Origin of the sequence: Rahnella sp. PD4 (genome assembly GCF_049199325.1) — a bacterium.
Taxonomy (GTDB): Bacteria; Pseudomonadota; Gammaproteobacteria; order Enterobacterales; family Enterobacteriaceae; genus Rahnella; species Rahnella perminowiae.
This window is the reverse complement of record NZ_JBLZQF010000011.1, coordinates 1-56,277: the sequence shown is the minus strand read 5'-3', so window position 1 is coordinate 56,277 and position 56,277 is coordinate 1. Positions and strand designations below refer to the sequence as shown.

At 50.4% G+C, this 56,277-nt stretch carries 61 protein-coding genes and 3 pseudogenes (1 of these 64 only partly in view); 47 read left to right on the top strand and 17 right to left on the bottom strand.

What is annotated here, in order from left to right; genetic code table 11:
* Positions 1-496 carry the beginning of a ribonuclease E gene (gene rne / locus ACOZIO_RS21450; protein ID WP_129951838.1) on the bottom strand. The gene continues 2,795 nt to the left of window position 1, outside the view, so only the first 496 of its 3,291 coding nucleotides appear in the window; its start codon is at positions 494-496; the stop codon falls past the left edge of the window.
* A 600-nt stretch (positions 497-1,096) separates the two neighbouring features.
* Between rne and rluC the strand changes: the two genes are divergently transcribed.
* Positions 1,097-2,059, top strand: coding sequence for a 23S rRNA pseudouridine(955/2504/2580) synthase RluC (gene rluC / locus ACOZIO_RS21445; RefSeq protein WP_129951837.1), 963 nt, complete (start codon positions 1,097-1,099; stop codon positions 2,057-2,059).
* Positions 2,060-2,107: 48 nt separating this feature from the next.
* Here the strand turns inward: rluC and ACOZIO_RS21440 are convergent, their stop codons facing one another.
* Complete coding sequence (locus ACOZIO_RS21440; RefSeq protein ID WP_421595703.1) at positions 2,108-2,701, bottom strand: Maf family protein; 594 nt, start codon at positions 2,699-2,701, stop codon at positions 2,108-2,110.
* A 142-nt stretch (positions 2,702-2,843) separates the two neighbouring features.
* Between ACOZIO_RS21440 and yceD the strand changes: the two genes are divergently transcribed.
* The 22 genes from yceD to ACOZIO_RS21330 all read left to right on the top strand — a co-directional run bounded on the left by yceD (position 2,844) and on the right by ACOZIO_RS21330 (position 21,884).
* Positions 2,844-3,368, top strand: a complete 525-nt coding sequence (yceD, locus tag ACOZIO_RS21435; protein ID WP_013576250.1) for a 23S rRNA accumulation protein YceD — start codon at positions 2,844-2,846, stop codon at positions 3,366-3,368.
* 12 nt (positions 3,369-3,380) lie between these two features.
* Entirely contained in the window at positions 3,381-3,548 is a 168-nt protein-coding gene (rpmF, locus tag ACOZIO_RS21430) for a 50S ribosomal protein L32 (RefSeq protein WP_013576249.1), read from the top strand.
* A 48-nt stretch (positions 3,549-3,596) separates the two neighbouring features.
* A complete protein-coding gene (plsX, locus tag ACOZIO_RS21425) occupies positions 3,597-4,631 on the top strand; it encodes a phosphate acyltransferase PlsX (protein ID WP_129951835.1) in 1,035 nt (344 codons plus the stop codon).
* Positions 4,632-4,637: 6 nt separating this feature from the next.
* A complete protein-coding gene (locus tag ACOZIO_RS21420) occupies positions 4,638-5,591 on the top strand; it encodes a beta-ketoacyl-ACP synthase III (protein WP_129951834.1) in 954 nt (317 codons plus the stop codon).
* 18 nt (positions 5,592-5,609) lie between these two features.
* Entirely contained in the window at positions 5,610-6,539 is a 930-nt protein-coding gene (gene fabD, locus ACOZIO_RS21415; RefSeq protein ID WP_129951833.1) for an ACP S-malonyltransferase, read from the top strand.
* A gap of 13 nt (positions 6,540-6,552) precedes the next feature.
* On the top strand, positions 6,553-7,287 hold the full coding sequence (gene fabG / locus ACOZIO_RS21410) for a 3-oxoacyl-ACP reductase FabG (protein ID WP_013576245.1): 735 nt from the start codon (positions 6,553-6,555) through the stop codon (positions 7,285-7,287).
* A 153-nt stretch (positions 7,288-7,440) separates the two neighbouring features.
* The gene (acpP, locus tag ACOZIO_RS21405; protein WP_015690190.1) at positions 7,441-7,677 is read left to right on the top strand and encodes an acyl carrier protein; all 237 of its coding nucleotides are present in this window, start codon (positions 7,441-7,443) and stop codon (positions 7,675-7,677) included.
* Positions 7,678-7,778: 101 nt separating this feature from the next.
* Positions 7,779-9,020 (top strand): beta-ketoacyl-ACP synthase II, encoded by a 1,242-nt coding sequence (gene fabF / locus ACOZIO_RS21400; protein WP_129951832.1) that lies wholly within the window; start codon positions 7,779-7,781, stop codon positions 9,018-9,020.
* Between the two features lie 213 nt (positions 9,021-9,233).
* Positions 9,234-10,034 (top strand): aminodeoxychorismate lyase, encoded by an 801-nt coding sequence (gene pabC / locus ACOZIO_RS21395; RefSeq protein ID WP_421595720.1) that lies wholly within the window; start codon positions 9,234-9,236, stop codon positions 10,032-10,034.
* 15 nt (positions 10,035-10,049) lie between these two features.
* Positions 10,050-11,075, top strand: a complete 1,026-nt coding sequence (gene mltG, locus ACOZIO_RS21390) for an endolytic transglycosylase MltG (protein ID WP_217139237.1) — start codon at positions 10,050-10,052, stop codon at positions 11,073-11,075.
* Positions 11,065-11,715 carry a dTMP kinase gene (tmk, locus tag ACOZIO_RS21385; RefSeq protein WP_129951829.1) on the top strand — a complete coding sequence of 217 codons (651 nt, stop codon included), beginning with the start codon at positions 11,065-11,067 and terminating at the stop codon, positions 11,713-11,715. Before mltG ends, tmk begins: the two co-directional genes overlap by 11 nt.
* A complete protein-coding gene (gene holB / locus ACOZIO_RS21380) occupies positions 11,712-12,731 on the top strand; it encodes a DNA polymerase III subunit delta' (protein WP_129951828.1) in 1,020 nt (339 codons plus the stop codon). Before tmk ends, holB begins: the two co-directional genes overlap by 4 nt.
* A 38-nt stretch (positions 12,732-12,769) precedes the next feature.
* A complete protein-coding gene (locus ACOZIO_RS21375) occupies positions 12,770-13,570 on the top strand; it encodes a metal-dependent hydrolase (protein ID WP_129990513.1) in 801 nt (266 codons plus the stop codon).
* Positions 13,571-13,901: 331 nt separating this feature from the next.
* Positions 13,902-15,335, top strand: a complete 1,434-nt coding sequence (ptsG, locus tag ACOZIO_RS21370) for a PTS glucose transporter subunit IIBC (protein ID WP_129951826.1) — start codon at positions 13,902-13,904, stop codon at positions 15,333-15,335.
* Between the two features lie 187 nt (positions 15,336-15,522).
* Complete coding sequence (gene hinT, locus ACOZIO_RS21365; RefSeq protein ID WP_129951825.1) at positions 15,523-15,876, top strand: purine nucleoside phosphoramidase; 354 nt, start codon at positions 15,523-15,525, stop codon at positions 15,874-15,876.
* Positions 15,877-15,884: 8 nt separating this feature from the next.
* Positions 15,885-16,253, top strand: a complete 369-nt coding sequence (locus ACOZIO_RS21360; protein ID WP_129951824.1) for a YcfL family protein — start codon at positions 15,885-15,887, stop codon at positions 16,251-16,253.
* A 21-nt stretch (positions 16,254-16,274) separates the two neighbouring features.
* Entirely contained in the window at positions 16,275-16,877 is a 603-nt protein-coding gene (gene lpoB, locus ACOZIO_RS21355; RefSeq protein ID WP_129951823.1) for a penicillin-binding protein activator LpoB, read from the top strand.
* A gap of 10 nt (positions 16,878-16,887) precedes the next feature.
* Positions 16,888-17,718 carry a phosphotransferase gene (locus ACOZIO_RS21350; RefSeq protein ID WP_421595702.1) on the top strand — a complete coding sequence of 277 codons (831 nt, stop codon included), beginning with the start codon at positions 16,888-16,890 and terminating at the stop codon, positions 17,716-17,718.
* Between the two features lie 47 nt (positions 17,719-17,765).
* Positions 17,766-18,794, top strand: coding sequence for a beta-N-acetylhexosaminidase (gene nagZ / locus ACOZIO_RS21345; RefSeq protein ID WP_421595719.1), 1,029 nt, complete (start codon positions 17,766-17,768; stop codon positions 18,792-18,794).
* A 52-nt stretch (positions 18,795-18,846) separates the two neighbouring features.
* Positions 18,847-19,389, top strand: a complete 543-nt coding sequence (gene ycfP / locus ACOZIO_RS21340; RefSeq protein ID WP_129951821.1) for an alpha/beta hydrolase YcfP — start codon at positions 18,847-18,849, stop codon at positions 19,387-19,389.
* A 312-nt stretch (positions 19,390-19,701) separates the two neighbouring features.
* The gene (locus ACOZIO_RS21335) at positions 19,702-21,006 is read left to right on the top strand and encodes an NAD(P)/FAD-dependent oxidoreductase (RefSeq protein ID WP_129951820.1); all 1,305 of its coding nucleotides are present in this window, start codon (positions 19,702-19,704) and stop codon (positions 21,004-21,006) included.
* A 341-nt stretch (positions 21,007-21,347) separates the two neighbouring features.
* Entirely contained in the window at positions 21,348-21,884 is a 537-nt protein-coding gene (locus ACOZIO_RS21330) for a glycine zipper 2TM domain-containing protein (RefSeq protein ID WP_129951819.1), read from the top strand.
* 60 nt (positions 21,885-21,944) lie between these two features.
* Here ACOZIO_RS21330 and ACOZIO_RS21325 read toward each other — a convergent pair whose 3' ends face one another.
* Genes ACOZIO_RS21325 through mfd form a run of 3 tightly spaced genes read right to left on the bottom strand, consistent with a single transcriptional unit; the run spans position 21,945 to position 26,978 of the window.
* Positions 21,945-22,907, bottom strand: a complete 963-nt coding sequence (locus tag ACOZIO_RS21325) for an XdhC family protein (protein WP_129951818.1) — start codon at positions 22,905-22,907, stop codon at positions 21,945-21,947.
* Positions 22,894-23,508 (bottom strand): nucleotidyltransferase family protein, encoded by a 615-nt coding sequence (locus tag ACOZIO_RS21320; RefSeq protein WP_129990511.1) that lies wholly within the window; start codon positions 23,506-23,508, stop codon positions 22,894-22,896. Before ACOZIO_RS21320 ends, ACOZIO_RS21325 begins: the two co-directional genes overlap by 14 nt.
* 26 nt (positions 23,509-23,534) lie before the next feature.
* Positions 23,535-26,978 carry a transcription-repair coupling factor gene (gene mfd, locus ACOZIO_RS21315; RefSeq protein WP_421595701.1) on the bottom strand — a complete coding sequence of 1,148 codons (3,444 nt, stop codon included), beginning with the start codon at positions 26,976-26,978 and terminating at the stop codon, positions 23,535-23,537.
* A 238-nt stretch (positions 26,979-27,216) separates the two neighbouring features.
* Here mfd and lolC point away from each other — a divergent pair, with 238 nt between their 5' ends.
* From lolC to ACOZIO_RS21285, 6 genes are all read left to right on the top strand, one after another.
* Complete coding sequence (gene lolC, locus ACOZIO_RS21310; protein WP_129951815.1) at positions 27,217-28,419, top strand: lipoprotein-releasing ABC transporter permease subunit LolC; 1,203 nt, start codon at positions 27,217-27,219, stop codon at positions 28,417-28,419.
* Complete coding sequence (gene lolD / locus ACOZIO_RS21305) at positions 28,412-29,116, top strand: lipoprotein-releasing ABC transporter ATP-binding protein LolD (RefSeq protein WP_129951814.1); 705 nt, start codon at positions 28,412-28,414, stop codon at positions 29,114-29,116. Before lolC ends, lolD begins: the two co-directional genes overlap by 8 nt.
* The gene (lolE, locus tag ACOZIO_RS21300; RefSeq protein ID WP_129951813.1) at positions 29,116-30,366 is read left to right on the top strand and encodes a lipoprotein-releasing ABC transporter permease subunit LolE; all 1,251 of its coding nucleotides are present in this window, start codon (positions 29,116-29,118) and stop codon (positions 30,364-30,366) included. Before lolD ends, lolE begins: the two co-directional genes overlap by 1 nt.
* Before the next feature lie 48 nt (positions 30,367-30,414).
* The gene (gene cobB, locus ACOZIO_RS21295) at positions 30,415-31,242 is read left to right on the top strand and encodes a Sir2 family NAD+-dependent deacetylase (RefSeq protein ID WP_421595700.1); all 828 of its coding nucleotides are present in this window, start codon (positions 30,415-30,417) and stop codon (positions 31,240-31,242) included.
* Between the two features lie 146 nt (positions 31,243-31,388).
* Positions 31,389-32,618, top strand: a complete 1,230-nt coding sequence (pepT, locus tag ACOZIO_RS21290; protein WP_129951811.1) for a peptidase T — start codon at positions 31,389-31,391, stop codon at positions 32,616-32,618.
* Between the two features lie 199 nt (positions 32,619-32,817).
* On the top strand, positions 32,818-33,123 hold the full coding sequence (locus ACOZIO_RS21285; RefSeq protein WP_421595699.1) for a hypothetical protein: 306 nt from the start codon (positions 32,818-32,820) through the stop codon (positions 33,121-33,123).
* 335 nt (positions 33,124-33,458) lie between these two features.
* Here ACOZIO_RS21285 and ACOZIO_RS21280 read toward each other — a convergent pair whose 3' ends face one another.
* The 9 genes from ACOZIO_RS21280 to rluE all read right to left on the bottom strand — a co-directional run bounded on the left by ACOZIO_RS21280 (position 33,459) and on the right by rluE (position 42,644).
* Positions 33,459-34,172: a hypothetical protein gene (locus ACOZIO_RS21280; protein ID WP_129990507.1), complete on the bottom strand. Its 714-nt coding sequence runs from the start codon at positions 34,170-34,172 to the stop codon at positions 33,459-33,461.
* Between the two features lie 189 nt (positions 34,173-34,361).
* Positions 34,362-35,483 (bottom strand): cupin domain-containing protein, encoded by a 1,122-nt coding sequence (locus ACOZIO_RS21275; RefSeq protein ID WP_129951807.1) that lies wholly within the window; start codon positions 35,481-35,483, stop codon positions 34,362-34,364.
* 160 nt (positions 35,484-35,643) lie between these two features.
* Positions 35,644-37,101, bottom strand: coding sequence for a two-component system sensor histidine kinase PhoQ (phoQ, locus tag ACOZIO_RS21270; RefSeq protein ID WP_129951806.1), 1,458 nt, complete (start codon positions 37,099-37,101; stop codon positions 35,644-35,646).
* Between the two features lie 26 nt (positions 37,102-37,127).
* The gene (phoP, locus tag ACOZIO_RS21265; protein ID WP_129951805.1) at positions 37,128-37,802 is read right to left on the bottom strand and encodes a two-component system response regulator PhoP; all 675 of its coding nucleotides are present in this window, start codon (positions 37,800-37,802) and stop codon (positions 37,128-37,130) included.
* 206 nt (positions 37,803-38,008) lie between these two features.
* A complete protein-coding gene (gene purB, locus ACOZIO_RS21260; RefSeq protein WP_217219664.1) occupies positions 38,009-39,379 on the bottom strand; it encodes an adenylosuccinate lyase in 1,371 nt (456 codons plus the stop codon).
* A 23-nt stretch (positions 39,380-39,402) separates the two neighbouring features.
* The gene (gene hflD, locus ACOZIO_RS21255) at positions 39,403-40,029 is read right to left on the bottom strand and encodes a high frequency lysogenization protein HflD (protein ID WP_015697908.1); all 627 of its coding nucleotides are present in this window, start codon (positions 40,027-40,029) and stop codon (positions 39,403-39,405) included.
* A gap of 192 nt (positions 40,030-40,221) precedes the next feature.
* The gene (gene mnmA / locus ACOZIO_RS21250) at positions 40,222-41,331 is read right to left on the bottom strand and encodes a tRNA 2-thiouridine(34) synthase MnmA (protein WP_129951803.1); all 1,110 of its coding nucleotides are present in this window, start codon (positions 41,329-41,331) and stop codon (positions 40,222-40,224) included.
* Between the two features lie 247 nt (positions 41,332-41,578).
* Complete coding sequence (locus tag ACOZIO_RS21245) at positions 41,579-42,025, bottom strand: NUDIX hydrolase (RefSeq protein WP_129951802.1); 447 nt, start codon at positions 42,023-42,025, stop codon at positions 41,579-41,581.
* Positions 42,018-42,644, bottom strand: coding sequence for a 23S rRNA pseudouridine(2457) synthase RluE (gene rluE / locus ACOZIO_RS21240; protein ID WP_129951801.1), 627 nt, complete (start codon positions 42,642-42,644; stop codon positions 42,018-42,020). Before rluE ends, ACOZIO_RS21245 begins: the two co-directional genes overlap by 8 nt.
* 132 nt (positions 42,645-42,776) lie before the next feature.
* Between rluE and icd the strand changes: the two genes are divergently transcribed.
* The 3 genes from icd (at position 42,777) to ACOZIO_RS21225 (ending at position 45,653) form a co-directional block, all read left to right on the top strand.
* A complete protein-coding gene (gene icd, locus ACOZIO_RS21235) occupies positions 42,777-44,030 on the top strand; it encodes an NADP-dependent isocitrate dehydrogenase (protein WP_015697904.1) in 1,254 nt (417 codons plus the stop codon).
* Between the two features lie 460 nt (positions 44,031-44,490).
* Positions 44,491-45,285, top strand: coding sequence for a tetratricopeptide repeat protein (locus ACOZIO_RS21230; RefSeq protein WP_421595698.1), 795 nt, complete (start codon positions 44,491-44,493; stop codon positions 45,283-45,285).
* Positions 45,285-45,653: a hypothetical protein gene (locus ACOZIO_RS21225; protein ID WP_421595697.1), complete on the top strand. Its 369-nt coding sequence runs from the start codon at positions 45,285-45,287 to the stop codon at positions 45,651-45,653. The genes ACOZIO_RS21230 and ACOZIO_RS21225 overlap by 1 nt, the downstream gene beginning before the upstream one ends.
* A 39-nt stretch (positions 45,654-45,692) precedes the next feature.
* On the opposite strand, the gene ACOZIO_RS21220 is transcribed toward ACOZIO_RS21225, so the two are convergent.
* A complete protein-coding gene (locus ACOZIO_RS21220; protein WP_421595696.1) occupies positions 45,693-46,817 on the bottom strand; it encodes a phage integrase Arm DNA-binding domain-containing protein in 1,125 nt (374 codons plus the stop codon).
* Positions 46,818-46,927: 110 nt separating this feature from the next.
* On the opposite strand from ACOZIO_RS21220, the gene ACOZIO_RS21215 reads away from it, so the two are divergent.
* The 10 genes and pseudogenes from ACOZIO_RS21215 to ACOZIO_RS21170 all read left to right on the top strand — a co-directional run bounded on the left by ACOZIO_RS21215 (position 46,928) and on the right by ACOZIO_RS21170 (position 52,832).
* Positions 46,928-47,935, top strand: coding sequence for a conserved phage C-terminal domain-containing protein (locus ACOZIO_RS21215; protein WP_421595695.1), 1,008 nt, complete (start codon positions 46,928-46,930; stop codon positions 47,933-47,935).
* The gene (locus tag ACOZIO_RS21210) at positions 47,932-48,276 is read left to right on the top strand and encodes a hypothetical protein (RefSeq protein WP_421595694.1); all 345 of its coding nucleotides are present in this window, start codon (positions 47,932-47,934) and stop codon (positions 48,274-48,276) included. Before ACOZIO_RS21215 ends, ACOZIO_RS21210 begins: the two co-directional genes overlap by 4 nt.
* Positions 48,273-48,398 (top strand): annotated as a pseudogene (locus ACOZIO_RS21205) (DNA methyltransferase); the annotation flags it as partial. The gene ACOZIO_RS21210 and the pseudogene ACOZIO_RS21205, both read left to right, overlap by 4 nt.
* Positions 48,399-48,437: 39 nt before the next feature.
* Positions 48,438-48,863, top strand: a pseudogene (locus tag ACOZIO_RS21200) (DUF968 domain-containing protein); the annotation flags it as partial.
* A gap of 13 nt (positions 48,864-48,876) precedes the next feature.
* Positions 48,877-49,707: an antitermination protein gene (locus ACOZIO_RS21195; RefSeq protein WP_421595693.1), complete on the top strand. Its 831-nt coding sequence runs from the start codon at positions 48,877-48,879 to the stop codon at positions 49,705-49,707.
* Positions 49,708-50,846: 1,139 nt separating this feature from the next.
* Positions 50,847-51,023 (top strand): type II toxin-antitoxin system HicA family toxin, encoded by a 177-nt coding sequence (locus ACOZIO_RS21190; RefSeq protein WP_421595692.1) that lies wholly within the window; start codon positions 50,847-50,849, stop codon positions 51,021-51,023.
* Positions 51,024-51,073: 50 nt separating this feature from the next.
* Complete coding sequence (locus ACOZIO_RS21185) at positions 51,074-51,481, top strand: type II toxin-antitoxin system HicB family antitoxin (protein ID WP_217234375.1); 408 nt, start codon at positions 51,074-51,076, stop codon at positions 51,479-51,481.
* A 94-nt stretch (positions 51,482-51,575) separates the two neighbouring features.
* Positions 51,576-51,803, top strand: coding sequence for a phage holin (locus ACOZIO_RS21180; protein WP_129991850.1), 228 nt, complete (start codon positions 51,576-51,578; stop codon positions 51,801-51,803).
* 2 nt (positions 51,804-51,805) lie between these two features.
* Complete coding sequence (locus ACOZIO_RS21175; RefSeq protein WP_421595691.1) at positions 51,806-52,336, top strand: lysozyme; 531 nt, start codon at positions 51,806-51,808, stop codon at positions 52,334-52,336.
* On the top strand, positions 52,329-52,832 hold the full coding sequence (locus ACOZIO_RS21170) for a lysis system i-spanin subunit Rz (protein WP_421595690.1): 504 nt from the start codon (positions 52,329-52,331) through the stop codon (positions 52,830-52,832). Before ACOZIO_RS21175 ends, ACOZIO_RS21170 begins: the two co-directional genes overlap by 8 nt.
* Here the strand turns inward: ACOZIO_RS21170 and ACOZIO_RS21165 are convergent.
* The gene (locus ACOZIO_RS21165) at positions 52,829-53,122 is read right to left on the bottom strand and encodes a hypothetical protein (RefSeq protein WP_421595689.1); all 294 of its coding nucleotides are present in this window, start codon (positions 53,120-53,122) and stop codon (positions 52,829-52,831) included. The two genes, ACOZIO_RS21170 and ACOZIO_RS21165, sit on opposite strands and share 4 nt — an antisense overlap.
* A gap of 206 nt (positions 53,123-53,328) precedes the next feature.
* Between ACOZIO_RS21165 and ACOZIO_RS21160 the strand changes: the two genes are divergently transcribed.
* From ACOZIO_RS21160 to ACOZIO_RS21150, 3 genes are all read left to right on the top strand, one after another.
* Complete coding sequence (locus ACOZIO_RS21160) at positions 53,329-53,553, top strand: hypothetical protein (protein WP_379672075.1); 225 nt, start codon at positions 53,329-53,331, stop codon at positions 53,551-53,553.
* A 103-nt stretch (positions 53,554-53,656) separates the two neighbouring features.
* The gene (locus ACOZIO_RS21155) at positions 53,657-53,872 is read left to right on the top strand and encodes a hypothetical protein (RefSeq protein ID WP_421595688.1); all 216 of its coding nucleotides are present in this window, start codon (positions 53,657-53,659) and stop codon (positions 53,870-53,872) included.
* A gap of 55 nt (positions 53,873-53,927) precedes the next feature.
* The gene (locus tag ACOZIO_RS21150) at positions 53,928-54,572 is read left to right on the top strand and encodes a hypothetical protein (RefSeq protein ID WP_421595687.1); all 645 of its coding nucleotides are present in this window, start codon (positions 53,928-53,930) and stop codon (positions 54,570-54,572) included.
* 26 nt (positions 54,573-54,598) lie between these two features.
* Here ACOZIO_RS21150 and ACOZIO_RS21145 read toward each other — a convergent pair whose 3' ends face one another.
* On the bottom strand, positions 54,599-55,105 hold the full coding sequence (locus ACOZIO_RS21145; RefSeq protein WP_421595686.1) for a hypothetical protein: 507 nt from the start codon (positions 55,103-55,105) through the stop codon (positions 54,599-54,601).
* A 313-nt stretch (positions 55,106-55,418) separates the two neighbouring features.
* Between ACOZIO_RS21145 and ACOZIO_RS21140 the strand changes: the two genes are divergently transcribed.
* Together ACOZIO_RS21140 and ACOZIO_RS21135 are read left to right on the top strand one after the other, a co-directional pair.
* Positions 55,419-55,661: a hypothetical protein gene (locus ACOZIO_RS21140; RefSeq protein WP_421595685.1), complete on the top strand. Its 243-nt coding sequence runs from the start codon at positions 55,419-55,421 to the stop codon at positions 55,659-55,661.
* Positions 55,662-55,703: 42 nt separating this feature from the next.
* Positions 55,704-56,203, top strand: a pseudogene (locus ACOZIO_RS21135) (transposase); the annotation flags it as partial.
* Positions 56,204-56,277 lie beyond the last annotated feature (74 nt).

The following is a 56,277-nucleotide window of genomic DNA, read 5'->3' as shown; positions in this document are numbered from 1 at the left end:
GACCCATGCCATCAGGCAGTTGCAGGGAGGATAAGGCTTCTTTCAGTTCAGTACGGTCATCGCCTTCAATACGGCGGGAAATACCCCCGGCACGTGGATTGTTTGGCATCAGAACCAGATAACTACCGGCCAGACTGATAAACGTCGTCAGTGCTGCGCCTTTATTTCCACGCTCTTCTTTATCTACCTGAACAATCACTTCCTGACCTTCGCGCAGCACATCTTTGATGTTCGGGCGGCCATGAGAAGCATAATTACCAGGGAAATATTCGCGGGAAATTTCTTTCAGAGGGAGGAAACCATGTCGTTCCGCGCCGTAATCTACGAATGCTGCTTCCAGACTAGGTTCTATGCGGGTAATTTTGCCTTTGTAAATATTCGCTTTTTTCTGCTCATGGCCCGGACTTTCAATATCCAAATCATACAGCCGCTGTCCATCTACAAGGGCAACGCGCAACTCTTCTTGCTGAGTTGCGTTAATCAACATTCTTTTCATCTTAACTTACTCATTATTATTCCATTATTGACAGAGCTGCGGGCAAAATGACCTCATGACCGGATAAACCGTTGGCCCCGAGTCTTCTCGCAAATCGTCAACCTCACGGCTGTCGCTTGCATAGGGGCGCATTATTTCGGTAAGTCTGCTTTTGCTGTATTAAAGACACCAGCGTTGTGAAAGCAGCACTTTTATTAGGGGAATAGCTTCTGAATTTACGTTAACAGATCTCATTCCGTTCGCCGGCCAAGCTGCAACCCGCAGCCCGCTAATTGCTTGATTTCACATTACGTCTTACGCCATTGCTGCGTTTTTGTGCGATCAGGCAAATCTATAATTCCTGCGTTTTCCCTAACTTAAGAGAAACAACGCCGAAAGTAACTTCATTATTCCATTGCAGGCACTGTGATAGCAAGGTGACTTTTCCCAAGCAGGTAAGATATTTACCTCAATGAGAGATGCGCCGCATTGTCAGAACCTGAGCTTTGTTAAAAAACAGAGGGAGTAAGAAGGTTTTCCGGCGCAGTTACTGGTAAAGTGAAAGTTAAGCACATAAAAATCAGTGGCGCGAACCGTGCCGGATATTTAGAATCGCGAGCCATGAAAACTGAGAATCCAACTGTACAATTAATCCCCATTTCTGACGACGAAGCCGGTCAGCGTATCGATAACTTCTTACTTAAAATCCTTAAGGGCGTGCCGAAGAGCATGATCTATCGCATAGTGCGTAAGGGTGAAGTGCGGGTTAATAAGAAAAGAATTAAGCCGGAATATAAATTAATTGCCGGTGATGAAGTGCGTGTCCCCCCCGTTCGTGTTGCTGAACGTGATGAGGCGCCTGTTTCCGCAAAACTGGATAAAGTCGCCGCGCTGGCGGATTGCATTTTATATGAAGACGAGCATTTGCTGATCCTCAATAAACCCTCCGGCACGGCCGTACACGGTGGCAGTGGCTTGAGTTTTGGCGTGATTGAAGGTTTGCGCGCGCTCCGCCCTGAGGCCCGTTTTTTGGAGCTGGTACATCGTCTCGATCGTGATACTTCCGGTGTTCTGCTGGTTGCTAAGAAACGCTCTGCGCTGCGTGCCTTACATGAGCAATTACGTGTAAAAAGCATGCAAAAGGATTATCTGGCGCTGGTCCGGGGGGAATGGCCCTCACACTGCAAAGTCGTACAAGCACCTTTACTGAAAAATATTCTGCAAAGCGGTGAACGTGTTGTCCGGGTGAATGCCGAAGGCAAACCTTCAGAAACACGCTTTAAAATTGAAGAGCGTTATGAGTTTGCCACGTTGGTGAAAGCCAGCCCGGTGACCGGCCGAACCCATCAGATCCGCGTACACGCATTGCATGCCGGCCATCCGATTGCTTTTGATGACCGTTATGGCGAGCGTGATTTCGATGCCAGGCTGTCCGGAACCGGCCTTAATCGTTTATTCCTGCATGCAGCGGCGCTGCGGTTTGAACATCCGAATACCGGCGAGACGATGCGCATTGAAGCACCGATGGATGCCAAACTGCGTCACTGCCTGAAAGTCCTACGGGCTAAAACAACGGCACGTTAAGTTGTAAACAGTAAACAAAGGCGCACGGGGTGCGCCTTTTTGATTGATTTAGAGCAACGGGTTGATACCTTCCCGCCGCAACAAAGCAAGCAGCGCAATAAGGGGCAATCCAACCAGTGTGTTCGGATCGCGTCCTGTCAGACGGTCGAAAAGCGTAATTCCCAGACCTTCACATTTAAAACTTCCGGCACAGTCATAAGGTTGTTCACGATGTAAATAACCGGCAATTTCTTCATCAGTTAATGACCGGAAGGTTACGTCAAATGTTTCACATAAAGTTTGTGCTGTTTGTGTTTTGCCGTCATACAGGCTCAGGCCGGTATAAAACGTCACCGTCTTCCCGCCGGCAGCGCGCAGCTGCTGGAATGCGTTATTAAACGTATGCGGCTTGCCGGTTATTTTTCCGTCAATCACGCAAACCTGATCAGAACCAATAATCAGGTGTTCAGGATACACTGGCGCAAGCACGCTGGCTTTGCTGTAAGCCAGACGCTGCACCAGTTCTGCCGGTTCTTCGTCGCGACCCGGTGTCTCATCAATATCCGGAGCAGCGCAGGAAAATACCAGGCCGGTTTTATCGAGAAGGGCCTTGCGGTATACCGATGTTGAAGCCAGAAGTAATTTTTTGGGATGTGCTGACATAATTTTTTTTCACAAAGCGTAGCGTTATTGAATCGCACATTTTAAACTGTTGGCCGCTGTGGAAGCGAATATTGGTGAAAGGTGCGGTTTTAAGGCCTTTTTCTTTGACTCTCTGTCGTTACAAAGTTAATATGCGCGCCCTATGCAAAAAGTAAAATTACCCCTGACCCTTGATGCGGTTCGCACAGCCCAGAAGCGTTTAGACTATACAGGTGTCTATACCGCTGATCAGGTTACGCGTGTTGCCCAATCAGTGGTCAGTGTGGATTCTGATATACAAACCTCTTTGTCGTTCAATATCGACAATCAGCGCCTGGCTGTGATTACCGGCCACTCCGATGTTGCTGTGACTCTGGAATGCCAGAGATGCGGTAAGACGTTTGAACATCAGGTTCACACAACATATTGTTTTAGTCCTGTCCAAAATGATGAACAGGCTGAGGCATTACCGGAAGCGTACGAGCCGATCGAAGTCGATGATTTTGGCGAAGTTGATCTGCTGGCAATGATTGAAGACGAAATTATTCTTTCACTGCCTGTCGTTCCGGTACATGAATCTGAACACTGTGAAGTGTCCGAAGCGGACATGGTATTCGGTAAACTGCCTGAAGAGGCGGAGAAACCCAATCCATTTGCCGTATTAGCGAGTTTAAAGAAAAGTACTTAAGGAGTAAGGTCCATGGCCGTACAACAGAATAAACCAACCCGTTCTAAACGTGGCATGCGTCGTTCACATGATGCTCTGACCACTTCCACTCTGTCTGTGGACAAGACTTCTGGTGAAACTCACCTGCGTCACCACATCACTGCCGACGGTTTCTACCGCGGTCGCAAGGTAATCGGCTGATATTTGCCTGCAACTTATTCACGTGATAAGTGCTGGCAAGGCGATACCTTGACTCGTCTAACCATCGCGTTAGATGTAATGGGCGGAGATTTTGGTCCTTCCGTCACAGTGCCTGCTTCATTGCAGGCACTGATCTCTAATTCTCAATTAGACCTCCTTCTGGTCGGCGATCCCGACGCAATCACACCTTTCTTAGCCAAAGCCGATCCTTCTTTAACAGAACGAATTCGGATAATTCCTGCTGAATCAGTGATAGCCAACGATTTACGTGCGTCGCAAGCTATACGGGCCAGCAAAGGAAGCTCAATGCGTGTGGCGCTGGAACTGATCAAAAGTGGTGACGCACAGGCGTGTGTCAGTGCCGGGAATACCGGTGCACTGATGGGATTAGCCAAGCTGGTTGTCAAACCGCTGGATGGTATCGAGCGACCCGCTTTGATGAGCGTGTTACCTAACCAGCAACGCAGTAAAACCGTGGTGCTGGACCTGGGCGCCAACGTTGAGTGTGACAGCACGATGCTGGTCCAGTTTGCCGTGATGGGAGCTGTCATGGCCGAGCAGGTTGTGGGGATCACAAATCCTCGTGTTGCCTTGCTCAATATTGGCGAAGAGGAAAGCAAAGGGCTGGATAATATCCGCGAAGCCGCCGCGATTTTAAAAAATACCGCATTAATCAACTATATCGGCTATCTTGAAGGCAACGACCTTCTGACCGGTAAAACGGATGTGATGGTGTGTGACGGCTTTGTAGGTAACGTTACGCTCAAGACCATGGAAGGCGTAATAAGGATGTTTTTGTCACTGTTAAAATCCTCGGGAGAGGGTGGCAAGAAGGCCTGGTGGCTGAAATGGTTAGGTCGGATCCTGCAGAAAAAATTGCTAAAGCGTTTTAGCCATCTCAACCCCGACCAGTATAATGGCGCATGTTTGTTAGGATTACGGGGCATCGTTATTAAAAGCCACGGTGGAGCAAACCAGCGTGCGTTTGCTGTTGCTATCGAACAGGCTGTGCAGGCGGTGCAGCGGCAAGTCCCTCAGCGGATTGCCGCGCGCCTTGAAGCTGTATTACCCAAGAGTGACTGATCGTACATGTATACAAAGATTCTCGGTACGGGGAGCTATTTGCCCGTGCAAGTTCGGACTAATGCCGACTTAGAAAAAATGGTGGATACCTCCGATGAGTGGATTGTCACGCGTACGGGTATTCGTGAACGTCGTATCGCTGCACCGGATGAGACTGTGGCCACAATGGGCCTGCACGCTGCTGAAAAAGCACTTGAAATGGCCGGCGTCAGCACAAGTGACGTAGGTTTGATCATTGTTGCAACAACCTCATCTTCACATGCATTCCCAAGTTCAGCCTGCCAGGTGCAGAATATGCTGGGCATCAAAGATTGCGCAGCGTTTGATCTGGCTGCCGCATGCGCAGGTTTTACCTATGCACTGAGCGTGGCCGATCAATACATTAAAAACGGTGCCGTGAAATACGCACTGGTAATCGGTTCTGATGTGTTATCCCGTAAACTCGATCCGGAAGATCGCGGTACGGTGATCCTCTTTGGGGATGGCGCTGGCGCAGTATTGCTGGGTGCGTCCGAAGAGCAGGGCATTATTTCCACTCACATGCATGCAGATGGCCATTACGGCAATTTACTGACATTGGCTTACCCTAGCCAGTCAGAGCCGGAAAAACCGGCTTATGTCACCATGGCGGGTAATGAAGTCTTCAAAGTCGCAGTGACTGAACTGGCGCACATTGTCGATGAAACCCTGACGGCCAATAATCTTGACCGTTCCGAACTTGACTGGCTGGTGCCGCATCAGGCGAACCTGCGCATCATCAGTGCAACAGCGAAAAAGCTGGGCATGGAGATGGATAAAGTCGTTGTCACGCTCGATCGCCATGGGAACACGTCTGCGGCTTCTGTGCCTGCAGCATTTGACGAAGCGGTTCGTGACGGCAGAATTCAGCGGGGGCAATTAGTGTTGCTCGAAGCATTTGGCGGTGGCTTTACCTGGGGCTCGGCGCTGGTACGTTTTTGATTTAACAGGATGATAAAAATGACAAAAATAGCAATAGTTTTCCCTGGTCAGGGTTCTCAGACACTCGGTATGCTGGCTGATTTAGCCGCTGCGCATCCGGTTGTTGAGGAGACATTTGCCGAGGCTTCTTCGGCGCTGGGGTACGATTTATGGCAGTTGGTGCAGCAGGGGCCAGCTGAAGAACTCAATAAAACCTGGCAGACGCAACCGGCATTATTGGCGGCCTCCGTCGCTATCTGGCGCGTATGGCAACAACAGAACGGCACTCAGCCTGTTCTGATGGCAGGCCACAGCCTGGGCGAGTATTCCGCTTTGGTTTGTGCCGGCGTGCTGGATTTTAAACAGGCGATTTCCCTGGTTGAACTGCGCGGTAAGCTGATGCAGGAAGCTGTTCCTGCGGGGACAGGCGCGATGTATGCGATCATCGGTCTGGATAATGATGCCATTGCCAAAGCTTGTGAAGAATCGGCACAAGGTCAGGTTGTTTCTCCGGTGAACTTTAACTCGCCTGGTCAGGTGGTGATTGCGGGTAACAAAGAAGCTGTAGAACGCGCCGGCGCGGCATGTAAAGAAGCGGGCGCAAAACGTGCTCTGCCTCTGCCTGTCAGTGTGCCTTCACACTGTGCGCTGATGAAGCCAGCCGCTGAAAAACTGGCGGTTGCACTTGAAAATGTGACTTTCAGCGCACCACAGTATTCTGTCGTGAATAATGTAGATGTGAAAATCGAAACCTCTCCTGAAGCCATCCGCAGTGCGCTGGTCCGTCAGTTATACAGCCCGGTTCGCTGGACTGAGTCTGTCGAATTCATGGCAGCACAAGGCGCAGAAAAACTATTAGAAGTGGGGCCGGGTAAAGTACTGACCGGGCTGACCAAACGTATTGTTGACACCCTGACGGCTGCCGCTGTGAATGACACGGCAAGTCTGGCAGCGGCGCTTGAGCAGTAATAAGAGGATGAATATGAGCTTCGAAGGCAAAATTGCACTGGTGACCGGTGCCAGCCGTGGTATTGGCCGCGCAATCGCAGAAAAGCTGGTTGCTGGTGGCGCAAAAGTGATCGGTACTGCGACCAGCGAGAAAGGTGCGGAAGCGATTGGCGAATATTTAGGCGAAAATGGCAAGGGTATTATGCTCAATGTGGTTGATTCTGCATCTATTGAGCAAGTATTGGCGACGATTCGAGCTGAATTTGGCGAAATTGATATTTTAGTTAATAATGCCGGCATCACCCGTGATAACCTTCTCATGCGTATGAAGGATGATGAGTGGCAGGATATCCTGGATACGAACCTGACTTCAGTGTTTCGGCTGTCAAAAGCTGTCATGCGAGCTATGATGAAGAAACGGTGTGGACGGATTATTACAATTGGTTCCGTTGTTGGCACCATGGGTAACGCAGGGCAGGCGAACTACGCGGCGGCTAAAGCTGGCTTGATTGGTTTTAGTAAGTCTTTGGCACGTGAGGTCGCTTCACGTGGCATTACTGTCAACGTCGTCGCTCCCGGCTTTATTGAGACGGATATGACAAGGGCGTTGACAGATGATCAACGCGCAGGCATTTTGTCATCAGTTCCAGCCAACCGGTTGGGCGATGCCAAAGAAATTGCCAGCGCCGTTGCTTTTTTAGCCTCTGACGAGGCCAGCTACATCACGGGTGAAACATTACATGTCAATGGCGGCATGTATATGATTTAAAAATTACGAAATTATTTGCGTTTTTTGCGGTAAAAACCGCAAAATAGAGCAAATTCGTGGTTTGACCAGCCTGGATTTAGTTGCATCTTTTTCAACATTTTATACACTACGAAAACCATCGCGAAAGCGAGTTTTGATAGGAAATTTAAGAGTATGAGCACTATCGAAGAACGCGTTAAGAAAATCATCGTTGAACAGCTGGGTGTTAAACAGGAAGAAGTAGTGAATGCTGCATCTTTCGTAGACGACCTTGGCGCTGATTCTCTCGACACCGTTGAGCTGGTTATGGCTCTGGAAGAAGAGTTTGATACCGAGATCCCTGACGAAGAAGCTGAAAAAATCACTACTGTTCAGGCAGCAATTGATTTTATCAACGCTAGCCAACAGTAAGCGTACATGCTTTAAGTTTAGATAGTTAGGCGGTCATTTGACCGCCTAAGTTTTTTATATCCCACGGTATTACTACTTTTTTCCCTCCCTGGAGGACACACGTGTCTAAGCGTCGAGTTGTAGTGACTGGACTGGGCATGCTGTCTCCTGTCGGCAATACTGTAGAGTCCACTTGGAACGCTCTCCTTGCCGGTCAGAGTGGCATCAGCCTGATCGACCATTTTGATACTAGTGCCTACGCAACGCGTTTTGCTGGCTTAGTAAAAGATTTTAACTGTGAAGACTTCATCCCGCGAAAAGATGCCCGCAAGATGGATGCCTTTATTCAGTATGGTATTACTGCCGGTATTCAGGCGATGCAAGACTCCGGGCTTGAAGTGACTGCTGAGAACGCGACACGCATTGGTGCGGCGATCGGTTCCGGTATCGGCGGACTTGGTCTGATTGAAGAAAACCATTCCTCATTGGTTAACGGCGGACCGCGCAAAATTAGTCCTTTCTTCGTGCCATCAACTATCGTCAACATGATTGCAGGTCATTTGAGTATCATGTTCGGGTTGCGTGGACCGAGTATTTCTATCGCAACAGCCTGTACTTCTGGTGTGCATAATATTGGTCATGCAGCACGTATCATCGCCTATAACGATGCCGACGTGATGCTGGCAGGCGGTGCTGAAAAAGCCAGTACACCGTTAGGTGTTGGGGGATTCGGTGCAGCACGTGCGCTTTCTACGCGCAATGACAACCCTCAGGCGGCAAGCCGTCCGTGGGATAAAGATCGTGATGGTTTCGTACTGGGTGACGGCGCAGGTATTATGGTGCTGGAAGAGTACGAACATGCCCGCAAACGCGGCGCAAAAATGTATGCGGAAATTGTCGGTTTTGGCATGAGCAGTGATGCTTATCATATGACATCACCGCCTGAAGATGGCGCGGGCGCGGCACTGGCGATGGAAAACGCACTGCGTGATGCGGGTGTTTCTGCAGCGCAGATTGGTTATATCAATGCACATGGTACGTCGACGGCGGCGGGTGATAAAGCTGAAGCACAGGCAGTTAAAGCCGTCTTTGGTGCCGATGCGCAAAAAGTTATGGTCAGCTCCACCAAGTCGATGACTGGTCATCTGTTAGGTGCGGCCGGTGCAGTGGAGTCCATTTTCACTTTACTGGCATTACGCGACCAGATGGTTCCACCGACCATCAATCTGGATAATCCGGATGACGGTTGTGATCTGGATTTTGTTCCTCACGAAGCGCGCCAGGTGAAAGATATGCAGTATTCGCTGTGTAACTCATTTGGTTTCGGCGGTACCAATGGTTCGCTGGTGTTCCGTAAGATCTGAACCGGCACACGCTGTGTTTGTGAAGGCCCGTTAATCGGGCCTTTTTGCTGTCTGAATAAAAGCGACGCCTGAATACAACAATGCGTAAACGGGATGCCTGTTCCTGCTGGCAGCGTGTTTCAATACGATAAAGTAAGAATGCTCTTCTTGATGCGGCAGACCGGCTCACGCAGGCTCTGCAGTCAAGCATGACCATGAGATCCGGAGGAAGTAATCATGTGGATTAACGGTGTGGCGGCCGCGACGTTGCCGGCCAGTGACCGTTCAGTGCAGTTTGGTGATGGTTGCTTTACCACAGCCCGGGTGTCAGACGGTGTAATTGAATTTCTGTCCAGGCACATTGACCGTCTGCAGCGTGCAGCGTCGGTACTGCGTATCGAGGGTGTGGACTGGGCGGCACTGGAACAGGAAATGGTTCTGGCTGCCGGACAGCAGCAAGAGGCAGTGGTTAAAGCCGTTGTGACGCGCGGGCAGGGCGGCCGTGGTTACAGCGTCGCCGGTTGTTCTGCGCCGACGCGCATTGTCTCTGTTTCTGCTTACCCGGTGCATTATCACGCATGGCGGAAAGAGGGCGTGAAACTGGCCCTAAGCCCGGTAACGCTGAGCAAGGCTCCCTTGCTGGCCGGCATAAAACATCTTAACCGGCTGGAACAGGTGATGATCCGCATGCATCTTGACCAGACAGAGGCTAATGAAGCGCTGGTGGTTGACACTTCGGGCTGCCTGGTGGAATGCTGTGCCGCTAATTTATTCTGGCGTAAGGGAAATCAGGTTTTTACACCGGATTTATCGCAGTCAGGCGTTGACGGTATTATGCGTCAGCATCTCATCCGCGTACTTGAAGCGACATCCCCCCGGGGGGTGCACATAGTCAGTGAGCCGCCGGGCACGCTATCAGATGCCGATGAGATCCTGATTTGTAACGCCCTGATGCCGGTACTGCCGGTGAATCAGATCGATAATCAATATTACGCTTCACGGCGTTTGTACGATTTCCTGCTCCAGAACTGTTAAAAAAGTGATTAAACAATGACAAACAAAAAGACCAAAATCTTCGCCCTGATTGTCCTGATTCTGTTAGGGCTGGCGACGTTTGCCTATCAGAAAGTAAAACAGTTTGCGGATCGCCCGATCAATGTCAGCAGTGAAATGATCTTTACCCTGCCAGCGGGTACGGGCCGCGTGGTGCTGGAAACACTGCTGATCGATAAAAAACTGATGAAACCCAATCCGTGGTTTCCGTGGTTATTGCGTTTAGAGCCGGCGCTGAGTGAGTTTAAAGCCGGTACCTACCGTTTTGAAAAAGGCATGACAGTGCGTCAGATGCTTGAATTGCTGAAAAGCGGTAAAGAGGCACAATTCAGCGTGCGTTTTGTCGAGGGTTTTAAGCTCAGCGACTGGATGAAGGTTCTGGATAAATCAGAGTATCTGAAACATGAACTCAGCGGTAAAAGTGGCGAAGACATTGCCGCCGCGCTGGGCGAAACGGAGACTAAAAACGTTGAAGGCTGGCTGTATCCCGATACCTACCATTACACGGCGGGTATGACAGATTTATCGTTACTCAAACGTGCGCATGTACGGATGGAAAAAACGGTGGCGGATATTTGGAAAGGTCGCATGGATTCTCTGCCGTATAAAACGCCTGCTGATATGGTCACCATGGCGTCGATTATCGAAAAAGAAACCGCAGTGAAAGATGAACGCCCTGAGGTCGCGTCAGTATTTATCAACCGTTTACGTATAGGGATGCGACTGCAAACCGATCCGACGGTGATTTACGGAATGGGTGATAAATACACCGGCAACATTACGAAGAAAGATCTGGAAACGCCGACCCCGTACAATACCTATGTGATCACTGGCCTGCCGCCGTCGCCCATTGCGATGCCGAGCGAAGCCTCACTGCAGGCGGCCGCGCATCCGGCCAAAACACCGTATCTTTATTTTGTCGCTGACGGCAAAGGCGGGCATACTTTTAGCACGAATCTTGAGAACCATAACAAGGCGGTTCGTGTGTACATAGAGGCGCTTAAGAATAAGAATGAAAAGTAACTTCATCGTGATTGAAGGCCTTGAAGGGGCAGGGAAAACGACGGCTCACGATGTGGTCGTCGATGCTCTGCGTCAGCACGGCGTGGAGGAAATCGTGTTCACCCGTGAACCGGGGGGAACGCCGCTTGCTGAAAAATTACGCGATTTATTCAAACGTGGCGTTGATGGCGAAAAACCTACCGTGAAAGCAGAAGTACTGATGCTTTATGCGGCCCGTGTTCAGCTGGTTGAAACGGTTATTTTACCTGCTCTGGCACGTGGAGCCTGGGTTGTCGGTGACCGTCATGATCTCTCTTCACAGGCTTATCAGGGGGGCGGTCGTGGGATTGACGCTAATCTGATGAGTTCGTTGCGCGATACTGTCCTGGGCGATTTCCGACCTGATCTGACGCTGTATCTTGATCTGCCTCCGGCTGTCGGCCTGCAACGCGCCCGTGCCCGGGGAGAACTGGATCGCATTGAGCAGGAAGCTTTGCCTTTCTTTGAGCGTACACGCAGGCGTTATCTCGAACTGGCCGCTGAAGACAATCGCATCAAAACTATTGATGCCTCACAATCCATTGAACAGGTCACTGCCGCTATCAGGCTGACGTTGAAAAATTGGTTCGATGAGCAGGCTTTACAAGGCAACGCCTCATGAACTGGTATCCGTGGCTCAGTGACCCGTACAGAAAACTGGTTGCACAATACCAGACGGGGCGGGGGCATCACGCTTTGCTGATGCACGTGGCTACGGGGTTAGGCGATGAGGCGCTGGTGTATGGCCTGAGTCGCTGGCTGCTTTGCCAGCATAAAGACGGCGAAAAAAGCTGCGGGACCTGCCATAGCTGCCAGCTGATGATTGCCGGAAACCATCCTGACTGGCATATTCTTCAGCCTGAAAAGGGCAAAAGCTCACTGGGCATCGACCCTGTGCGTCAGCTTATTGAAACGTTGTACAACTATTCACAGCAGGGCGGTGCAAAAGTTGTGTGGATCCCGCAGACGGAAATGCTGACTGAAGCGGCGGCCAATGCCTTGTTGAAAACGCTCGAAGAGCCGCCGGCAGGTACCTATTTCCTGCTTGGTTGCCGTGAGCCTTCGGCCTTACTGGCGACGATCCGCAGTCGTTGCTTCTACTGGCATCTGCCGGTGCCCGAAGAAACACTGGCGGTGCGTTGGATCAATCGCCAGCTCAGTGCAGATCCGGTCGCGATTAAAACTGCTTTGCGTCTGACCAACGGCGGGCCATTATCGGCGATTCAGTTGTTGCAGCCGGAGCGCTGGAAACAACGCGTAGCGCTTTGCCAGCAGCTTTATGTGCAGTGCCAGCAGCAGGATATGCTTTCTCTGTTGCCCCAGCTTAATCATGACGATGCCGCCGAACGCCTGTATTGGTTGGCGACGTTATTGCTCGATGCTATCAAATGGCAGCAACATGCCGGGCAGTACATCATCAATCATGATCAACAACCGCTGATTACCTTGCTGGCGGATGCACAGACTAACGCCTCTCTGCAACAGTCGGTTACAGCATGGATGCACTGCCGTCAGCAATTACTTTCCATCGTGGGGATAAACCGCGAACTGTTGCTGACAGAACAATTGCTGGAATGGGAACAAATGCTTCAGGGGACAGTTTCCCCGTCTATTTTCAGTTCCGCACTATCACGCTGATATTTTTTTATCTTTAACAGACCGACGAGTTAATAATTATGTTTTTAGTCGATTCCCACTGTCATCTCGACAGCCTGGATTACAACGAATTGCATTCCGGCGTGGACAGCGTGCTGGAAAAAGCCCGCGAACGTGATGTGAAGTTTATGCTGGCTGTCGCAACAACATTGCCAGGCTATCAGTCGATGACGCAGCTGATTGGTGATCGCCCGGAGGTGGCATTTTCCTGCGGTGTTCACCCGTTAAATATTGATGATGGTTATGATTTCAATACATTGCGTGAGCTGGCGGCCAGTCCAAAAGTGGTGGCGATGGGTGAAACCGGTCTGGATTATTTTTATCAGAAAGAGGCTCTTCAGCTGAAGTTACAGCAGGACTCTTTCCGGGAGCATATCCGCATTGGCCGTGAACTTAACAAGCCGGTGATTGTGCATACACGCGATGCCCGACAGGATACGCTGGATATTCTAAAAGAAGAGAAAGCCGGGGAATGTGGTGGCGTGCTGCACTGTTTCACCGAAGATTTACCGACCGCTGAGTTTCTGCTGGATCTGGGTTTTTATATCTCTTTCTCCGGCATTGTGACTTTCCGTAATGCAGAAGCGTTACGGGAGGTGGCACGCTATGTCCCGCTGGATCGTTTGCTGGTGGAAACCGATTCGCCGTATCTGGCACCGGTGCCGCATCGCGGAAAGGAAAACCAGCCAGCTTATGTGCGTGACGTTGCCGAATATATGGCCGTCCTCAAGGGCGTCAGCGTGGAACGGCTTGCCGAAGCGACTACAGCAAACTTTTCACACTTATTTCACATCGACTCCTCCACTTTGATCTCGCGTTAGGCCAGGTCATATTCCCTGTATTTATTTTTCACCTCGTAATTAATCCTGTTAATGAGGTATCTTGGCACCGTTTTTGGCGGTGCCGCAGGCTTTTATTCAGATTTTATGTTGTTAAATGATGGCTTTTAAGACGCTCTTAATGCATTTTTCAGAAAAACGTGACTGCCATCAAACATTAACAAAGGGAATTATTTTACCCTGCGTAAAAATTAAAAGGGGTGCTCAGACACCCGGCAGCAAAAGGTTCACAACACTTTTGCAAAGCGGTGAGTTATCAGGCTAAACCGCAAGAAGTATCAAAAAGCATCATTACTCAGGAGCACAATCAATTATGTTTAAGAACGCGTTTGCAAACCTTCAAAAGGTCGGTAAATCGCTAATGCTGCCAGTATCCGTACTGCCAATCGCAGGTATCCTGCTTGGTGTCGGTTCTGCAAACTTTAGCTGGCTTCCAATGATCGTTTCTCATGTTATGGCCGAAGCCGGTGGTTCAGTCTTCGCTAACATGCCTCTGATCTTTGCTATCGGTGTTGCCTTAGGCTTCACTAACAATGACGGTGTTTCTGCACTGGCATCCGTTGTGGCATACGGCATCATGGTGAAAACCATGGCGGTTGTTGCACCACTGGTTCTGCATCTGCCCGCTGAAGAAATTGCGGCCAAGCATCTGGCTGATACCGGTGTACTGGGCGGTATCATCTCGGGTGCGATTGCGGCATACATGTTCAATCGTTTCTACCGTATCAAATTGCCGGAATACCTGGGCTTCTTTGCCGGTAAACGTTTTGTTCCGATCATCTCTGGTCTGGCTGCGATTATCCTGGGTGTGGTGCTGTCCTTTATCTGGCCGCCAATCGGTACAGGTATCCAGACCTTCTCACAATGGGCTGCTTACCAGAACCCAGTGGTGGCATTCGGTATCTACGGCGTTGTTGAACGTGCGCTGGTGCCGTTTGGTCTGCACCATATCTGGAACGTTCCATTCCAGATGCAAATCGGTGAGTACGTGAACTCTGCAGGTCAGGTGTTCCACGGCGATATCCCACGTTACATGGCGGGTGACCCGACTGCGGGTAAACTGTCCGGTGGCTTCCTGTTCAAAATGTACGGTCTGCCTGCTGCTGCGGTAGCAATCTGGCATTCAGCGAAACCTGAAAACCGTGCAAAAGTCGGCGGCATTATGATTTCCGCTGCCCTGACTGCGTTCCTGACCGGTATCACCGAGCCAATCGAATTCTCCTTTATGTTCGTTGCGCCGATCCTGTACGTGATCCACGCGATTCTGGCCGGTCTGGCATTCCCAATCTGTATTCTGTTGGGCATGCGTGACGGTACCAGCTTCTCGCACGGTCTGATCGACTTTATCGTTCTGAGCGGTAACAGCAGCAAAATCTGGCTGTTCCCAATCGTTGGTGCAGTCTATGCGGTGGTTTACTACAGCATCTTCCGTTTCCTGATTGCGAAACTGGATCTGAAAACACCTGGCCGCGAAGATACCACCAGCGAAACCACAGCGCAGGGCGGTTCTGAAATGTCTGCCTCTCTGGTTCAGGCTTTCGGCGGCAAAGAAAACATCACAAACCTTGATGCCTGTATCACCCGTCTGCGTGTCAGTGTCGCGGATGTCTCCAAAGTGGATCAGGCTGGCCTGAAAAAACTGGGTGCGGCAGGTGTGGTTGTTGCAGGTTCTGGTGTTCAGGCGATTTTCGGTACCAAGTCTGACAACCTGAAAACCGACATGGACGAGTACATGCGTAGCCATTAATGGTGAGCAATGACTGGTTCTGAGAAGGGAGGCTGCGGCCTCCTTTTTTTATGTCTGCGATTCAGCGGAGCGCTGGCTGACGCTTTCTGCGTCAATTAAGCATCAAAACGCGTAATCAGGTTGAAAGGAATGGAAATTCTAACCCATACTGCGTACAACGCTTTTTACTTTGTTAAGGACAGTTAAGATGGCCGAAGAGACAATTTTTAGCAAAATCATTCGCCGTGAAATCCCTGCTGATGTGGTTTATCAGGATGAACTTGTCACTGCGTTTCGCGACATTTCTCCTCAGGCACCTAGCCACATTCTGATTATCCCGAATATTCTGATCCCGACAATGAATGACGTTGATGAAACGCATGAAGCGGCACTGGGCAGAATGATGACGGTGGCGGCAAAAATTGCTGAACAGGAAGGTATCGCCGAAAGCGGTTATCGCCTGATCGTCAACTGCAACCGTGACGGCGGTCAGGAGGTTTATCATATCCATATGCATCTGGTCGGTGGCCGTGCACTGGGTCCATTGCTGTCGCGTCAGTAAGGGTAAACATGCGTTTTCTGATGGCGTTATTGCCGGTAATTTTATTGATTGGCTGTAGCAGCACGCCCACTATTGCGCTGAATAATCAGCAAAGAGTGGTCATGGAGTCCCCCGTTCTGACGGCGGGCATCATCCCAAGTTCACCATCCGTGTCTGATTCCGGCGGGCAGAAAAAAGCCACCACCACGTTGAATAACAACCAGCCACACTCTGTCACCCTGCATTACCGTTTCTATTGGTATGATAAACAGGGGCTGGATTTATTCCCGGTCGCCGAGGCCAGAACCATTACTGTTCCTGCGAACAGCAGCGTGGACGTCAGTTCCCTGAACGGTAATCTTGATGCGTACAGTGTGCGTATTTACCTTTATCTTTAATTTTCTGTACGGAGAAGGTTGATGAAAAAGTATTTCCTCATTGTGGCAATGGCCGCATTGATCCTTGGCGGTTGTACGTTGCCAAACCAGCAACAAACCCAGCCACAGCAGCCTGAACAACCGCAACAGCCTCAGCAACCGTTGCCACCGGTGAACCCGCCTGTTCCTGAACAACCACAGATCCAGCCGGTCCCGCAGCCGCCTAAATTTGCCAATATTGACTGGACCGCAACCGTCGAGCCAATGCTCGCGAAGATGCTGAAATCCGGTGGTGTGCAGCCGGGCAGCGTGCTGCTGGTGGACGGGGTGAAAAACAGCACCAACGGTTCCCTGCAAATGGCAAAAGCTACCGATGCATTGCGTAATGCACTGGCCAACAACACCACCTTCCAGGTAGTGCCTGCCGGGCAACTGGCTTCGGCCAAACAGTCACTGGGATTATCGCCGGACGACAGCCTGGCTTCTGTCAGCAAGGCCATCGGCCTGGCAAACATCGTGAAAGCGCAATATGTCCTTTACAGCACGGTGAGCGGCGATGTCAAAGCGCCAACCATGTCGATGCGTCTGCTTACCGCACCGAGCGGTGAAATCGTCTGGTCAGGCCGCGGTGCCGTTCAGAATTAACGCCGGGCTTGTGCAATCCGAACTACAGCAACTGATTGAACAACATTATCCGGCGGTGAAAACCGCCGGTTTTCGTTTATTACCGGTTGCCGGCCTGACCGGCGAAAGCTGGAAAATAAGTTCCCCTGCCGGCGACTTTCTGGCACGGCATCAGTCTGCTCAGCGGCAAGTTTCGGGCGCTGACCGCCAGCGTGAATCTGCGATTTTGCGGCATATCGCGCGGCATAAATTAGGTCCGCGTGTCAGACTTTATTCTCCGCCATGGCTGATAGTCGACTGGGTTGACGGAACACCGCTGGAGGAACAGGCATTCACTGACGCTTCAGTGCGCAACGCCTTATGCGAACGTCTCGTGACGTTACATCAGTTGCCGCCGTCGGGTTACCGGCTGGATTTACAGCAGCAATTTGCCCGTTACTGGCAACATATCGACAGGCGCAGGCTGACGCCACGCTGGTTGCGTTTACACCACCAGATGTTGTCGCAGGTTCCGCCGTCACCGCTGAAACTGGCGCTGGTACATATGGATATTCACGCGGGAAATGTGCTGAATACGCCGCAGGGGCTGCGCCTGATTGACTGGGAGTACGCGGCGAATGCGGATATTGCACTGGAGCTGGCGGCGCTTATTCGCGGCAACGACTGGAACGAGCAACAGCAAAGGGTGTTCCTGTACGAGTACGTAAAGGCTGGCGGGTATCAGAACCTGTCCCTGTTGCAGCAGCAGGTTAACCGCTGGATCCCCTGGGTCAACTACCTGATGCTGATGTGGTTTGAAGTGCGCTGGCAGCAGACCGGCGAGAATCAATACAGTGAATGGGCGCACCCGTTGCGCCCGTGATGATCATATGAAAAAGAAAAGGAGCGTCCATTTTGTTGGGACCTGTCATGCTGGATGTCGCTGGCTACGCGCTGGATGCTGAAGAACGTGAAATTTTGCAGCACCCGCTGGTGGGTGGGCTGATTTTATTCACCCGGAATTATCATGATGTCGATCAGTTGCATGAACTGATCCGCCAGATCCGTGCCGCGTCGCACGACAGATTGGTGCTGGCCGTCGATCAGGAAGGCGGGCGCGTACAGCGTTTTCGTGAAGGTTTTACCCGTTTGCCTGCCGCGCAATCTTTTGCAGCGCTCAACGAAGCGCACGAAGCGGGACGCCTGGCGCAGGAAAGCGGCTGGCTGATGGCATCAGAAATGATTGTGATGGATATCGACATCAGCTTTGCGCCTGTGCTGGATATCGGGCATATCAGCGCAGCTATCGGTGAGCGGTCGTTCCACGCAGAACCCCGTAAAGCGCTGGAAATGGCTGAGCAGTATATTCTCGGCATGCATTCCGCCGGTATGAAAACCACCGGTAAGCATTTCCCGGGCCACGGTGCCGTCAGCGCAGATTCCCATAAAGAAACACCGCGTGACGATCGTCCGCTGGAGGTTATCCGTCAGCACGACATGGCTATCTTCCGCCAGCTTAACGAACGTAAATTGCTGGATGCGATGATGCCTGCACATGTGATTTATACCCAGGCCGATCCGCGCCCGGCCAGTGGTTCACCATACTGGTTACAGGAAATTCTGCGCAAAGAGCTGAATTTCAACGGCGTGATCTTCTCCGATGATATATCAATGGAAGGCGCGGCCATTATGGGGAGTTATCCCGAACGGGCACAGGCCTCGCTGGATGCGGGCTGTGACATGATCCTTGCCTGTAATAACCGGCAAGGCGCGGTGAGCGTGCTGGATAACCTGTCCCCGGTCAACGCTGAGCGTGTTACGCAGTTGTATCATCGCGGACTGTACAGTGGAAAACAGGCCCGTCAGGATCTGCAAAATTCAAGTCGCTGGAAAGAGGCAAACCGTGATCTGACCACACTCGATGCCCGCTGGCAGGAACACAAACAGGCAGCCCTGTAACGTTTTTTCGACCGCGTGAAGGGGTCAACGCACATTCAGGATGAGGTAAACGATGATTATCTATTTGCATGGCTTCGATTCAACCAGTCCCGGTAACCATGAAAAAGTTTTGCAGTTACAGTTCATTGATCCGGACGTGCGCTTCATCAGCTACAGCACGCTCCACCCGCGTCATGACATGCAACATTTGCTCAAAGAAGTGGATAAAGTCCTGCATGAAACGACGGACACAAACGCGCTGATTTGCGGCGTCGGGCTTGGAGCCTTCTGGGCTGAGCGCATTGGATTCCTGTGTGGGATCCGTCAGGTGATGTTCAACCCGAATTTGTCACCGCAGGATAATATGGCCGGAAAAATCGACCGCCCTGAAGAGTATGAAGACATCGCCACCAAGTGCATCAGTGATTTCCGCGAGAAAAACCGTGACCGCTGCCTGGTGATTTTATCCCGTGAAGACGGTGTACTCGACAGCAGCAAAACGGCTGAGAAATTGCATCACTATTATCCGGTTGAATGGGACGAGCATCAGAGCCATAAATTCAAAGATATATCGACGCATCTGCAACGGATTAAAGCATTCAAAAATATCGCCTGATTTAACCTGTCGTTTCTGAAACCACTGCCTTCGCGCAGTGGTTTTTCATTTATACCCTTCGCCGGCCATGAACCGTTTTCTGCCGGTTCTGTCTCTAACTTGCTGATTTAAAAATGGCAAAACGCGTGCCATTTTCCTAAATTAAATTATCCAATTGAATTTAAATTGACCTATATCAATTTTGGTATGACCAAATCACCACGCGTGATATCCTCCGTCTCAGATACCGATTTAACTTAAGCAACCCTATGTAATATAAGGATAATATTTTTACTCTTATATAACAATTGGTTCACATTTGAGGGGGTCATTTTGACATCACCAGTGAAAAAAATTGTGATTATCGGCGGTGGCGCCGGCGGTCTGGAACTGGCAACCAGTCTGGGCCATAAACTTGGCCGCAACAAAAAAGCGGAGATCATTCTGGTCGATCGCAACCACAGCCATCTATGGAAACCTTTATTACATGAAGTGGCGACCGGCAGTCTGGATGATGGCGTCGATGCGCTGAGCTATCTGGCTCATGCCCGTAACCATGGTTTCACTTTCCAGATCGGTTCACTGACCGACATTGACCGCGAAAACCAGACCATCAAACTGGCTGAAATTTGCGACGAGAACGGCGAATTACTGGTGCCGGTGCGTGATATCGCGTACGACACACTGGTGATGGCGCTGGGCAGCACCTCTAATGACTTTGGTACACCGGGCGTCAAAGATCACTGCATCTTCCTGGATAACCCGCATCAGGCACACCGTTTCCATAACGAAATGCTGAACCTTTTCCTCAAATTCTCTGCCAGTTCCGATAAACAGAAGAAGGTGAATATCACCATTGTGGGGGGTGGGGCAACCGGCGTTGAATTGTCTGCCGAGTTGCACAATGCGGTAAAAGAACTGCACAGCTATGGTTTTGAAGGGCTGGACAGCGAAGCGCTGAATGTCACGCTGGTGGAAGCCGGTGAACGCATTCTGCCTGCCTTACCTCCGCGTATTTCTGCGGCGGCGCACCATGAGCTGACCAAACTGGGTGTGCAGGTTCTGACACAAACGATGGTCACCAGTGCTGATAAAAATGGCCTGAACACCAAGTCCGGCGAGTTCATCGAAGCAGACCTGATGGTCTGGGCCGCCGGGATTAAAGCCCCTGATTTCATGAAAGAGATCGCGGGCCTGGAAACCAACCGGATTAATCAGCTGGTGGTTGAGCCGACGTTGCAAACCACGCGTGACCCGAACATCTACGCGATTGGCGACTGTGCTTCCTGCCCGCAACCTGCGGGGGGTTTTGTGCCACCACGTGCGCAATCTGCACACCAGATGGCGTCCCGTTGCTTCGCCAATATTATGGCGCAGCGCAAGGGGCAGGGCCTGAAACCTTACGTCTATAAAGACCATGGCTCGCTGGTGTCTTTGTCACGCTTTAGCACTGTCGGCAGCCTGATGGGTAATCTGATGCGAGGCTCCATGATGGTCGAAGGCCGACTGGCGAGGCTGGTTTATATCTCGCTGTACCGCATGCACCAGATTGCGTTGCACGGTTACATTAAAACCGGTCTGATGATGCTGGTCGGTGGTATTAACCGGGTAATCCGCCCGCGTCTTAAACTGCACTGATTCCGGTCATCCCTCTTAGGGATAGCAGCAAAATCGTGACACACCTAAAAAGCCTGTTTACCGCAGGCTTTTCTATTTGCTGCGTAATCATTTCTCAACACGCATACGATCACGACCTCTTTATGTTGTCAGCTAAGAATCCTCCGAAACACTTCACGGGACAGGTCATTTTCCTCACTTACAGAGTTCGTCTTATTGTTTGCTTACGTTTGGGTGGGCAGACTTGACGATAAGTTTACAGACGGCGATTCACGCACGCCGGACCTCAGATATAGGGCTGTTCGCTGAGGAGCGTCCCGGGAGGGTACGAATTGCGTGGTAACATTTTCGGAGGAAGTCCTGTGAACAAGTCAATGTTAGCTGGGGTCGGTATTGGTGTGGCTGCGGCGTTGGGCATTGCTGGCGTCGCGAGCATGAACGTCTTTTCGTCTGGCCCGCAATATGCGCAGGTTGTCAGCGCAACGCCAATCAAAGAGACCACAAAAACCCCACGTCAGGAATGTCGTAATGTGACAGTCACTCACCGCCGTCCTGTACAGGATGAGCACCAGATTGCCGGTTCCGTACTCGGGGCTGTAGCCGGTGGCGTATTGGGTCACCAGTTTGGTGGCGGTCGCGGACGTGATGTTGCGACAGTAGCCGGTGCACTGGGTGGTGGCTATGCGGGTAACCGTGTGCAGAGCAGCATGCAGGATAATGACACCTACACCACGCAACAGCAGCGCTGTAAAACCGTGTATGACAAAGAAGATAAAATGCTCGGCTATGATGTGACCTATAAAATAGGCGATCAGCAAGGGAAAGTGCGTATGGACCACGATCCGGGCACACAAATTCCGCTGGATAAAAGCGGTCAGCTGCAACTTACCCGTTCATAAACACGCGGTAGCGGTGAGAAATGAAAGCCTGAGGCGAACCTCAGGCTTTTTTTATACCGCTTACAGACCATTTTTGTGTTTGACGATATCCGCCATGACCGCCAGTGCAATTTCCGCAGGGGTCTTGCTGCCGATGTGTAATCCTACCGGCGCATGCAGGCGGGAAAAATCTTCCTCACTGAAATCAGCGATGCTTTGCAGACGCTCACGGCGTCGTGCGCTGTTGAGCTGCGACCCCATCGCGCCGATGTAAAACGCGGGTGTATTCACCGCTTCCATCAGCGTCAGGTCATCCATTCGCGGATCGTGGGTCAGCGCCACAATCGCAGTATTCGCATGGCAGTTTTGCTGTTCGAGATATTTTGCCGGGAACTGTCTTTCCAGCCGGATATCTGATTTCAGTCTCGGTAAGAAATTTTCCAGCACGTCGTCCCGGCATTCGCAGACCACGACTTCAAAGCCCAGGGCGCAGGCAAAATCGGCGCAGTAAAGTGCCACACCCGACAGACCGGCGATCAATAACCTTGGGGGTGCTGCCAGATGCAGCGTGATGCAATTGCCGTCGCGCATGATTTGCGTCGCATGATAATACTCAGCGGGTGCCAGATGATCACAGGCGGCAGGCGGCGTGATGGATTTGCTGAGCGCATAATGCCCGGCAAGCGCCATTCCCATACGTTGCAGATAACCGGCATTACCGGCAGTCGCCGGTAAATATTCGACCAGCACGTCCAGCGAACCGCCGCACGGCAACGCAATGTCGGGCGTCAGTCCTCCTTCGCCATAGTGCACGATCTGGCTCGGTTGCCGGTATTCACCCGCGGCAATACGCTGTAAAAAATCCTCTTCGACACAACCGCCGGAAAGCGATCCGCAAAAATGCCCGTCGCGTGTCGCCGCCATCAGAGCGCCCGGCGCGCGCGGAGACGAACCGTACGTGTTGAGCACGGTGCAAAGCCATACTGGCTGATGTGCCAGCCATGTTATGGCCTGGGAAATAACTTCATTATCAAGATGCTGCATGCTGATTTAGGTTTGAAATAAACAGGGGCGGGGAAAGTTGCGCCGGAATATCAATATCTGTGATTACGGCAGGATGGTTGAAATCCAGGCGCAACATACGATGGCTGCGGAGCAGTTCACGTGCGCCGTTGTCACCGCGTAAGAGCCGAAGTTTTTCACGCATTGGCTGGGCAAAACCGACAGGATGCCCCGGTTCATTTTGCCAGTACGGGCGTACGATCATCTCCTGGCGCAGGCGATCCGCCACGGCGGTGAAAACTTCAGCGGTGACAAAAGGCATATCGGCCAGATGGATCAGCCAGCCGTCCCAGCCCGCCGTAGCATGCACACCCGCGGCTATGGATTCTCCGGTGCCGGCGCTGCTGATGAGCGTGAACGGTATTCCCTCACGCAAACAACATGCCTGAACCGGCCGGTTTTCAGGGCGGGTGATCACATGTACCGGCAACCGGCTCGCGCACGCCTGACGCAACGTTGCCTCAAAAACAGTGACAACGTTTCCTGCTGTCTTTTGCAGGCGTGCATTCAGTTTATTTCCTTCACCACCGGCGGCGATAAACCGGCTCCCCGTACCCGCGGCGAGAAGAATAATACCTGCCATTTTGCATGACTTCCTCTTGTTCATTTTCAGATCAGATGTTCTGTAAACTCACCCAGCATGTCACCGACAAACTTCAGCCGTTTCGGACGATCAGTCAGATCTAACATAAATTTCAGTTTTGCCGGGCCGTCCAGACGATAAACTTGCGGTTGTTTCTGTAACAGACCAATCAGGAAGCCCGGATCGACACGGTTCTTATCGCCAAACTCAATGAATCCGCCGCGCTCATTACCTTCAATGCGCCGGATGCCCAGCTCTTTGGCTTTCAGGCGCAGTACGGCAATCTGCAACAGATTGCGCGCACCGTCCGGCAAGGTGCCGAAACGGTCAATCAGCTCAACGCGCAGTTCATCCAGCTCTCCCTCTGTTTTCGCACTGGCGATACGTTTATATAACGACAGGCGCGTATTCACATCAGGAATGAAATCTTCCGGCAGCAACGCAGGCATGCGCATTTCAACTTCGGTCTGGCTGGTGGTTAAATCCTCCAGCGACGGCTCGCGGCCTTCTTTCAACGCGTCGACAGCGTTTTCCAGCAACTCCATGTACAGCGAGAAACCGATGCTGGTCATCTGGCCACTCTGGCCTTCACCGAGCAGTTCGCCTGCACCGCGGATTTCAAGGTCGTGCGTCGCCAGCGCAAAACCGGCACCCAGGTCTTCCAGCGAGGCAATGGCTTCCAGACGCTTATGTGCGTCCGTCGACATCGCTTTCGGCGGCGGCGTCAGCAGATATGCATACGCCTGATGGTGTGAGCGGCCCACACGACCCCGCAGCTGATGCAGCTGTGCCAGACCAAAGTGGTCTGCACGCTCAATAATAATAGTATTGGCGGTCGGGATATCAATACCGGTTTCGATGATAGTGGTACACACCAGGACGTTGAAACGTTGATGGTGGAAATCATTCATCACACGTTCGAGGTCGCGTTCACGCATCTGGCCGTGACCGATAGCAATGCGAGCTTCCGGGACCAGTTCCGCCAGCCGCTGCGAGGCTTTTTCGATATTCTCCACATCGTTGTAAAGATAATAAACCTGCCCGCCGCGCAGAATTTCACGCAGGATTGCCTCGCGCACCACCAGGCTGTCGTATTCGCGCACAAAGGTTTTGACCGCCATACGTCGCGCAGGCGGCGTGGCGATAATCGACAAGTCGCGCATGCCACTCATTGCCATGTTCAGCGTACGCGGGATAGGCGTTGCGGTCAGGGTCAGAATATCCACGTCGGCACGCATCGCCTTGATGCGCTCTTTATGACGCACGCCGAAACGGTGTTCTTCATCAACAATTAACAACCCCAGATCTTTCCAGCGCAGGTCACTTTGCAGCAGTTTGTGCGTACCGATAATAATATCGACTTTGCCTTCTACTGCGTCTTCCAGCACCGCATTTTGCTCTTTCGCACTGCGGAAACGGGACATCATTTCAATACGCACCGGCCAGCTGGCGAAACGATCGCGGAAATTATCAAAGTGCTGTTGTGCCAGCAGCGTGGTGGGTACCAGAACAGCCACCTGCTTATTGTTGGATACCGCAAGGAAAGCCGCGCGCATCGCCACTTCTGTTTTACCGAAACCGACGTCGCCGCAGACCAGCCGGTCCATCGCCAGCGGCTGGGTCATGTCAGTCAGTACAGCATTAATGGCCTGTGCCTGATCCGGTGTGGTTTCAAACGGGAAAGCCTGACAGAACAACTGATACTGTTCTTTGTCGTGTTTAAATGCGAAACCACTTTTGGCTTCGCGCTGGGCATAGATATCCAGCAGTTCAGCGGCGACGTCGCGCACTTTCTCTGCCGCTTTCTGCCGCGCTTTCGACCAGGCTTCACCACCGAGTTTATGCAGCGGCGCGCTCTCATCTGCGCCACCGGCATAGCGGCTGATGAGATGCAGCGATGACACTGGTACATAAAGTTTGTCTTCACCGGCGTAGGTCAGGATCAGGTATTCGGCAGTAATACCGCCAGTTTCCAGGGTCGTCAGCCCGAGATAACGCCCCACGCCATGCTCAACGTGTACCACCGGTTGGCCGGGTCGCAGCTCGGCGAGGTTACGGATCAGTGTATCGGTATTGATTGACCGGCGGCTGTCCTGACGGCGGCGCGCCACGCGTTCACCGAGCAAATCGCTTTCGCAGATCAGTGCCAGCTGTTTACCGGCATCGAGAAAACCGCGTTCAGAGGCACCAATCATGATGTAACGACCGGCGGTTTCGGCTTGTTCAATGCGGGTGATCAGCGTTGGCATCAGTTTGATGCGCGCCAGCAAATCCTGAAGCGTTTCGCGGCGGCCTTCGCTTTCTACGGAGAATACCAGGCTGCCGGCAAAGGATTCATTGAAGCGCCGCAAATTATCCATTGGCGCTTTGTTCTGGGGCTGAACGGATAAATCGGGCAGTTTTTCGTAACTCAGATTGGTGTTGGCAGCTTTTTTCGGCAGTGAATCAGTACGTAACTGAATACGTGGCCAGGCTTTAAGCTCGGTATAAAGCGACTCCACGCGCAGCCACAGGTTTTCCGGTTCAAGCAGCGGACGCATCGGATCAACGCGGCGGCTTTCGTAACGCTGGCAGGCGTCCAGCCAGAAGCGCTCGGCAGAGGCTTCCAGATCGCCGGTATTCAGCACCAGTGTGTTTTCCGGTAAATAGCTAAACAGTGTGGTCAGCGGCTGGCTGAAAAACAACGGTTGCCAGTATTCGATGCCGGCAGGAAAGGTTCCTTTGCTGACCTGCTGATAAACGTGTTCTGCATCGCGGCGCACTTCAAATTTCTCGCGCCACTGGCTGCGGAACAACTCGATGGCATTTTTATCGGTTGGAAATTCGTGGGCAGGCAGCAGATTGATGTGTTCGACTTCAGTCAGCGTGCGCTGACTGTCCACATCAAAAATGCGCAGACTGTCGATTTCATCGTCAAAGAAATCAATACGGTAGGGTTCTTCGCTACCCATCGGATACAAATCAAGCAGGGCGCCACGGGTCGCAAATTCACCGTGTTCCATCACCTGATCCACACTGCGATAACCGGCCTGTTCCAGCTGTGCACGCAGTTTATCCCGCGAGAGCTGCTGACCTTTCTTCATCACCAGTGCGTGGCCGTGCAGGAATTCGTGCGGGCAGACTCGTTGCATCAGCGTATTCACCGGCAAAATAATGATGCCGCGCTTCATAGCTGGAAGCTGATACAAACTGGAAAGACGGGAAGAAATAATTTCCTGATGTGGTGAAAAACTGTCGTAAGGCAGCGTTTCCCAGTCCGCAATACTCAGGACTTTGTTATCAGTAAACTGTTGAATTTCATCGCGCAGGCGCAGGGCATTTTGCATATCAGGGGCAATCAGCAGAACCGGGCCTGTATGGCGTTCACTGATTTGTGCACATTCCAGCGCACAGGCGGAGCCCGTAAGCTGGCCTAACAGGCGGGTGTCGCCCGGACGTTCAGGCAACGAATAACGATAATCTTGAGACATAGGCTGTTTTGAGTTCTCGTTTTGGCGGCTGTCGGAGGCCAATTAGCAGACCGTATCTTGCTTTGCAGAAGTAATCGCGGTCAACCCGTTGACGGTATAAAAGGGTCAACGGCGTCACAAAGTTAAACCGATTACTTTGGGTTAATGGTTCCATAAAGCGGTGCTAGCCTTTATTATCCTTGATCACTTTAGTCTGCGCCACGCACTTATTTGCGGCCAAGCATTTAAAACGGATGTTATGTATCAACCTGTCGCGTTATTTATCGGTCTGCGCTACATGCGCGGACGTGCTTCGGACCGCTTCGGGCGGTTTGTCTCCTGGTTATCCACTATTGGCATTACCCTCGGGGTGATGGCGTTAGTGACCGTGCTGTCAGTGATGAACGGTTTTGAGAAAGATCTGGAAGGTAACATTCTGGGTCTGATGCCACAGGCGTTAATCACCACGCCGGGAGGGTCTCTCGACCCTCAAAAAATCACGCATGAACAAGTCTCGGCGCTGAAAAGCGTTAATAGCGCTGTGCCACTGACCACCGGTGATGTCGTGCTGCAAAGTCCCGGCAGCGTCGCGGTGGGGGTAATGCTCGGTGTGGATCCTGACCAGAAAGATCCGCTGGCAAAATACTTAATTGGGGTTGCCCAGCAGGAACTTCAACCCGGTAAATACAACGTGATTCTTGGCGATCAACTGGCGCAGCAGTTAAAAGTGCGTCGCGGCGATCAGTTACGTCTGATGGTCACCAGCGTCAGCCAGTTTACACCGGTCGGTCGCGTCCCGAGCCAGCGCTTGTTCAATGTTATCGGCACCTTCTCCGCCAACAGCGAAGTGGATGGTTACCAGATGCTGGTCAATATTCAGGATGCCTCCCGGCTGATGTTGTACCCGAAAGGTAACGTGACCGGCTGGCGTTTGTTCCTCGACAAACCACTGGATGTCGACAGTCTGAGTACGCAAAAACTGCCTGACGGTGCCAGCTGGAAAGACTGGCGGGAACGTCGCGGCGAATTGTTCCAGGCGGTGCGCATGGAGAAAAATATGATGGGGCTACTGCTGAGCCTGATCGTCGCCGTCGCTGCGTTTAACATTATTACGTCACTGGGACTGCTGGTGATGGAGAAACAAGCCGAAGTGGCCATTTTGCAAACGCAGGGCTTAAGCCGCCGCCAGATTATGGCGCTGTTTATGGTGCAGGGTGCCAGTGCAGGTGTGATTGGCGCATTGCTTGGGGCCGTGCTGGGTGTGGTGCTTGCCACTCAGCTGAATACGATTATGCCCGCTATCGGGCTGATGCTTGATGGCGCATCGCTGCCGGTCGATATCGAACCGGTTCAGGTAGTGGTCATTGCGCTCGTCGCGATGGTCATCGCCTTATTATCTACGCTTTATCCTTCCTGGCGCGCTGCTGCCACCCATCCCGCAGAGGCTTTACGTTATGAGTAATTCTTTATTATTGCAGTGTGAAAACCTCTGTAAGACTTATCAGGAAGGCAAAATGCACACCGATGTGCTGCGTGACGTAAGTTTTGCCATGCAGCCAGGTGAGATGATGGCGATTGTCGGGACGTCCGGTTCCGGCAAAAGTACGTTACTGCATTTGCTGGGCGGGCTGGATTCCCCGACGTCCGGTGAAGTGATTTTCAAAGGTCAGTCGCTGAACGGCATGTCTTCATCGGCGAAATCAGAATTGCGCAACCGTGAACTGGGCTTCATCTATCAGTTCCACCATTTGCTGCCGGATTTCACCGCGCTGGAAAACGTGGCGATGCCACTGCTGATCGGCAAAAAGAAACCCGCAGAAGTTCAGGAGCGGGCGATGGCGATGCTCGAAGCGGTGGGTTTGCAACATCGCAGCAATCACCGTCCTTCCGAGCTTTCCGGCGGTGAACGCCAGCGCGTGGCGATTGCCCGTGCACTGGTAAATAATCCGTCGCTGGTGTTGGCCGATGAACCCACCGGTAACCTTGATCAGCGTAATGCCGACAGCATTTTCGAACTGCTCGGCGAACTGAATATGCGTCAGGGAACAGCATTTCTGGTGGTGACGCATGATCTGCAACTTGCAAACCGCCTGACGCGTCAGCTGGAAATGCGTGACGGCAAGCTGCAACAGGATTCGATGTTGCTGGGAGCGAAGTAATGTCAGGCATTCCGTTTTCATTATTGATTGGTCTGCGGTTTAGCCGTGGCCGCCGTCGCAGCGGCATGGTGTCGCTGATTTCGGTGATTTCAACCTTAGGCATTGCGCTGGGTGTGGCAGTGCTGATCGTCGGCCTCAGTGCCATGAATGGTTTTGAACGTGAACTGAAAGAACGTGTCCTGGCGGTCGTGCCGCACGGCGAGATCCGCCCGGTCAATCAGCCGTTCAACAACTGGCAGGATGTGCTGGATCGTGTGGAGAAAGTGCCGGGAATAGTGGCGGCAGCGCCCTATATCCAGTTCAACGGCCTGATTGAGCACGGAGCCAAACTGCGTGCCATTCAGCTGAAAGGCGTTGACCCACAGAGTGAACCGCGCGTCAGTGCTGCGCCGAAATTTGTGCAGAATAATGCCTGGCAGAGTTTTAAAGCCGGTCAGCAGCAGCTGATCCTTGGCAAAGGCGTGGCGGATGCCGTGGGCGTGAAACAGGGCGACTGGGTGACGGTGATGATCCCGAACAGCGACCCGGAGATGAAGCTGTTACAGCCAAAACGTATTCGCCTGCAGGTAGCTGGTATTTTGCAGCTCAGCGGACAACTTGATCACAGCCTTGGCATGGTGCCTCTGGCCGATGCCCAGCAATATCAGGATATGGGCAGCAGCGTGACCGGTATTGATATCAAAGTGAACGATGTCTTTGCCGCCCAGAAACTGGTGCATGATGCCGGGAAAGTGACGCAGGCTTACGTTTATATCAGCAGCTGGATCGGGACGTATGGCTATATGTACCGGGACATCCAGATGGTGCGCGCTATCATGTATATGGCGATGGTGCTGGTGATTGGCGTTGCCTGTTTTAATATCGTCTCGACGCTGGTGATGGCAGTAAAAGATAAAAGCAGTGATATCGCAATTTTACGCACTTTGGGTGCAAAAGACGGCCTTATCCGCGCGGTCTTCATCTGGTACGGTTTACTGGCAGGCCTGGTGGGCAGCGTGGCGGGGGTGGTGATCGGCGTGATCGCAGCTTTCCAGCTGACGAATATCGTCAATGCGTTGCAAAAACTGACCGGTCATCAGTTCCTGTCGGGCGATATTTACTTCATTGACTTCCTGCCTTCTGAAGTTCACTGGCTGGATGTGGCGGGTGTACTGCTCACTGCGCTGGTACTGAGTCTGCTGGCAAGCTGGTATCCGGCACGCCGTGCAAGTCGTATCGATCCTGCCCGCGTACTCAGTGGCGGCCAGTAATCTATTTAAACGAAGTTTTAATCAGACACAGAGAGTAAGGAGCATTTCATGCGCACACGTCATCGTCTGTGTCGGTTTCGCAAAAATAAGCGTATTCGCCATCAGCGATTCCGGTCAAATATCTTCCACCGGGATTCGATGGCGGCTGCATCGCTGAAGAAACCGTTTGTTGTGGTGCTGACCGGCGCAGGGATTTCCGCCGAATCGGGCATTCGTACTTTCCGCGCTGCCGACGGGTTGTGGGAAGAACACCGTGTCGAGGATGTGGCGACGCCGGAAGGTTATCGCCGTGATCCTGAACTTGTGCAGCGTTTTTATAATGAGCGCCGCCGCCAGTTGCAGGCTGAAGATCTCAAACCTAACGCCGCACATTCCGCGCTGGCCACGCTGGAAGAAGCACTCGGCGACAACTTCCTGCTGGTCACACAAAATATCGATAACCTGCACGAACGCGCGGGCAGTTCACGTGTTATTCACATGCACGGTGAATTACTGAAAGTGCGTTGTACACAGTCAGGGCAGGTGCTGGACTGGCCAGGCGACCTGACTGTGGATGACCGCTGCCATTGCTGTCAGTTTCCGGCACAGCTGCGCCCGCACATTGTCTGGTTTGGGGAAATGCCTTTTGGTATGGACGAAATTTACGATGCACTGGCTAAGGCCGATTTCTTTGTCGCTATCGGTACGTCAGGCCACGTTTATCCGGCTGCCGGATTTGTTCATGAGGCGCGCATTGGCGGGGCCTGTGCTGTTGAGCTGAATCTTGAGCCGAGTCAGGTTGAAAGTGAATTTGATATGAAGCACTACGGACTGGCGAGCCAGATCGTCCCGGAATTTGTCCATAAGTTCCTGACTAAGAAAGACCAGGCCTGGTGAACACCAGGCTTTTTTTACTGTTCCCGCCAAAAAATTGCGCCTGCCCCAAAGACATATCTCGTTAAACTTGGTGAAAAATGACCTGACGCAATATTCAGGGTTTTCATGCTGCGCATAATAAAACCCAGCCGCCAGAGGATATCCCAATGAATAAGTTGCTTGATCGTTTTCTTCATTATGTTTCTTTCGATACTCAGTCTAAGCCCAATGTTAAGCACACGCCCAGTACTGAAGGGCAACTCAGGCTGGCCCAGGCCTTGCGTAATGAGCTGACTGAACTGGGTTTTTCGCAGGTTACGCTCAGTGATAAAGGTTGTGTAATGGCCACCTTGCCGGGCAATGTCGCCTGGAATGTGCCGGTAATCGGTTTTATTTCCCATCTGGATACCGCACCTGATTTCACAGCGAAACATGTCAATCCACAGATTGTAGAAAATTACCGTGGCGGAGATATCGCGCTGGGTAATGGCGATGAAATATTATCGCCGGTGATGTTCCCGGTATTACACCAGCTTCTCGGCCATACGATTATTACTACGGATGGCAAAACGTTGCTGGGGTCTGATGATAAATCCGGTATTGCTGAAATTATTACCGCGATGGTCCGCCTGAAAAACAGCAATATTCCCCACGGGCCGGTACGCATTGCCTTTACGCCGGATGAAGAAATCGGCAAAGGTGCGCAGAGTTTTGATATTTCGGCCTTTGGCGCGCAGTGGGCTTACACCGTCGATGGTGGTGGCGTGGGCGAACTGGAGTTTGAAAACTTTAACGCGGCCTCGGCCACTATTAAAATTGTCGGCAACAACGTACACCCGGGCAGCGCCAAAGGGGTGATGGTAAATGCATTATCACTGGCAACCCGTTTTCACAACGAACTGCCGGTGGAAGAAACACCTGAACATACTGAAGGTTACGAGGGTTTTTATCACCTGACGACCATCAAGGGCAATGTTGAACGCGCAGAAATGCATTACATCATCCGTGACTTTGACAAGACGCAGTTCGAAGCCCGTAAGCAAAAAATTATCGATATCGCACATGTGGTCGGCAAAGGCCTGCACCGCGACTGCTATATTGAAGTGACGCTCGACGATCACTATTACAATATGCGCGACAAAGTGGCCGGGCATCCGCACATTATTGCGCTGGCGCAGCAGGCGATGAAAGATTGCGATATTGAGCCAGTCATGAAGCCAATCCGCGGCGGCACTGATGGCGCCCAACTTTCTTTCCGCGGTTTGCCTTGTCCGAATATTTTTACCGGCGGATATAACTTCCACGGTAAACATGAATTTGTTACGCTCGAAGGGATGGAAAAAGCCGTCTCGGTGATTATGCGTATTGCGGAACTGACGGCGAATAAATCTCAATAAGTTCAGGTCAGCCTTTGAGTTATAAATTTTAACAATATAAGGCTGTTTATCTTTTCTTGATTATCCCCTCTGGTTTCCTTGTCATTATGGCGAAATATAAATTATCTAAATATATTTTGAGATTGCATGTCTAATTTGTATTTTTTTCTCATATCCCATGCCTGTAAGATACGCTTTTTATTTTTAAGGATTTAAAGCAATGGACGCAACGGATATAAGAGAATTACGAGATTTTGTGAAAATACGCACCTTCACACCAGAAACAAGCTCACGATATAGTGCCTGGGTATTAATCTGGTATCCGCATGCAGGGAGTGCAGGTCATGCGTCAATGTTTATTGGTGATATTTTAGAAACCAGCCTTTATGTCAGTTGGTGGCCAGAGGCAGGAGACGCTAAAAAAGTCTTGTTCGGTAAATTTCCTTCCAGAATAAGCGCTCATGGAAATGCCGATTTAACCACTTACCGATCTGATGCCTATGCTGAAGGCGGGCTCCCGATGTGATTTACGGATTAATGAATCTGAATGAGCACATGATGAAAATGGCCTGGTATGACATTTGCCATAAACAAGGGGGATCCTCATTTCGTACTGTGGGGAAGAATTGTGCCGATATAGTTGGTCGGGTTATTAATGCAGGGCTGGTCGGTTCATCGTTACGTGCAAAGGCCTTTGACTACATGCAGGGAGGGTTTTTACCCTGTACGCCTAAGCGCATAGGGATAGCTTGTAATTATCTTAGAGATAAAAATATGGCTGTAAAAATAAGTTTGCATGCCAAGTCACTGAACCTTAATCCTTTAAAATTCATTTTTCGGCTTAGATGAACTGACCAGGCATTATTTTAATCGTTCAATTCCGTGTAAAACCATCTGGCTTCCATCTGCCTCGTTACCTTGTGTGGTGATGATACATCTGTCAGGCATCTTCACCGCACGGAACGAAAGTTGGAGGGTAAAAATGCTGCGATTTTTATCCACCATCAAAATATCGTTATTTCTGAGAATGATATTTGTAATATTTGCCTGAGCAATGAGTCTGATCATGCCATTGCTGGAGATATAGAAACGTGTATCGGTTTTATTTCTGTCCAGAGAAACCATGGCGATTTTCCATTTAGTGCTATCACTGGCCTTCCAGTCGTCGACGGCACCAAAAAAATCCGGGAAAATGCCCTGATGTAAGAAAGAGGAAAGTGAACCAATATGCTCCTGAATCCATTCGTTTTGCGGTTCAAGGATCTGAGCTGAGAAGTTTAATTTTGATTTAATCTCATTGCCGGGTACCGATATTTTTTTATTATTAATATAATAATGCATACGGGAAATATCAGCCAGCATACTGGGGTTCATTACTGATTTTCCAAACTTACTTATATCCCTGGCAATGTTTCCGTTGATGGTATTGAAGAGTTTATGCGTGATTTCAGGAGATATGTTAAGCGTCAGGTTGCAATCAGTGTGTTGTAATGGGTGTGTGGTGATTTTATTTCCGGAAAAATGTGATGGGATAGGATGAACTTTATTTTTCTCGAAAAATTTTGTAAAAAACATGGTTTGCCTTTCATCATTATAGGGGAATAGAGGGTCTGTAAAGGCAGTATAAAATTAAAAGTAACCTGTGACTATTACCAACTCCTTATTCATCGGTTAAACTATATTAATATGGAAATGTTAACTTCATTAATACATACAGGATACCGGGTACCCTGTATGTATCTTAATGATAAATGTCCGTTGATATCAATCGTTAAAATACCAGTAACCGCTGTTGACCAGTGCAGACAGCAGGGCGAGGAAGGACGGGTCGTCCAGCGCATTGCCGAGCATTTCTTTCGTTACGGTTTTATGGCGTGCAATGGCATCTACCGCACCGATATGTTCTGTGGTTATTGCTTCACCGTTAACGTAGCAGGTATCCCCCACGCGCAGGACGCGCAGGCCCCCCAAACGCTCCAGGGTTTCACCTGACTCCAGCAGTTCATAAATTTCCCCGGCCTGATAAGGAGGCTCCGGTGGCGCCAGATCCAGTTCATGACGAGACTGGGAAATAAATTCTCCGAACCAGTTATTGAAATGCGCCGGATTACCAATCAAATCCAGCATCATGGAACGCAGTTTATTCAGTTCGGCAGGCTGTACTTCAGCCGGATGCTCACGTTCAACCAGTTCCGGATCGCTGTAACGGTGGCTGCCCAGTTCACGGGAAAGCACATAATCGGCAAAACCGCTGACCATCTCACGGGCGTTTGGTGCGCGAAAACCCACAGAATAATTGAGGGAGTTTTCCAGTGAATAGCCGTCATGAGGGAAGCCCGGCGGAATATAAACGATATCGCCGGGTTCCAGTTCTTCATCGATAATGGCATCGAAGGGTTCAACCTGTAATAAATCAGGATGCGGGCAATGTTGTTTCATCGCGACTTTTTCGCCTACACGCCAGCGACGGCGGCCGGTACCCTGAATGATAAATACGTCGTACTGATCCAAATGGGGGCCTACGCCACCGCCAGGCACCGAGAAGGAAATCATTAAATCATCCATGCGCCAGTCAGGAATGTGGCGGAATGGCGTCATCAGATGAGAAGAGGGCTCATGCCAGTGATCGACAGCCTGCACCAGCACCGACCAGCCTGTTTCCCCCAGATGGTCATAACTCTCAAAGGGCCCGTGGCTGACATTCCACTTACCGTCCTGATTGCTCACCAGACGGCTGTCCACTTCATTTTCCATTGCCAGACCGGCCAGCTCGTCCGGAGAAATCGGATCGACGAAATTTTTAAAGCCGCGCTTTAATACGACCGGACGCTTTTGCCAGTAACGCTGCAGGAAATCATTCCAGTCTAGGTCGAGTTGGTAATCCATAGTATTTCCCTTGCATTAAATGGAGGGTGATAAAGAAGTGCGGAGTCTGTAAATGATTATAACGGAAGGTGTTGCAGCTGAGTGGGGCAATTGCCAGCAAATTTTGCACAATGGATAAGATTGCGCCGAAATTTGCTGACAAAGTAGTCGGGGGAGAACGTTACTCCAGTTCAATGCCTTGTTGCAGACCAAAACAGACGTGCATGCTGGCGCCGCCAAGCGGGCTGTCACCGATGATAATTTTGCCGTCGTACTGTTCAATGATGTCGTTGGCGAGCGATAACCCCAGACCTTGTCCCGGACGCAAGGTATCGGCACGCTGCCCGCGTTGGAAAATCACTTCGCGTTTGCTGTCCGGAATGCCCGGGCCATCGTCCTCAATCAGGATCACCAGCTGATTTTCGGTGTGCACGGCGCTGATTTCGACAAACTCAAGGCAGTACTTACAGGCGTTATCAATGACGTTGCCCATGACTTCCATGAAGTCATTTTTTTCGCCCACAAAGGTAATTTCCGGTGAAATATCCACTGTGATCACCACCCCTTTACGCTGATAAACCTTATTCAGTGCTGAACATAATCCGTCAAGGATCGCCGGGACGGAGTGAACTTCACGGATCAGCAGGTTTTGTTCAGAGCGCAATGTCGCACGATGCAGGTAATAACCAATCTGCTGCGAGATGCGGCTGATTTGCTCAAGCATGACCGGCTCAGCATCTTCGATGGTCATCTGTTTACCATTTCGCAGTGCACGCAGGGTAGACTGCAATACGGCCAGCGGTGTTTTCAGGCTGTGCGTCAGGTCCGCCAGCGTGGTGCGGTAACGATCATAACGGCCGCGTTCGCCATGCAGCAAAATATTCAGATTACGCACCAGACCGCGCAGTTCGCGTGGCGGGTTTTCATCAAGCGACTCACGCTCGTGAGTTTCCAGTTCGGCGACCTGATGAATCAGCTCTTTGATGGGCCGCAGGCTCCAGTAAGCGGCCAGCCATAACAGCGGCACAACCAGCAACAGGTTCGCCAGTAATACATAACTGAACCATTCCCAGACCAGATCAGAGCGCTGCAGTTCCTGCGGAATGGTATCGACCACCACGATGTTCAGCGCCGGCAGACGAGATGTGGCATTGTAGGTATTGACCGCAATGGAGTGGGTCATCGCGTTGGCGTCGGTATCGTCATAATCCTTCAGCTTATCCTGCGCTTTCGGGTTATTCCCCAGTACTTCACTGCTGATTTGTGTATCGGTATCCAGCTCATAAAAGCCAGGTTTGTTCATCCATGCTTTATCAATATGCGCTTCGAGTTCAGGGATGCGGCGCTCAGCCCACAATAATTTCCCTTCGTCGTCGTAAATAAACACCAGCGTTGGCGTGTTAAGGTCGAGATCAGGCGGAACATTGATAGTCAGTTTGCCGTCGCGCCACTGCGCAAGGCTGAAGAAAAGGTTACTTTCGCCGCGCAGGAGACGGTAGGCGGTTTTGTCGAAACTCACCATATAACCGACCACTGCCACCAGCCCGTAGGCCAGAGACAGGGTAAGCACCACCGCCGCGGTTGCCATCATAAAGCGGACGCGAAGGGAGAAGGGGTTCCGGGTACGACGTCCTTTCATGAAGCGTCCTTTGAATATGTCGATGATTATGACCTGATGTCGAAACGGTAACCCTGACCGCGCACGGTCGTTATCACATCAACCGGATGTTCTGCCTGCAATTTTTTACGCAGACGGCCCATCAGAACATCGACAGTATGACTCTCACGCAACTCGGCATCCGGATAAAGCTGAAGCATCAGCGAATCCTTGCTGACCACTTTTCCTGCATTGCGGATCAACGTTTCAATAATCGTGTATTCGAAAGCGGTCAGTTTAATTGGCTGTTCATTTACGGTCAGTTCGCGACGTGACAGATCAATCTGGAAAGGTTGCAGCGTGATCACCTGAGAAGCGAGGCCGCTGTTACGGCGCATCAGCGCCTGCATACGCGCCAGGACCTCTTCCAGATGGAATGGCTTAGTGACGTAATCATCCGCACCGGCCTCCAGCACTGCCACTTTATCCTGCCAGCTTTCGCGGGCGGTCAGGACCAGAATCGGCAGATTGGTCTGATGACTGCGCCAGCGGCGGATCAGGCTCAGGCCGTCTTCGCCTGGTAAACCAAGGTCAACAATGGCGATATCGGGCGCATGCTCATGCAGGAAATAGTCTGCTTCTTTGGCATCTTCCGCCGCATCGACCTGATGGCCCATTTCCCGCAACTGTACGGAGAGGTGATGACGTAACAGTGCATTATCTTCAATGACTAAAATCCGCATGGTAATTCCTTATCCTGACAGCGCGAAAAATGGTTTAAATATTCTGCATGCGATTGTAAATGATTCAGAAACACTTTAATCAACCTCAGGTCAACACAGGTGTGCCGAACATCAACAAAACCTAAACGAATTATAAGCAGCTTTGTGCAGGAACGGGATTAAAAAAGGCGGCCCGCAGGCCGCCTCTGGTACAACACTTCAAAAACTTACTTCAGTTCGTCAACCATGGTGGTGGCGCGACCAATGTAGTTACCCGGCGTCATGGCTTTCAGACGTACTTTCTCGTCTTCCGGTAAGTCAAGTGAATCGATAAATGCCTGCATGCCGGCGGCATCAACACGTTTACCGCGTGTCAGTTCTTTCAGCTTCTCGTAAGGTTTTTCGATGCCATAACGGCGCATCACGGTCTGGATTGGCTCAGCCAGCACTTCCCAGTTGTGATCCAGTTCGTTTGCCAGATTTGCTTCGTTTACTTCCAGCTTGCTGACGCCTTTCATGGTCGCCTGATAAGCGATAAGTGCATAGCCCAGACCGACACCGAGGTTGCGCAGTACCGTGGAATCCGTCAGATCACGCTGCCAGCGTGATACAGGCAATTTGCTGGCCAGATGCTGTAATACAGCATTGGACAGACCGAGGTTGCCTTCGGAGTTTTCGAAGTCGATCGGGTTTACTTTGTGCGGCATCGTGGACGAACCGATTTCACCCGCGATGGTACGTTGTTTGAAGTGGTTCAGGGCAATGTAACCCCAGATATCGCGGTCAAAGTCGATCAGGATAGTGTTGAAACGTGCCACGCAGTCAAACAGCTCGGCGATGTAATCATGCGGCTCGATCTGAGTAGTGTACGGATTCCAGGTAATCCCCAGAGAAGTCACGAACTCTTCGCTAAACTGATGCCAGTTAACTTCCGGGTAAGCCACGATGTGGGCATTGTAGTTGCCGACAGCACCGTTGATTTTGCCGAGGATTTCGACATTTTGCAGTTGTTTAAACTGACGGTTCATACGGTAGGCGACGTTAGCCAGTTCTTTACCAATGGTCGATGGCGTTGCTGGCTGGCCGTGGGTACGGGACAGCAGCGGAATGTCGCGGTATTTATGTGCCAGGTCTTTTACGGCATCAATAATTTGCTTCCAGTAGGGCAGCACCACATCCTGACGGGCGGTTTGCAACATCAGCGCATGGGACAGATTATTGATGTCTTCAGAAGTACAGGCGAAGTGAATGAATTCCGATACCGCGTGCAGGGCCGGGATCGTTGCCACCTTTTCTTTCAGGAAATATTCAACCGCTTTCACATCATGGTTGGTAGTCTTTTCGATATCTTTAATGCGTTGTGCGTCATTAACATCGAAGTCTGCCACAATCTTGTCGAGGAAAGCGTTTGCGTCGGCATCAAAAGCAGGAACTTCCTTGATTTCTGCACAGGCTGCCAGTTTTTGCAGCCAACGTACTTCAACCTGCACACGGAATTTCAGCAGGCCAAATTCGCTGAAAATAGTACGCAGCGCGCTGACTTTATCACCGTAGCGTCCATCAACGGGGGAAACGGCGGTCAGTGAGGATAATTCCATCGGTAGCAACTCCTGGGATCTTATTAACAATGAGCGAGAATATTCTTCGCCTGTTCAAACAAGCGATTACGGGAAAACATCAGTTGCAGACGACCACCGCCCACCTGGTGCCACAGCACCGCGGAGCGAATGCCGGCCAGTAAAATGGCGCGGACCTTTGCCTGCACTTGTGAATTTTGCAAAATGGCCGGTGAACCGGTCACCTGAATGCGGGGACCGGCCGGGCTGACCACATCGACATAAATCGAGGCCAGAGAGCTTATCATCGTTTCAGATTCCAGTTCGAAATGTGCCAGCTGGCGATCGAGCTGATCGATACGTTCACCGAGCTGATTCATGGCGGCTTTGTTGGCGTAGAGCTTGCGCTCAAGCACCATCAGGCTTAATGCGTAACGTGTTAATTCAGCGCCAGGCCCCTGACGGTTGGCGTTCAGCACGCCCAGTAATGTCTCGAGTCCCATCTTCAGATTGGCTTCATTATTACCGTACACCGCCAGCGTAGATGCCGGGTTCATCTCCAGCAGGCTGCGCAGTGAAACTGACATTTCTTCCTGTGAGCAATGACCTTCATGCGCCAGTTGCTGGACCAGGCGTGCTGCCTGACAGATCCCCGCCAAAGCCAGCGTAATGTCATAATAATTTTTAGCCACGTTTACTCCTGTAAGCGTTTTTGAAACGATGAGACGCGGTGACAAAGAAAATAGTCCGAATTCATGGCGACAGATCATGCCATAAAACTGGCCCTAAACACAGTTCGGAATCAGCGCGGAGCGTCACTGTCGGGCAGAAATAAAGCGGGACGCCTGAAAGCGTCCCGTATTCAATCACATAATCGTGAAATATCAGACCTGAAGCGGCAGGCGCTGTTCAATCACGCCCCCGCCGAGACACACGTCACCGAGGTAAAACACTGCGGACTGACCCGGCGTGACAGCGGCAACCGGTGCATTGAAACGCACCTCGATGCGGTCATCACCGAGCGGCGTGACTGTGCACGGGATATCTTCCTGGCGGTAACGGGTTTTCACCGTGCAGGTGAGCGGGGCGGTCAGCGTTTTGCGGTCCACCCAGTGTAGCTGTTGGGCAATCAGACCAACATTCATCAGGCGCGGATGCTCATGGCCTTGTGCGACGTAAAGAATGTTGTTTTCGACATCCTTCTCAACGGTGTACCAGGGCTCTTCGCTGCCGTCTTTCTGCCCGCCGATGCCCAGACCTTTACGCTGACCGAGCGTGTGGTACATCAGACCCTGATGTTGTCCCATTACCTGACCGTCAACGCTTTTGATAACCCCCGGTTGCGCCGGTAAATAGCGCCCGAGGAAATCACGGAATTTACGCTCACCGATGAAGCAGATCCCCGTAGAATCTTTTTTCTTTGCGGTGATTAAATCCAGTTCTTCGGCGATGCGGCGGACTTCTGGTTTTTCCAGCTCACCGACCGGGAACAGACTTTGTGCGACCTGTTCATGACCGAGCGTGTAGAGGAAATAACTCTGATCCTTATTGCTATCAACGCCGCGCAGCAAATGGCTGACACCGTCAATATCCTGGCGGCGAACATAGTGACCGGTCGCGATGTAATCGGCGCCCAGATCCTCAGCCGCAAATTCCAGGAAGGCTTTAAATTTTATTTCCTTATTGCACAGAATATCCGGGTTTGGTGTACGTCCGGCTTTGTATTCTTCAAGGAATAATTCGAACACGTTGTCCCAATATTCCGCCGCGAAATTCACAGTGTGCAATTCAATGCCAAGCTTGTCGCACACGGCCTGCGCATCGGCAAGGTCTGTGGCTGCTGTGCAATACTCTTCGTCGTCATCCTCTTCCCAATTTTTCATGAAGAGGCCCTCGACCTGATAACCTTGCTGTTGGAGAAGGTAGGCAGAGACAGAGGAATCGACACCGCCGGACATCCCGACGATCACTTTTTTCTGGCTGTTGTCAGACATAATAGTCCCGAAACACATGAATTAATTGCCCGGTACTGACGGTGTTTTTCGGATGCTTGTCCCACGAGGATGAAGGCCGCGCGCAACTAAAACATCACAAAAACCCGAACACCACAGAAACCCGAACAGAGAGATACTGCTTTCCAACGGTTTCCCACGAGGGAAATCGTGAAGCGCGAAATTTTATCACGTCGGGCCGGTTGCTGCACCGCTGATTAAGCGCGTGACAACAACCGGACGAGGGGAGTTATTCCGGCAGGTTGAAATTATGGAGGATTTCCAGCGGATAACGTGGCGATTGCTGGTAACAGCGGATGCTTTCCGCCACCAGCGGGGAGCGCAGTTGCGCAGACGCGATAATTTCTTCAGCAGTAACCCAGCGGCACTGATCGATATCATCGTCCTGCGGTGCCGTTTCCCTAATTTCAGGTAAATCAATCACAAAGGCGAAACGCAGGAAAGGCGTGCCGTCCGGTGCCTGCCACTGATGTAATCCCAGGAAAGACTGCGGCTCGGCGTGGATGCCGGTTTCCTCGTACAGTTCGCGTTTTGCAGCGCTGACTAAGGTTTCATTGGCTTCAAGATGGCCGGCAGGCTGATTCCAGGTGACTTTGCCGTGAATGGTTTCCTCGACAACCAGAAACTTTCCCTGTGCCTGAACGATGCAGGCGACAGTAACGTGCGGTTTAAACATGTGGAATTTCCTTCCATTGGCCGGGTTGTAAATCGCCGAGGGTAAACTCGCCCATGCTATAGCGGATCAGACGCAGCGTCGGAAAACCGATATGGGCCGTCATGCGACGCACCTGACGATTTCTTCCCTCGTATAACGTGATTTTCAGCCACGTCGTCGGAATAGATTTGCGCTCGCGGATCGGCGGATTACGTGCCCACAGCCATGCTGGTTGATCGACAATTTCCGCCCCGGCGGGGAGTGTCGGCCCGTCTTTAAGCGTAATGCCTTCGCGTAATGCTTTCACTGCTGTGTCATCCGGTTCGCCCTCGACCTGGACAAAGTAAATCTTACCGGTGCGTTTACCCGGTTGGGTCAGTGCAGCCTGCAGTTTGCCATCGTTGGTCAGCACCAGTAAACCTTCGCTGTCCCGATCCAGACGGCCTGCGGCATAAACTTCTGTTAATGAAATGTAATCTTTAAGTGTTGCCCGACCCGCCTCATCAGTGAATTGTGGCAACACATCGAACGGTTTATTGAAAAGAATCACCTTTCTGGGCCCTTTTGAGGCAGATTGTTCTTTGGCAGGCCTTTTGCTGAAACGTTTAACGTTGTGATTTTTAAAAGATAGCGGGTTCATAGGCATTGAAGTTAGAGAGAATTAGCGCATTATACTTGAAAAATGTTTCGGATTGGCTAGCGAGAAATATTCGAGTAATATCGACCGGCATCTTACAAATTTTTAACAAAAATGCGCTCGAAGGAGAGGTTAATGGAAAGCAAAGTAGTGGTTCCGGCTGAAGGTAAAAAGATTACAGTAGACGCTCAGGGTAAACTGGTCATTCCTAATAATCCTGTTATCCCGTTTATCGAAGGTGATGGTATCGGTGTTGACGTAACGCCAGCCATGATCAAAGTCGTTGATGCGGCTGTAGAGAAAGCTTACAAAGGCGAGCGTAAAATCTCCTGGATGGAAATCTATACCGGCGAGAAATCCGTAGAACTGTACGGTAAAGACGTCTGGCTGCCAGAAGAAACCCTTGATCTGATCCGCGATTATCGTGTTGCTATCAAAGGGCCACTGACCACACCTGTTGGCGGCGGCATTCGCTCCCTGAACGTGGCACTTCGCCAGCAACTCGACCTGTATATCTGTCTGCGTCCGGTACGTTATTACACCGGCACGCCAAGCCCGGTTAAACGTCCTGAAGATACTGACATGGTGATCTTCCGTGAGAACTCCGAAGATATCTATGCAGGTATCGAGTGGAAAGCCGGTTCTGCTGAAGCCGATAAGGTGATCAAGTTCCTGCAAGACGAAATGGGCGTGAAGAAAATCCGTTTCCCACAAGATTGTGGTATCGGTATCAAACCTTGCTCCGAAGAAGGCACCAAACGTCTGGTTCGTGCGGCGATTGAATACACCATCACCAATGACCGTGATTCACTGACGCTGGTTCATAAAGGCAACATCATGAAGTTCACCGAAGGTGCCTTCAAGGACTGGGGCTATCAGCTGGCGCGTGAAGAGTTTGGCGGTGAGCTGATCGACGGCGGTCCTTGGGTGAAAATCAAGAACCCGAACAACGGCAAAGACATCATCATTAAAGACGTGATTGCTGATGCATTCCTGCAACAAATCCTGCTGCGTCCTGCTGAATACGACGTGATCGCCTGTATGAACCTGAACGGTGACTACATTTCTGACGCCCTGGCGGCGCAGGTTGGCGGCATCGGTATCGCACCGGGCGCTAACATCGGTTCTGATTGCGCGCTGTTTGAAGCGACTCACGGTACTGCACCGAAATATGCCGGTCAGGACAAAGTGAACCCGGGTTCAATCATCCTTTCCGCAGAAATGATGCTGCGTCATATGGAATGGTTCGAAGCCGCAGACCTGATCGTTAAAGGCATGGAAGGCGCTATCGCCAACAAAACGGTGACTTACGATTTCGAACGTCTGATGGAAGGCGCTAAGCTGCGCAAATGTAGCGAGTTTGCCGACGACATGATCGCCAATATGTAATTGCGATATTGTTGAAGTAGACATCGGGGGCATCGCGCCCCCTTTGTTTTCCATCCCACCAAAATTCTTCTGCAAAACCCCTGCAAAACCATTCTGCAAAACCATCAATTTTTACAGTCACTTTTCAATGAATGGTTGTCGCTTTCAGACAGAATTAGAGTTAAGAAGTTTTAGGAAAAACCTTAATAGCACTTTTTGTATGATCAGTGCCTCATGAATTTATGTGGATAACTTTGAGTTATTAACAGTATTACTAACAATCTTGGAGTGTATAACGTCTAGTGTGTTAGCTACTTGTCCCTCTCATACAAGTCAATAACTAATCACTAAAATGTCAAATGCAGCCAATTTTTTTGCACTAGAAACCTGTGCTTTACTCGGGTAAAATTTATTTAGCCGTACTAACGTAAAGAAAAACCAATGATTCGGCGTCTAAATTTTCTCTCATTTGGGTGATTCCATGATCGCAGCGGTACCGAAATCTCTTGAGTTTGGCAACAAACTTGTCGATATCCTATCCTCTAAACAAAAGCTGGGGGAGATTGAACTTCATCGCTGGATCCGTGACATTAAAAGCTTAAAAGATTATGCGAATGAATCCTATTTGTTGGCAATGGCTTATGCCGCTGGTGGTAAAAAGGAAAAGGCAATCCTATACTTTGAAAGATGTCTTTCTAACGATGAAGATGGTGTAAGCGCAACTAATTACATCACTTTTATAGCCTCAGAAGGCAATGTTGAAGAGTATCTTAAAGTTTCTGCTAAACTTGCCGAAATGTATGTATCCAGAGAATTATATGGCTATGCATACTACATGCATCTTCATTGTGGAAAGCTTAATGAAGCAATCGATTATGCAAACAAATTCATCAAAGTTAGCCCGAACGGAGAGGATGAGTTTATGCAACAACAAGTAGCTTACCTCACAAGAAGCCTCAAAGAATTTAAAGAATTGGCACACATATCTGATGCTAAATTTGAACTCATTGCCGGCTCTATGGCTAACATTATGCGCAAACATAATGCCTCTTCAGTGCTTCATTTATTTCATACTGTTCGTGAAGAATCTGTAAATGCATATGTAATTACGATTCCAGATATTGATTTAGAAGAAATTGCACAGATGAATTATGAATTGGCTTTTGAATTGGCTGAACATGATGAATTACTTGGTATTCAAGTGAGTGCATGGTTTGAAATGGAACTTGCCGCGGAAGAAAAAGAATCTGCACTAAATTATATGGATAAACAATAATGTCCGTTACTAGTCAAGATTTTATAAGTTTTGCCAGCACCTGCATTCAGCGAAATGACGAAATTGGATATCGTAACGCTATTGGCAGAGCTTACTATGGTGCTTATCATCATACTATTGCAAAATTGGTAAATGGTCCTAAGCAAAGCCACGCTGACCTTATTACATACTTGCAAGGCGCAGCATGGCAGGTACCTTTAGAGACTTTCGATAAGAAAAAAATGATTGCTCTTAGCCATGTTTTGTTTGCCATGAAGTCTCAAAGAACACTAAGTGACTACAAATTGCATATGAATATTGATAAAGCTAAAGCCGACTTGGCCATGACAAATGCTGCCAACGCCTTGAAAATAGTAGACTCTTTATAGTCATATTTAATATAAAAGCGCCTATATGGCGCTTTTATATTAAATAGTCACCACATGCCATTTTTTACCCCTATCGTCGTTGTACCTGTCGGTCATTAACTGGCTTCTATGCCCTAGTAATTTCTGGGTGTCAATTCCTTGTGCGCGGTAAAGTCTTTCTGATAATGATCGCTGTTCATGGAATGTGGGTGGTGTGCCTTCCGTCCATTCCAGACCGCTCCGATCCCTAACGTGCGAGAAGGAAGCGGTAATAGACGCACTCGAAACTTGCCCGCCTCGCTTTGCTTTACCGGTTGTATGATGGATATGTAAAATATATGGGCTGACTATCATGTCCCGGCACCGGTTGATCACTTCACGCAGAGATATTTCCAATTCATTGCAACGCAGAGAGAGTGGGATCGCCAACTTCATCCCAGTCTTTTCCTGTTCGACATGCAGATAATCATCCCAGACGTCCGAAAATTTCATGCGGGATATATCACCCAGGCGCTGGCCAGTGACAACCGCAAGAAGCATCGAGTTCTGCACATAATTTTGCGCTGTCTCAGCTGCTTTGAAAATTACCCGCCACTCGTCAATATCAAAACGTTCACGCTGTACCCTGTTAACCGGTTTTCTGGTGGCCATGGCTGGGTTGTATCCGGGCTCCACTTCACCGGCATGCTGAGCTTCTTTATAGACATCGACCAAAACCATGCGAACAACCTGCGCCATGCGGCGCTGCCCACGATCCTTGTACTGTTCGATTATTGCGGCAATGTCTTTTGCTCCAATCGACTGTAATTCCATGGCGCCACACTCCCGCCGGAACGCCTCGACTGGCGCTGATTTTTGCTTAAAAGTATTCAGTTTTATCTCGCCGCTCTTCAACCGCTCGTTCTGAATTTTTAAGTATTTGTCCAGCCAGCTCGATACGGTGATAAATAGCCCGGCTCTGGTATTAATCTTTTCTCGGATCTTAAAAATTTGATTCATTTTCTGTTCGGCCAGGCGAGTGTTTGCATCTAGGGCAATTTCTTTTGCCTCCTCTTCGTTATCGCCTAAGCCGTGAAATTTACCGGTGACAGGATGCTTGTAACGCCAGTAAACCTTTTTGGTTCTGGCGTCTGTGTAGCAGGAGAGTCCGGGAATATTCACGTTGTATTTACGTGGCCGCGCCATCTTCGAGAATCCTTTTTAAACGTGGATTATCATCCTTCTTGATTACTGGCTTACCCGCATGAGTGCGCCCAGCCTACTGAACAATTCCGGCGAAAGTTTAAGAGGGTCTTATGAGCGTTAAGTTATCCGCATACGTTTGGGATGGTTGCGCTGCTGCCGGTTTAAAAATATCGGCGGTTGCCATTATGGCGCGCCTCGCTGACTTCAGTTCTGACGAGGGCCTGTGCTGGCCGTCAATTACCACCATTGCCCGCCAGTTGGGTGCTGGTGAAAGCACTGTGCGCACTACGCTGGGCAAACTTGAGGCTGACGGCTGGATCACCAGCACTCAGCGCCGTAAGGGAAACCGCAACACGTCGAACATGTACCAGCTGAACATTGCCAAGCTTCGTGCTGCTTCTGAACAGTCAGATTCTGACACATCAAAATCTGACACATCAAATTCTGACCGGTCAAAATCCGACGCATCAAAATCCAACACGAATACCGGTTTTCACCCGTCAGAATCTGGGGGGGATCCGTTAGTAAATTCAAAACAAGATCCATCAGATATAAAAGCCCTTTGTCAGCCTGCTGCGCAGACCGACGCCGAGGTTGAAATTACTGATCAGGCTAAACAGGTTCTGAACTACCTGAATCACACCACCGGCTCACGCTATCAGGTCAGCAAATCCTCACTGGATAATATCCGCGCCAGACTGCGTGAAGGCTTCACCCCTGAAGAACAACAATTGACCGTTGATTACATGCATGCCAAATGGGGCGGCGATCTGGAAATGGCCGAGTATTTGCGCCCGTCCACGCTGTTCCAGCCTTCCAAGTTCCCGGGTTATCTCGAAGGTGCCAATTCTTGGAATCGTGCTGGCCGCCCAGCCCGCAAAAACGGGAAGTGGGACCGCGGAGAAGTGGCCGTTGATACCTCTGAACGTGATTCAGCTTATCGCCGGTTTATCAGCGGTGTTGCGGCGAGCAAAGCACCAAGTGATTTGGAAAAACTGGTCTGTACCGAGGCAAGTAAAGCCAGTGTGCGTGGCATGCGCAGTGATTTCGCGATCAGCACCTGGAATCGCATCTGGAAAGAGTGCGCCCAGCGCCAGCAGGGAGTGAAAGCAGCATGAAAAAAACCTATCAGCAGTTAGCCATTGAAGAACTCATGCGCGACCGCAGCCCGCGCACCTGCTCCGATATAGAAGCGGCCCTGATCGAAAACACCGGCTTTGTTCCGCCGCGTCATTCGATGTCGTCAACGATAAACACGATCAGCAAGAAGCCTCAGTTCAACATCGTGACCGGGTATTGCGCCGGAAAGAAAACGTATTTCCTAAGCGAAACACCAAAGGCAGTCATGACACCAAAAGTTGGTGAACCGGCGGCACGTCCAGTCAAAACGCTGGCTGAAATCAGTGCCGAGCTTGAACGCAATCTGTGGGCAGTACGTCAGGGAAGGGGGCAGGCATGAGCTATCAACTGATATATGCGGATCCTCCTTGGCATTACGACAACGTGATCAGCAACGGTGCAGCCGGTAATCACTACGGCACCATGTCGCTGACTGACCTGATGCGTCTGCCTGTCTGGTCAATTGCTGCTGAGAACGCGGTGCTGGCGATGTGGTACACAGGCACCCAACAGAAAGAATCAGACACCAACCCGTATGAGAAAGAACCGCGTGAGTCTCTGGTGAGCAACATCAAACCGGTGCTGGCGCTGGCAATCGATCCGGAGACGCCGGAATCATACCTCCGTATTCCGAAGCGCCGCCGGTACGAAAACACGAAATACACCCAATGGGTAAAGCGCCAGCCATGCTGCGGCTGTGGGGAGGGGGCTGATGATCCGCACCACATCACCGGAAATGGCTTTGGCGGTATGGCAACAAAAGCGCATGACCTGTTCGTGATCCCGCTGTGCAGACGGTGTCACGACTCACTTCATGAAGACGTAGCCGCTTGGGAAGAAGAGCACGGCACTCAGGAATTGCTGGTGCTGAAGACATTAGACCGCGCGCTGGCGATTGGTGTTATCGCCACCGGCAAGCAAAAATAAGTGTGGAGACAGCATGAACCTTGAAACTATTTTGAAGCATTTTTCCCCGAAAGGGTTATCGATCAGCGACAGTTCCCGCGCGACCGCCAGCGATGCACTGAACATCACCGATATTATGGCGGCTCTGGGCATGACGCAGAGCGGCGCTGAATTCGGGTTGCGCCTGTTCCTGGCAAAAGCCGGTATCAGCCAGCAGGATAAAACGATAGCAGTCGGCATGCTGACGCAGTACGCCAAACAGCATGCACCGAAGCACATTGGCAAGGTAGCGGGGCGCCGGATGGCTGAATGCCTGCGCATTATGGCCACAATGGCTTTTGAAGATTACGCGCGTTCGGCGGCAGCTACTTCACCGTGCCCGTGCTGTTCCGGCACAGGATTCCGAGAAGAGAAAGAGCAGGTCATTAACGAACTGGCGGTAAAGCGTGAGAACACCTATCCGTGGGAGCGTCTCGATAATCCTGAAAGTATCCCTTATGCGAAAGAAAACACGATGTGCAGCCGCACCAGTTACGTCGAAACTCACCGGCGCACCTGCCCAACCTGCAAAGGGAAAAAAGTCATATCCAACCGGTGTCGCTGCAATGGGACTGGCAATGTAGCTGACCGGGAGAAATCCATTCTGATGGGGCTTCCGGTAGAAAAGGAATGTCCGCGCTGTCATGGCGTTGGTTATTCCCGCCTGCCAGCAGCAGTGGCGCACCGCGCAGTGAAAGCATTATTGCCAGACCTGCCGGAGAGAACGTGGAACAACAGTTGGAAACCGTTCTACGAGAAGCTGATCACCAAATGCTTTATTGAAGAGTCGGCTGCGGAATCGGAATTTAAAAAGGTGACCCAGTGATTTAGACGTTGCAAAAGTTGCCGAATCTGGCTAGATTTATCCCAATGATGGGAAATTATACCTGATATCAAGCCTCGGCAAACGCCGGGGCTTTGTCGTTTCTGGAGGATAGTAAAATGACTCGTTAAACAGATAGACCGCAGGCGTCAGCCAACGCAGCAGTAGTGATGCTGTCCCGAGTCCCCATAGAGGGAGCCAGATGCAGGTCCGAACTGCAATATGCGCTGGTGAGGGTTATTAAAGAAGAAGGCATACCGGTAGAGCAGCGCGCCAGCCAAACGCGCACCGGTTATCAGCGGCGATGAGCGACAGATGACTCAAGGGCATGAGCGCGGCCACTGCGAGAGTGTGGTGGATAATTTAGATTGGTGGTAAAATGAGCACTGCCGCATGCCTGCGGCGTCAATGGAGTTGATGATATGGGCATGAAGTCAGTAAGAATCACCGCCAATGGCGGGAAAGATGTATCACATCTAATGGCCGAAGTTTCTGCAGAGCCCGATAAACACGGAGTTGTTGGCTATCTGAGAAATCTTTCAGCAGGGATGTTTGAGAAATGTTTATTTCCTATTTTCAGGAAAGAAACCAGGCACGGGTATGTGTATTCATGCATTCTAAGCTGAGTTAGATAATAAATTTTATGAGGTCGCCAATCGGCGGCCTTTTTTTATGCCCTCAATTCGGTTGTGAGGACACCAACAGCGATAAGGGGTTTATCAGGACGATCAGCGCCGCTTGCCGTGGTCACTGATTTCTCGGGCTGGATCACAATGTTGTATTTTATTGGTCTGAAAATGGTTAAATTCGCAGAAATTGTTAAATGTCATCAGGATTAATCTGAGATGATGAATTCGCCCCTTCAAGAGCTAAGCCATTACGAGTGCCGGAGATAAGCGCCGGGTGGGGCAGGAACTACATCTTTAATTAAAGAAGTTATTTGAACCCGCCAATGCGCGGGTTTTTGCGTTTCTGATGTATAGAAAAATGCAACAGTAAACGGAGAGGCCACAGAATGGTTACACCTATTTGTGGCAAGAGTTCACAACCTCTGAAAATAAACAAAAATGTTTATGATTTAGCTTGTGTGTATAAACAAAAATGTTTATAATCATCTCAAGTTAAACAAACAGGAGGAGGCGGTGAAGCAGAGCGAGTTTCGAAGATGGCTCGAAGCTCAAGGGGTAGAAATCAAGAATGGTACTAACCACTTGAAGCTCTACTACCAAGGCAGACAGTCAGTGATGCCAAGGCACCCCGGCAAAGAGATAGGGGAAATGCTTAGGAAAGCAATCCTTAAGCAGTTAGGCATCAAATAATAAACCAGCCCGAAAGGGCTGGTTACTCGCAAAGGTTCATCGTATTAAATATGCGATATCCAGTTAAATTAGAGAAAGATGGCGACGGGTATTTTGTGAGTTTTCCCGATATACCGGAAGCCTTAACTCAGGGTGATACCAGAGAAGAAGCGTTAGAAATGGCGCGTGACGCTCTGGTTACTGCGTTTGAATTTTACTTCGAAGATAACCAACCGGTGCCACTTCCTGGTGAATCCGGTGATGACTTCGTGACAGTACCGGCCAGCATCTGGGCAAAAGTTCTTTTGCTTAATGCAATGCTCGAGACTGGAACCTCAAACGCAGAGTTAGCCCGGCGAATGAATCTGAAGCCTCAGGAGGTTCAGCGGATCGTGACACTTGGGCATAATACAAAGATTGATACTACTGAGGCGGCGCTCGCCGCCCTCGGAAAACGGTTAGAGATTCTGGTTAATTAAAAAGTCGTTTACCTCTCCTTTAAGGCTGCCTTCGGGTGGCCTTTTTTATTTCCCAATAACTATGCACCCAACCGGATGACCGGAGGGGGAGACCATGAAGATGGATAAAACGAGCGCGGTTACGTCAGCCGTTTCTTATGGAACATCGCTCGGCGGCGCGGCCTACTGGTTCAATGAATTCCTTAACTCACACACTCCAGATCAATGGGCAGCCATAGGCGTACTCGGCACTTTGCTGTTCGCCTTTATTACATGCCTCTGCAACATCATTTTTAAGGTTTGGGACAGAAAACATAATATGGTGCGGCGTGACGAGGACTGACTATGGCAAACCTGAAAACAAAACTCAGCGCTGCCATGCTGGCGCTGATTGCCGCTGGTGCCTCAGCTCCCGTCATGATGGCTCAGTTTCAGAAAGAAAAAGAGGGAACCAGCCTGATTGCTTATCAGGATCAAGGTGGGAAATGGACTATTTGCGGCGGTGTCACTGCAGTGAACGGAAAACCTGTTTATAGAGGTATGCGCCTTACGCTGACCCAATGTGATGCTATCGATAAAGTGGAACAGGCCAAAGCACTGGCTTGGGTCGGCAAAAATGTTTACGTCCCCCTGACTGAACCGCAAAAAGTTGGGATCGCATCATTCTGCCCGTGGAATATTGGCCCGGCGAAATGCTTCACTTCAAGTTTCTACCGGAAGCTGAACGCCGGGGACCGGCTCGGGGCATGCGCTGAGATAAAGCGCTGGATCTGGGACAGTGGGAAAGATTGCCGAATTCGCGCGAACAACTGCGCCGGACAGGTAATCAGACGTGATCAGGAAAGCGAGATGACGTGTTGGGGGCTGGATGAATAACAATTTATCGATGGTGTTGGTCTTCGTGGCTGGCGCTGCTTTTAGCTGGTGGATTGAAGGGCTGCGCTGGGATACTGACGTTTCCAGACTGAATGAAGCCCACGCCTCCGCGCTGAAGAAACAAAGCGACCAAGCCGTGATTGACCTAACCAACCAGAAGAAGCGTACCGACGCAGCACTGGCGGCTTTCGCAGCGCTGGACGCTAAGCACACGAAGGAAATGGCAGATGAACAGGTCAAGAATGAGAAGTTGCGTGCTGATGTTGCTGCTGGTACTCGCCGGGTGCGAATCGCCGCGGCAAACCTTGCCACCAGTCAACTCATCAGGAACAGCACTTCCAGCACCAGCAGCTTGGGCGATGCAATACAAATCGACCTCACTCCTGCAGGTGGACAAACTGTTCTCGATCTCAGAGCAAGCATTATCAAAGACAATGAAGTAATAGAGTATCTTCAAGGCTACATTCAGTATTTAGCCAAACAACGTACACCTTAATGGCCTAAGTTAACCCCATTAATATGAACTGAATGGGATGGATGTTGCGCCATTTTTACAGCCTCCCACTCGCTCAGGCTGTATGGCACCGCTTTCTGAATCGCGACAAAATGGCCCTTGTCATGGTTGGCTATATATCCGTCGATGACAGGCGTAAGCATGCAGTTTAAGGGGACTTCAAGGTTAGACTTAATCCATATCAAGAACTTTAAATCCCCCTCCGCCGTAACTTTTAATATTTGCATGCTGTCAGGCGTTGGACAAATCCCGTCAACTACTTTCCATTCCATAGATTTCACTCTGTTGTAAGCGATACCTAACAATAGAGCACAAAATGATAATTTTCCTTAAAAACTAAAAGGAGGTTGCAAGTAAGTGGCAATCTGTTCTCAGTCTCAGAGAGTCAACCACCAGAGACGACCAAGTGATCCAATATCTTCAGGGCTATGCCGCTGAAGCTCAGAAAAGTTGCAAAATAAACTGATAGGAAAAAGCCATGACTGTACGTGCAAAATTTAGCTGCATCTCAATTCAGAAATCCCCGGATAATTCTACTGCTGTCGTTAACCTGAGTGCGGTAACGACTGGCAGCGCGGAGAACGAGAGTTGGTCGAAATACACACCTAGCGGGCAACTGCAAATGGTCATCTCTAACCCTGCTGCATTCGACCAATTTGAGCAGGGGAAACAATACTATATCGATATCCAGCCAGCGATCTGAGTTGGCATTACAGCAGGCATTCACTGAGTGCCTGTGATAATGCTTTGTTGGGCTGAGTGTGCGGTGTAATCTCAGATATCTAATTATCAAAAAGGGGATTTTTATGTTTGATTACACTGGGTTCAAAGCTGATCCGGATAACAAAGGCTCTATATTATGCTGGGCTTGTTTTTCAAATGATCCATGGCATTTGGCTGGTATTTATCACAATGAAGAAGATGCAAAGGCTATGCTAGAGGTATTAGGTAAAGGATACGAGGTTAGTTATGGCTCGCACCCTAAACTTACTGATGAATTTGTCGGTGGCTTAATGCCATAAGTTTTAAATAATCGAATAAGCCGCCTTCCGGGCGGTTTTTTTATTGGGGGTGATTATGGCAGATATCAAAGATCTTTCTGCCAAGCTTCAGTCCCTGAAAAAGCAAATCCCTTTTGCAACAGCACAGGCGCTGACCAGCGTTGCCCGACAGATCGCCGCGGCAGAGAAAACTGGATTTCAGCGTAAATTAGAGAACCCGACGCCTTTTACTGTTAACTCGGTTGGTTCTGCGGGGGCTCGCCGCGATAACCTGATCGCTAAAGTATTTGTTCGCGATATTGCCGCCGGGTATTTGGAGCCGTTGGAGTTCGGCGGCGTGCATAAGCTTAACGGTCAGGCACTACTCAACCCTAAAAACGTCAAACTGAACAAATACGGCAACCTGTCACGCAACAAACTTTCCCAGCTCAAAGCAAAACATGATGTGTTCATTGGTGATATCGATGGCATCAACGGTGTCTGGCAGCGGGTGAAGGCGAAAAAGAGTAAGAAGGGTAAGAAGCGCCAGAAGCGCTCAGCTAATGGTACGCGCCGTGAGCGCGAGAAGAACCCTATGCCTAAGTTGCTGATCCGTTTTGGTGATGCTCTGCCCGTTAAGCCCACTCTGGGGTACATGGACAGGGCAGAGAAGATGGCTGCTGCTCTAATACCAGGCGAACTTAGCAAGGCAATCAAACAAGCATTGAAGACGGCAAAATAATGGCGGTATATCACCCGCCATTCATATCAAAGTTTTATTTCGCAGGCCTTTGTAAAGTCATTTACTGAGGCGGTAGAACCGTAAATATTACCAGTCAATGATTGTTGATTAGTGCCAGCTTTAGATTGTATGCCAACAATGACTTTTGATTTTGCGGTTTGCAATGCTTTCAATACTGAAGTTATAGACCCTACATCTTCTGACTTAGCCTGAATGGTTGTTGAGTTTCGTCTTGAAAGTATTGCGTCAAACTTAACAATAGGATCGCTATCAATTTTCACGACCAAGTCCACTGGTAGCCCATCAATATCTTGAGTTGATGAATCTTGTTCAACATAAGCAATATCCAGTACGCTCTTACTGCAATCGAATATTAGTACGTTATTAGTCGAACCAAGCAACCCAAGCATCATAGCTTTATGTCCGCCAGTGAAAACATCATCATCAACACGTGTAGCCCAATCTGCATGTGCAAAAGGTATAACCAGAGTAGTGAGTAATAAAGAACATTTTAATAAACGCATTTTATTCATCGTCGAGACTCCATCTGTTAGGGATCACATTCATGATAGAACAGGATGATTCTGATTCCCATGACAAAAAAATGGGTCCTTCCCCGGTCCTTTCTATTGCACGGGCATTGCGCGCCGCACAGTTTCACCAGCTATGAATTTTTCATTTTGTGTCCCATGTCCCACGTGCATATTTATGCACTAATTATTACCAGCCCTTACGCCGCGTGGCTTTGCGGGTGGTTTGCGATTGATATTTGCATGGGACATTTAGGTGGGACACAAAAAAATGTCCCATTTGAATGTCCCACTGTCCCATCGAGGAAAATGTCCCATGACAACGATGACGCAAATTGAATATGCGAAACACGCTGGCGTAGATCGGAAGACGGTCGGTCGGTGGGTTAAAGCAGGGAAATATATCGTTCTCGACGGTAGCCTCATTGATGTAGAAGCTACCGACAAAGCCCTCATCATGCTGCGTGACGGTAAAGATCCCCGGACGAAAAATGCGGCCAAAAATAAACCGGCGAAGGCTGATGTAAGTATCCCACCAAAACGGCCCATTCATTTTTAGAGATCTTCCGACATACTGATTATGTCCCCTGAGGAGATCGCTATGCGTAAGATCCGATTCACTGAGCACCAGATCATCGCCGTCCTGAAATCAGTCGAGGCTGGCAGGACCGTCAAAGATGTGTGCCGCGAGGCTGCTATTTCTGAAGCCAGCTATTACAACTGGAAAGCAAAATATGGCGGGATGGAAGCCGCTGATATCAAAAAAATCAAAGACCTTGAGGACGAGAATCGTCGTCTGAAGCAAATGTTTGCCGATCTGAGTTTGGAATGCCGGGCGCTGAAAGACGTCATCGAAAAAAAGCTTTAAAACCAGCGATAAAGCGTGAGCTCGTCAACTATCTGACCACGCAATTTACGATGAGCATACGCCAGGCATGCAGGACGTTATCGCTAAGCAGGACGGTGTTTCGTTATCAACCGGATACGCGACGTGATGAAGCGGTGATTCAGAGGCTGACCGAGGTCGCTGAGCGCTATCCTCGCTACGGTTTTAAGAAGCTTTTTCAGGTACTTCGCAGGCAGGGGCACGTCTGGAACCACATGCTGTAATCTTAATACGATCCCAGTCTGTGATATCTGAGGTGATTGCCATGAAAACTTTCGTTGGACTTGAT

Excerpts from the sequence above, each read along its gene's own strand:
- ACOZIO_RS21285 (WP_421595699.1), top strand. The coding sequence starts at position 32,818 with ATGGACGCAACGGATATAAGAGAATTACGAGATTTTGTGAAAATACGC.
- ACOZIO_RS21275 (WP_129951807.1), bottom strand. The coding sequence starts at position 35,483 with ATGGATTACCAACTCGACCTAGACTGGAATGATTTCCTGCAGCGTTAC.
- ACOZIO_RS21145 (WP_421595686.1), bottom strand. The coding sequence starts at position 55,105 with ATGAATAAAATGCGTTTATTAAAATGTTCTTTATTACTCACTACTCTG.
- acpP (WP_015690190.1), top strand. The coding sequence starts at position 7,441 with ATGAGCACTATCGAAGAACGCGTTAAGAAAATCATCGTTGAACAGCTG.
- fabG (WP_013576245.1), top strand. The coding sequence starts at position 6,553 with ATGAGCTTCGAAGGCAAAATTGCACTGGTGACCGGTGCCAGCCGTGGT.
- ACOZIO_RS21280 (WP_129990507.1), bottom strand. The coding sequence starts at position 34,172 with ATGTTTTTTACAAAATTTTTCGAGAAAAATAAAGTTCATCCTATCCCA.
- ACOZIO_RS21150 (WP_421595687.1), top strand. The coding sequence starts at position 53,928 with ATGGCAGATATCAAAGATCTTTCTGCCAAGCTTCAGTCCCTGAAAAAG.
- lpoB (WP_129951823.1), top strand. The coding sequence starts at position 16,275 with ATGAAAAAGTATTTCCTCATTGTGGCAATGGCCGCATTGATCCTTGGC.
- ACOZIO_RS21195 (WP_421595693.1), top strand. The coding sequence starts at position 48,877 with ATGAACCTTGAAACTATTTTGAAGCATTTTTCCCCGAAAGGGTTATCG.
- nagZ (WP_421595719.1), top strand. The coding sequence starts at position 17,766 with ATGCTGGATGTCGCTGGCTACGCGCTGGATGCTGAAGAACGTGAAATT.
- ACOZIO_RS21185 (WP_217234375.1), top strand. The coding sequence starts at position 51,074 with ATGCGATATCCAGTTAAATTAGAGAAAGATGGCGACGGGTATTTTGTG.
- ACOZIO_RS21170 (WP_421595690.1), top strand. The coding sequence starts at position 52,329 with ATGAATAACAATTTATCGATGGTGTTGGTCTTCGTGGCTGGCGCTGCT.
- lolC (WP_129951815.1), top strand. The coding sequence starts at position 27,217 with ATGTATCAACCTGTCGCGTTATTTATCGGTCTGCGCTACATGCGCGGA.
- ACOZIO_RS21160 (WP_379672075.1), top strand. The coding sequence starts at position 53,329 with ATGACTGTACGTGCAAAATTTAGCTGCATCTCAATTCAGAAATCCCCG.
- icd (WP_015697904.1), top strand. The coding sequence starts at position 42,777 with ATGGAAAGCAAAGTAGTGGTTCCGGCTGAAGGTAAAAAGATTACAGTA.
- ACOZIO_RS21420 (WP_129951834.1), top strand. The coding sequence starts at position 4,638 with ATGTATACAAAGATTCTCGGTACGGGGAGCTATTTGCCCGTGCAAGTT.
- lolD (WP_129951814.1), top strand. The coding sequence starts at position 28,412 with ATGAGTAATTCTTTATTATTGCAGTGTGAAAACCTCTGTAAGACTTAT.
- purB (WP_217219664.1), bottom strand. The coding sequence starts at position 39,379 with ATGGAATTATCCTCACTGACCGCCGTTTCCCCCGTTGATGGACGCTAC.
- rpmF (WP_013576249.1), top strand. The coding sequence starts at position 3,381 with ATGGCCGTACAACAGAATAAACCAACCCGTTCTAAACGTGGCATGCGT.
- rluE (WP_129951801.1), bottom strand. The coding sequence starts at position 42,644 with ATGAACCCGCTATCTTTTAAAAATCACAACGTTAAACGTTTCAGCAAA.
- ycfP (WP_129951821.1), top strand. The coding sequence starts at position 18,847 with ATGATTATCTATTTGCATGGCTTCGATTCAACCAGTCCCGGTAACCAT.
- ACOZIO_RS21220 (WP_421595696.1), bottom strand. The coding sequence starts at position 46,817 with ATGGCGCGGCCACGTAAATACAACGTGAATATTCCCGGACTCTCCTGC.
- ACOZIO_RS21360 (WP_129951824.1), top strand. The coding sequence starts at position 15,885 with ATGCGTTTTCTGATGGCGTTATTGCCGGTAATTTTATTGATTGGCTGT.
- mnmA (WP_129951803.1), bottom strand. The coding sequence starts at position 41,331 with ATGTCTGACAACAGCCAGAAAAAAGTGATCGTCGGGATGTCCGGCGGT.
- ACOZIO_RS21140 (WP_421595685.1), top strand. The coding sequence starts at position 55,419 with ATGACAACGATGACGCAAATTGAATATGCGAAACACGCTGGCGTAGAT.
- ACOZIO_RS21210 (WP_421595694.1), top strand. The coding sequence starts at position 47,932 with ATGAAAAAAACCTATCAGCAGTTAGCCATTGAAGAACTCATGCGCGAC.
- ACOZIO_RS21375 (WP_129990513.1), top strand. The coding sequence starts at position 12,770 with ATGTTTTTAGTCGATTCCCACTGTCATCTCGACAGCCTGGATTACAAC.
- cobB (WP_421595700.1), top strand. The coding sequence starts at position 30,415 with ATGCGCACACGTCATCGTCTGTGTCGGTTTCGCAAAAATAAGCGTATT.
- ACOZIO_RS21320 (WP_129990511.1), bottom strand. The coding sequence starts at position 23,508 with ATGGCAGGTATTATTCTTCTCGCCGCGGGTACGGGGAGCCGGTTTATC.
- mltG (WP_217139237.1), top strand. The coding sequence starts at position 10,050 with ATGACAAACAAAAAGACCAAAATCTTCGCCCTGATTGTCCTGATTCTG.
- rluC (WP_129951837.1), top strand. The coding sequence starts at position 1,097 with ATGAAAACTGAGAATCCAACTGTACAATTAATCCCCATTTCTGACGAC.
- ACOZIO_RS21180 (WP_129991850.1), top strand. The coding sequence starts at position 51,576 with ATGAAGATGGATAAAACGAGCGCGGTTACGTCAGCCGTTTCTTATGGA.
- lolE (WP_129951813.1), top strand. The coding sequence starts at position 29,116 with ATGTCAGGCATTCCGTTTTCATTATTGATTGGTCTGCGGTTTAGCCGT.
- ACOZIO_RS21215 (WP_421595695.1), top strand. The coding sequence starts at position 46,928 with ATGAGCGTTAAGTTATCCGCATACGTTTGGGATGGTTGCGCTGCTGCC.
- phoQ (WP_129951806.1), bottom strand. The coding sequence starts at position 37,101 with ATGAAAGGACGTCGTACCCGGAACCCCTTCTCCCTTCGCGTCCGCTTT.
- ACOZIO_RS21230 (WP_421595698.1), top strand. The coding sequence starts at position 44,491 with ATGATCGCAGCGGTACCGAAATCTCTTGAGTTTGGCAACAAACTTGTC.
- phoP (WP_129951805.1), bottom strand. The coding sequence starts at position 37,802 with ATGCGGATTTTAGTCATTGAAGATAATGCACTGTTACGTCATCACCTC.
- mfd (WP_421595701.1), bottom strand. The coding sequence starts at position 26,978 with ATGTCTCAAGATTATCGTTATTCGTTGCCTGAACGTCCGGGCGACACC.
- pepT (WP_129951811.1), top strand. The coding sequence starts at position 31,389 with ATGAATAAGTTGCTTGATCGTTTTCTTCATTATGTTTCTTTCGATACT.
- ACOZIO_RS21165 (WP_421595689.1), bottom strand. The coding sequence starts at position 53,122 with ATGGAATGGAAAGTAGTTGACGGGATTTGTCCAACGCCTGACAGCATG.
- ACOZIO_RS21225 (WP_421595697.1), top strand. The coding sequence starts at position 45,285 with ATGTCCGTTACTAGTCAAGATTTTATAAGTTTTGCCAGCACCTGCATT.
- yceD (WP_013576250.1), top strand. The coding sequence starts at position 2,844 with ATGCAAAAAGTAAAATTACCCCTGACCCTTGATGCGGTTCGCACAGCC.
- ACOZIO_RS21175 (WP_421595691.1), top strand. The coding sequence starts at position 51,806 with ATGGCAAACCTGAAAACAAAACTCAGCGCTGCCATGCTGGCGCTGATT.
- ptsG (WP_129951826.1), top strand. The coding sequence starts at position 13,902 with ATGTTTAAGAACGCGTTTGCAAACCTTCAAAAGGTCGGTAAATCGCTA.
- ACOZIO_RS21245 (WP_129951802.1), bottom strand. The coding sequence starts at position 42,025 with ATGTTTAAACCGCACGTTACTGTCGCCTGCATCGTTCAGGCACAGGGA.
- ACOZIO_RS21440 (WP_421595703.1), bottom strand. The coding sequence starts at position 2,701 with ATGTCAGCACATCCCAAAAAATTACTTCTGGCTTCAACATCGGTATAC.
- ACOZIO_RS21325 (WP_129951818.1), bottom strand. The coding sequence starts at position 22,907 with ATGCAGCATCTTGATAATGAAGTTATTTCCCAGGCCATAACATGGCTG.
- ACOZIO_RS21155 (WP_421595688.1), top strand. The coding sequence starts at position 53,657 with ATGTTTGATTACACTGGGTTCAAAGCTGATCCGGATAACAAAGGCTCT.
- fabD (WP_129951833.1), top strand. The coding sequence starts at position 5,610 with ATGACAAAAATAGCAATAGTTTTCCCTGGTCAGGGTTCTCAGACACTC.
- holB (WP_129951828.1), top strand. The coding sequence starts at position 11,712 with ATGAACTGGTATCCGTGGCTCAGTGACCCGTACAGAAAACTGGTTGCA.
- tmk (WP_129951829.1), top strand. The coding sequence starts at position 11,065 with ATGAAAAGTAACTTCATCGTGATTGAAGGCCTTGAAGGGGCAGGGAAA.
- hinT (WP_129951825.1), top strand. The coding sequence starts at position 15,523 with ATGGCCGAAGAGACAATTTTTAGCAAAATCATTCGCCGTGAAATCCCT.